Below are 56826 nucleotides of genomic sequence, written 5' to 3'. Positions count from 1 at the left end.
TGAGCAGATACATAGGCCTGATGTCCGGTACCAGCATGGACGGCATCGATGCGGTACTGGTGGAGTTTCAGGAGGGTCACCCGGTGATGGTGGCCAGCCACACCCACGAATATGAGCCTCACCTGCTGGAGCAGTTGCACCGGCTGTGCAGCACCGGGGAGGATGAGGTAAACCGGCTGGGTCATGTGGATCGCCAGGTAGGCCGGGCCTTTGCCCAGGCGGTGCTCGGGGTGCTGAAAAAGAGCGGCCTGGCTCCGAAAGATATCCGCGCCATCGGCAGCCACGGTCAGACCGTGCGTCATCAACCCGAAGGACTCAACGGCTTCAGCCTGCAACTGGGCGATCCCAACACCATGGCGGTGGAAACCGGCATCGACGTAGTCGCAGACTTCCGCCGCAAGGATATTGCCCTGGGAGGTCAGGGAGCCCCTCTGGTGCCCGCCTTCCACCAGTCGCTGTTCAGCGATCACCAACCGAGGACCATCGTCAACATTGGCGGCATCGCCAACATCACCTGGCTACCCGGTGATGATGGCCCGGTGCTGGGATTCGACACCGGCCCAGGCAACACCCTGATGGATGCCTGGGCACGACAGAACATTCAACAGCCCTTTGACCGTGACGGTGCCATGGCCGCCAGAGGCCAACTGCAGCCCGAACTGCTGAAGCGACTGATGAGCCACCCCTATTTTGCCCAGCCCGCGCCCAAGAGTACCGGCCGGGAGCTGTTCAACCAGGCCTGGCTCAACTACCAGCTGGAGCCCTTCATGAACCTGGCGCCGGAAGACATCCAGGCAACCCTGCTGGCGTTTACTGTGGAAACCATGGCCGCCGAGATCCGGGCACTGAGCCCGGACTGCGATCTCTACCTGTGTGGTGGCGGCGCCTTCAATAGCCAACTGGTGCGCCAATTGGCCCAGGCACTGCCTCGGCACCGCATCCAGACCACGGATGCCCTGGGGGTGCCTCCGCAATGGGTCGAGGGGATGGCCTTCGCCTGGCTGGCGATGCGCCACATAGAGGGGTTGCCCGGCAACCTGCCCTCGGCTACCGGTGCCATCCGCCCCGCGGTGCTGGGCAGCCTGACCCCGAAGGGCTGACCAGGGCCCTTCAGTGCTACTTCAGGCGGTCCCGGCCCACGGCGGAGAGTTCCACCGAGCCTGAGCCGGTATCCTCCAGCTTCACGTCGCCCGCCTGCTCCACCAGAATGTCGCCGGACCCGTCATCTATGGTCACGGTTCCGGTCACCTGGCTGATGGTGATGTTGCCGGAGCCGTCATCCACCCTCAGGTCCCCCTGCACATCCTGAACCTTGAGGTTGCCGGAGCCATCTTCGATGCGAATGTCGCCGTCGATGCCGCTGACCACCAGGTTGCCCGAGCCGTCCTCGATGCGGGTCTCTCCCTGGATGTCACGAACCACCAGGTTTCCTGACCCGTCCCCTATGGTGGCCCGGCCCCCAACCCCCAGAATCTCGGCATTGCCGGATCCATCTTCCAGATGCAGGTTAGCCTGCAGCCGCGCCACTTTCAGATCACCGGAACCGTCGCTGGCGTGCACATTGATCCCGGCAGGGACCCTGACCACCAGGTCAATGTAGGGGTGCCCTTCCCCGCGACACTGACGATCATCGTCCACCAGTGCCTGGATCACCGCCTCACTCCCCTGACGCTCCAGCACCAGGCGATACTCTGTGGTTTCCCCCACGTAGGCGTCTGCCTCCATCTCAATGCGATTGCCATCACTGCCCAGTATGGTCAGGGCACCCGCCCCGGCCCGCACCCTCAGGCTTTCGATGCCATCGAGCTCCAGGACCTCACTGACCACCTTGGGCCCCTGTCCCTGATAGCAGGGGTCGGCCCAGGCGGGCAGAGCACAAATCAGTGGCAGGGTGGCCAGCACAGAATACGCGTTCATCGACAAACTCCTTTTGAAAACAATTTGGGTTCAAGCTATGTAAGCAATTGTCATGCCCGGTGCATAATCTGTTGTTTTCCCGTAACTTAAGACTCACTCACGAGTAAATTAATTGCAATTACCACCACAAAATAGTGAGAATCCAGACTGGGCCGACCTCTTTCACCACTTTGCTGGGAAAAGGGAGGCATGGGGGAGTGAGGCCTCCGAGCTGGCCCAGCCTAACAATATTGCCCACCGGGAAGAGACGCCGAAAACAACGAACTCTCGGGGGGACAAACATCAGGGAAACCAGGAGTGGCGCTGCAGGTGTCATCGAGAACCCAGGAAGTCATTTAGGGAACAATATGCAAAAAATCAGTGTACTGACCACCGCTCTGGTTGCGGCGGGACTGGCATCCAGCCTGAACGCCGCCCCGAGGCCGGTGCAGCTGGCCGATCCTGGGGTGATCAACCCCGAGCGCATCGAATACTGGATGGCCAAGCGCGGCGAGATCAACGACTCCCACAGCCGCACCGAGATCGACGCCAAGGTGAAGCAATACACCGCCGGCGCCTTCAATCCAGAGACCCTGAAGCAGGGGGTATCGCTGGCGCCGATACACCAGGATCATGATCACAAATCTCCCCTGGTCAAGGCGATGACCCTATCCCAGAGCGCCGCGGACAGCGGCAAGGCGGTCAAGGTCCTGGGAATCTTGGTGGACTTCCCCGACCTGCCCCACGACAACAATCGCCTGCAGCCCAGTGATACCGGCATGTACTACCCCGGCTATCCCGCCAGTCACTACGACAAGCTGCTGTTCTCCAGCACCGGCTTCCCCGGCCCCACAGGCCAGACCCTGCAGTCCGCCCGCCAGTTCTACACCGAGGAATCCGGCGACAGCTTTGACTTCAGCGGCAAGGTGTTCGACTGGGTCACCGCCGACAACAACGCCGCCCACTATGGCGCCCATAAGGGTGAGGACAAAGACAGCGCGGTACCGGATCTGGTGTTCGAAGCGATCACCAAGCTGGTGGCCCGGGGCGATGTGAACCTGAGTGAATTCGACCAGGAAGACCAGTACGACCGTGATGGCGATGGCAACGTCAATGAGCCCGACGGCATCATCGACCACATCATGGTGTTCCACTCCAGCATCGGCGAAGAGGCCGGTGGCGGCTACCTGGGTGACAACGCCATCTGGTCCCACCGCTACTTTGTGTTCGAAAACAACCAGCCCAAGGCGATCCCCGGCAGCGACTACAAGGTGTTTGGCTACACCATTCAGCCCATCGACGCCGCCGCCGGCGTCTGTACCCACGAGTTTGGCCACGACCTGGGACTGCCGGACGAATACGACCTCGAATACAGCGAGCACGGCTCCCCGGTGGGCATGTGGTCCCTGATGTCCGGCGGCAGCTGGACCGGCACTCCGGCGGGCAGCAGGCCCTCCTCCATGAGCGCCTGGGCCCGGGACTACCTGCAGAAGCGTTACGGCGGTAACTGGATCAACAACACCGACATCGATCTGAACAGCCTGGGTGAGTCCCCGGCCAGTCACAGCCTGGTCAGCGCCATCAATCACGACGGCACCAACCAACTGACCCTGCCTCTGCCGGCTCAGTTGGAGGCGTTCCACGCCCCCTACGGCGGCAAGCTCCAGTACTACTCGGGCGCCGGCCATGAGATCCGCACCAGCGCCGAAGCCAGCCTGACCCTGCCCTCGGGCAGCCCCAAGCTGAGCCTCAAGGCCCACTGGCAGATCGAAAACGGCTATGATTACGCCCAGATCCTGGTCAACGGAACTCCCGTTTCTGACGCCAATACTCTCTCGACAGAGTACAACCCCTATCACTCCAAACTGGGCCCTCACTTCACCGGCAACTCTCTCGGCAGGGCGGGTGCCGAAGGGGACGAGGGCTGGGTCACCATCGAGGTGGACCTCAGCGACTACGCCGGTCAGCGCATTACCCTAGCTCTGCGCTATGTGACCGACCAGTCCGAGGGGGGCTACGGCTTTGTGGCCGATGAACTGGTGGTCAGCAACGGTGCCGACACCGTCTGGCAGAGCGGCGGCGAGACCGCCCAGACCATGACCCTGGATGGTTTCAGCCGCATCAGCAACTACCGCCCAGCAGCGGGTCACGGCTACTTCATGCAGCTGCGTCAGTTCAGCGGCAATGACACCGGCCTGGCCGGCACCGGCTATAGCCCGGGTGTGCTGATGTGGTACTACAACCGCGCCTACTCCGACAACAACGTCGGCACCCACGCCGGCTACGGCTTTACCGGTGTGGTGGATGCGGATCAGCAGCTGATCCCCAATCAGGGCACCACCATCCAGATCAAGGATGCGGCCTTCAGCCGTTATCCCCAGACTGCCGGCTACAACGACCCCAGCCTGGAGCCCATCTCCGAATTTGATGATGCCGAGGACTACAGCGCCCCCAGTCAGCCGCAATCCGGCCTGGTGCTGCCCAAGGTGGGTCTGAAGATGGCGGTCACCGAGCAGGCCAGCAGTTCGGCCACGGCCACCCTGGCCCTGACCAAGAGTGGCGGCGGCTTCAACATCGCCAGCCTGATCACCTCCAGCCAGGGTTTGACCCTGAGTGCCCAGGCAACCACAGAAAATGGCCAGGGCACTGTGAGCTACATCTGGGAGACCGGCGATGGCAACAGCTATGACACCGCGTCCATCAGCCACACCTACCAGTCGGAGGGCACCTACACCCTGACTCTGACCGCCCTGGATGAGTCCGGCCAGGTCCTGGAGAGCAGCCGCTCCGTTGTGGTCAGCGCCGACGGAGCTCCGGCTCTGGCGGGCAGCATTACCAGCAGCAGCGATGGAGCCACCGTTGCCTTTAGCTCCGAGATCACTGGCGGCACAGCCCCCTACAGCTACCAGTGGAGCTTTGGCGACGACAGCAGCAGCACCCAGGCCAATCCAAGCCACAGCTACGAGTTCAGCGGCGATTACGACATTAGCCTGACCGTCACCGACGCCAATGACGCCAGCATCACCCTGAATGGCTCGGTGCAGGTGTCCATCGCTCTGGATGGGGATTTTACCCTCTCCGGCACCGGGCTGACCCGCAGCTTCAACGCCACCGTCAGTGGCGGCAGCGCCAACCGCGCCCTCTCCTGGGACTTTGGTGACGGCGGCAGTGCCAGTGGCACCAGCGCCAGCCACACCTATGCCGCAAGTGGCACCTACCAGGTGGTACTGACCATCAGCGACGGTGGTGACAACCTCAAGGTCACCAAGTCCGTTACCGTGACCGACCCCAACAGTGGTGGTTCCGGCGGCAGTGGCAGCGGCAGCACCTCCAGCGGAGGAGGCGGTGGTGGCAGTGGCAGCCTGGGGTGGTTCACCCTGCTGCTGCTTCCCCTGCTGGGTCGCCGGGTTCGCCGGTAACCTTCAGCCATAGAAAAAGGCGCCCCAGGGCGCCTTTTTTCTCTCTCCGCTTCCCCAAAGGGCTACCCCTGGGATAACGCCTCCTCCATCTGCTGCGCCTTGTAGCGACGCAGCGCCTTGCGCTCCTGCCTGCGGGCGCGCAGCGCCAGCAGGCTGGGGGTCAGCACCAGGGTCAGCACGGTGGCAAAGGCCAGGCCACCGGCCACCGCGGTCGCCAGTTGCGACCACCACTGGGTGGAGGGTGCCCCCACCTCGATGGCACGATTGATCAGATCCACGTTCATCTCCAGCACCATGGGCATCAGGCCGAGGATGGTGGTGATGGTGGTCAGCATCACCGGGCGCAGACGCTGAGCGCCGGTGCGCAGGATCGCCTCGGTGGCCGCCAGCCCCTGGGCGCGCAACACGTTGTAGGTGTCGATAAGCACAATGTTGTTGTTCACCACGATCCCCGCCAGGGAGATCACCCCAATGCCGGACATGACGATGCCAAAGGGCTTACCGGTCACCAACAGCCCCAGCAGCACCCCCATGGTGGAGAGCAGCACCGCGGTGAGGATCAAAAACGCCTGGTAGAAGCTGTTGAACTGGGTCACCAGGATAATGGCCATCACGAACAGGGCCACCAAAAAAGCGTTCACCAGGAAGGTCTGAGACTCCTCCTGCTCCTCATTCTCACCGGTAAAGCTGTAACTGACCCGGCTGTCCAACCCCAGGGTCTCCAGGCGCTCGCGGAACTCGGGCAAGACGTCATTGAGCAGCACCCCGGGCGCCATATCCGCCTTGACCGTCATCACCCGGCGACCGTCGATACGGCGGATGGAGTCCACCTTGGGCGCCGCCACCCGCTCGACAAAGTTGCTCACCGGCACCTGACCATACTGGGTCTTCACCCTCAGGGTATCCAGCCTCAGGATATGGCGCTTCTCCTCTGGGAAGCGCACCCGGATATCCAGCTCATCGTCGGCATCATCGGGACGGTACTCGCCAATCTTCAGACCGGAGGTGACAAACTGCACCGTGTTGCCCAGCAGGGTGGCGTCGGCCCCGAAGCGGGCGGCGTCATCCCTGTCCACCTTGAGCTGCCACTCGATGCCCGGCTTGGAACCGGTGTCCTCGATGTTGATGAAGCGGCCATCCTCTTCCAGGGCGAGACGAACCTTGCGCACCGCCTCGTTGAGGGCACCGGGGAGCTTGGAGGAGAGCTCCAGCTGCAGCGCTTTACCGGTCGGCGGGCCGTTCTCATCCTTGCGCAGCTCATACTCGACACCCGCCAGGTCGCTCAGGCGCTCATTCACCTCCTCGATCACCTTGTCGGCGGGGACCCGCTGATCCCAGTCCAGCAGGTTGAGGCGGATGTAGCCTGCCCTGTCATTGCCACCGGTGCGACTGTAGAGGGTCTCCAGGCTTTCCATCCCCAGCAGGCGGTTCTCCACCTTGTGCATGATGGCGTCCTTCTCATCGATGGAGAGGTCCCCATAGGCGCGAACATAGAGATTCAGGCCCGGCGGCTCCACATCGGGGAAAAACTCCATGCCAGCCCCGAACTTGATGTAGCTGCCAACAATACCGGCCAGCACCAGCAGCACCGCCAGCAACACCTTCCAGGGGTGGGCGATGGCGACGGCCAGGGTACGGATGTAGGTGCCGGTAAACCCGGACAGGGTGGTGAGCTCCCCCTCCTCCGCCAACCGCTGATTCTCCCGCTGACGCGGAGTCATCGGCAGAGGCTTGCCCAACAGGCTGCCCAGGGCAGGCACGAACACCAGGGCCATCACCAGGGAGGCGCTGAGAGTAGCGATCAGGGTGATGGGCAGGTATTTCATGAACTCGCCCATGATACCGGGCCAGAACAGCAGCGGCGCAAAGGCGGCCAGGGTGGTGGCGGTGGAGGCGATGATGGGCCAGGCCATCCTCTGGGCCGCCTCCAGGTAGGCCTCTTTGCGATCCACGCCGTCGGTCATGCGGCGATCGGCGTATTCGGTGACCACGATGGCCCCATCCACCAGCATCCCCACCGCCATGATCAGGGCAAAAAGCACCACCATGTTGACCGTCAGGCCAAATACCGCCAGCACCAGCAGACCGGTGAGGAAGGAGCCGGGGATGGCAACCCCGACCAGGCCGGCACTGCGCAGACCCAGGGCGGCGATCACCACGATCACCACCAGCAGGATGGCGGACACCACGTTATTCTGCAGATCGCTGAGCATCTGCTTCACGTCCTCGGAACTGTCCCCGGTGAAGGTGACCTCCAGGTTTTCGGGCCATTGCTCTTTGGCTGCCTCCATCAACGCCTTGACCTTGGCCACGGTGATGATGATGTTCTCGCCCGGACGCTTCTTCACCTCCAGGGAGACCGCCTTATGGCCATTGAGGCGGGCGTAGGAGTTGGGATCGCGGAAGGCGCGACGCACCTGGGCCACGTCACCAAAGGTGATCACCTGCTCCCCCTGCACCTTGATGGGCATCTCCATCACATCCTTGATGGTCTCGAACACCGAAGGGACCTTGACCGCGAAACGACCATGGCCGGTATCCATGGTGCCCGCCGGCACCAGGCGGTTGTTGCGGGAGAGCAGGCTGAAGATGTCGTCCTGATCCAGCTGATAGCTCTCCATCAGCAGGGGGTCCACCAGGATCTCGACGATGTCCTCCCGGTCTCCGCCGATCTCCACCTCCAGCACCTCTGGGAAGGACTCCAGCCGGTCCCTAAGCTGTTTGGCAATCTGCACCAGGGTGCGCTCGGGCACCGGTCCGGACAGGGTGACGGTGAGTACCGGATTCCTCTCGGCCATGGTCACCTCATGAACCTCAGGCTCCTCGGTATCCGATGGCAGTTTGGCCTTGGCCAGGGTCACCTTGTCGCGCACATCTGCCAGGGCCGCCTTGGGATCCATCCCCGCCTCAAACTCCAACTGCACCGAGGCGTGTCCCTCAGAGGCGGTGGAGCGCATCTCATCCACCCCCTCGATGGAGCGCAGCTCGGTCTCCATGGGACGCACCAGCATCCGTTCGGCGTCCTCCGGTGAGATACCGTCGTGAACGATGGACACGTAGATGATCGGTATGGTGATGTCCGGCTCCGACTCCTTGGGGATCTGTACATAGGTGACCGATCCCGCCAGAATCAGCAGCACAAACACCATCATCACCGGACGGATTCGGCCTAGCAGCCCCGCCAGCAGGGTATTCATGCGCCATCCTCCGTCTCATAGGTCACCTCGACCGAGTCACCGTCACGGACGAAGCCCTGGCCCTGGGTGATCACCTCTACCTGACTGCCGACACCGCCGGTCCACACCCCGGTGGAGTCCGCCATCACCACCTGGATAGGGATAAAGTGCACCAGGCCGTCCCGCACCGACTTCACCCCCAGGTTGCCCGCCTCATCCAGAGCCAGCAGGGCCGGGCTGACCTTGATGGCGTAATGACTCTCCAGGGGCAGGGCCAGTTCGGCGCTCTTGCCCGCCCACAGCTTGCCATCGGCGTTGTCAAACGCCACCTCAATGTCGAAGGTGTTGGTGCCGCCGTGGGAGACGGTGGCGATGTAGCGCACCTTACCCTGGGCACTGCGGCCATCCACGAAACGGGCGGTGGCACTCTGCCCCAGAGACAGCCTGGCCACATCCGCCTCGGTCACATTGGCCTTGACCACCAGGGGGTCGAGATCCGCCAGCTCCCCCACAGGGTCGCCTACGCCGACGTAATCGCCCTCCTCCACCATGCGATCGTGGAATACCCCGGAGAAGGGAGCGCGGATCTGGGTGTGATCCAGGGCCAGTTGCAGGCGCTTAAGCTCGGCGCGGGCCAGCTCCAGGGCACTCAGGTTCTGGGCCAGCTGCGACTTGCCCTGCAGCCCCTGGGTCGCCAGCTTCTTCGCCGCCTGGTAATCCAGTTCCCGCTGGGCCAGCACCGCCTTGGCGCTCTGCAGTTGCTCCGGCAGATCCCGGACATCCAGCTCGATCAGCAGTTGCCCCTGGGCTACCTGACTGCCTCGTTGGGCATGGACCTTGAGCACCCGCCCGCCGATCTCGGCGGCGATGCGGGTCATCCTGTCCGGCTCGGTGCGGCCATAGAGCTGAACCTCCCGGGTGACCAGAGTGGACTCGATGCGTTTCACCGTCACCCGGGTCGCGGGCACCTCATGGGGCTCGGCGGCGGGGGCCGCTTCAGGAGATTCGTCGGCACTCAATTGACCTGACAATACCCAGAGTACGAGCAACAGGCTGATTAGAAAGGCGATAAAATAGGGGTGGCTGTACCAGCGACTGGCCGGCGCATCAACGTGCTTCACGAGGCAACTCCTTGTAATCCAATCGAGTCAGAATACGTTAAAGCCTCATGTTGCAAAAGTGTTCAGAAATCTTTGCCAACAAAAAAGGCACCCTGAAGGTGCCTTTTTCTCGCAGTCGGTGCTGAGTCCTCAGATGGAGAAGGAGGCACCGCAGCCACAGGTGGTGGTGGCGTTGGGGTTGTTGACGAAGAAACGGCTGCCCTCCAGCCCCTCGGTGTAATCCACGATTCCGCCCACCAGATATTGCAGGCTCATGGGATCCACCAGCAGGGTGACCCCCTCCTTATCAATGGTGGTATCACCCTCATTCACCTTTTCGTCGAAGGTGAAGCCGTACTGGAAACCGCTGCAACCACCGCCGGTGACGTACACCCGCAGTTTCAGGTTCGGGTTCTCCTCCTCCTCCAGTAGTCCCTTCACCTTCAGTGCGGCGGCATCGGAAAACTGGATAGGCATGGCTTGTTCTGCTGCAGCTGTCATTGGTTACCTCGAAAACGACACTCTGGCGCGGATTATCTAATACCCGACTGTTAGGTTCAAGTTTTCTCCCCGTTGTCGGTGGAAGTTTCCTCCTCAAACCCGACACCGGTCAACTCCAGGAAGGGGTAGGCCTGGTCGGTACTGCCCCCCTTTTTCTTGCTGCTGAGGCTGACTCGCACCTGCACCTGGTCCGCCACGAAGTTGTCCGGCAGCCGGTAAGCCCCCTCCAGCTCCTGAAAATAGCGGAAGGAGAATCCCAGGGTTTTGGCTTCCACCCCCAGATCAGTCAGGCTGTAGGTCACGGGACGCCCCTTAAGACTGCCCTTGATGCTGATGGCCACCTTGCCCTTGGAGAACCCCTTGCGCTTTTTCTGCTGAGTCAGCACCAGCTTGTAGCGATAATGGTCGCTGTCACCAATCTGCTCCATCGCCAGCTCATGGATCACCACCCCATCGGCGCTCTTCTCCGGCGCCATGATGTTGCGGTAGAAGATCAGCTCGGTATTGAGTCTGTCCACCTGCCCTTGCAGGTTCGCCATCATGGCCACGGTGTCGGCCTGGGACTGACGCTCCGCCTGCAGGTCGATCTCCAGCGCAGCCTCGGACTCGGTCAGGGCGCGAATCCGCTCCTGCTGCAAGGCGATCTGGGTCTGCAGATCCCGGTTTGCTCCCCCCTGGATCACCTGTTGAGGCAGAGACAGCAGGTAGCCAACGGCCACCGCCATACCCAGTATCAGCAGCAGCACTCCCCCCCTGGGATTGAACTGCTGTTCAAAATGTTTGAGAGCGTGCCAGCGATGTTTCCAATTCTGCATAGTGAAACGACTTGAATATTGTTAAGCTCTAGTCACCTGAAGCGACCCTATATGCCATGTTCCGCAACAGCCCAATGAACCTGTCCCAAGCTAAACTCAGTGTGCATCTCTGCCTGCTGGGCTTGCTGGTTGGGTTGGCCGCCGGCCTGTTCCTGCTGCTGTTCCGGTTCATGATCGATCTTGGCCAGGGACTTATCCTGGACAGCCCGGACGATTTTAGCGACCTGCCGTCCCTGTGGCGAGCCCTTCTTCCCGTGGCCGGTGCCGGAGCCATCGCCCTCATCGCCGCCTTCACCGCCAGCAAGTACCGCCGCCTGGGCATCGCCTACGTCATTCACCGCATCAAGGTCCACTACGGCAGCTTGCCTCTGGGCAGCGCCATGAACCAGTTTGCCAGTGCGGTGATCGCCCTGGCCAGCGGCTTCTCCGTCGGTCGGGAGGGACCGGCGGTTCACCTGGGGGCCACGGTTGCCACAGGTTTTGCCCGCTACTGGAAGCTGCCGGATAACGCCCTGTCTGTCCTGGCCTCCTGTGGCATCGCCGCCGGGATCAGCGCCACCTTTAATTCTCCCCTGGCAGCGGTGCTGTTTGTGCTGGAGGTGGTACTGAGGGAGTACCGCATCCACACCTTCCTGCCGATCCTCATCGCCTCGGTGACCGGCAGCGTGGTCACCCAGAGCGTGTACGGCAACATCCACCTCTATGACCACTTCGCCATGGAGGTGTTTCCCGTCGCCCAGTACCCGCTGCTGCTGCTCAGCGGTCTGCTCATCGGCGGCATCGCCGCCGGGTTCAGCCACGGCCTGATCACCATCACAGAGATCAGCCAGCGCTGGCCCATCACCCTCAGGCTGATGCTGGCCGGAGGCTTTACCGCCCTCATTGGCCTGCAGCTGCCTCAGGCATTGGGCACAGAACACGCCGCGGTAAGCATCGCCCTGAGCGACAACCCGGGGCTGCTGCTGTTGCTGGCGCTGCTCGGCGCCAAGATCCTGGCCACCTGGGCCGCCATCGGCCTGGGGATTCCAGGCGGCATTATCGGTCCCCTCTATGGCATCGGGGCCGTGGTGGGCAGCCTGATCGCCTGGGGCCTGACCCCGATGTTTCCCCAGCTCCAGCCCTTCATCCCCCTCTACGCCGTACTGGGGATGACCGCCATGATGGGGGTGTGCCTGCATGCGCCCATGGCCGCCCTGCTGGCCCTGTTGGAGCTGACCCAGGACGCCTCCATCATCCTGCCGTCTCTGTTGGTCACCCTGCCCGCCTACCTGCTGGCCTACTCGGTGTTTGGCTCCCGCTCCATCTTCCTCAGCCAGCTGGATGCCCAGGGGCTGGAGTACCGGGTCTCTCCCACAGAGGCGGGCCTGCAGAAGACCGGGGTGATGGCCCTGGCGGATCGCCAATTTGTCATAGGTACGCCTAATCAGAGCGACGAAGACCTACTGAAACTGATGAATGAAGCCAACCAGCAACGACTGTTGCTGCGGCATATGGACCGATGCGAACTGGTGAGCCTGCACGCCAACTACGACGACGACACCCCGCTGATGCGCACCGACGCATTTCCCCTGCCCCAGACCGCCACCCTGGCGGAGGTGCACAGGCTGCTCAACCGCAACAGGCAGAAGGCGGTGTACATCTTCGACACCGGGCTGGACCACCCCATCGGCGTCATCACCTGGACCATGCTGCGACAGGCACTGAGAGCCAAACACTTCTAGGACGTAAGGAAAGTGAGCCCCACCGCAAGCTGGACAGGAGATCCTTGCCAACCCAGGTCACAAAATGCCACCCTTGCGCCTTTGCAAGGGAACTGTCATTGGCCGACGTTTGTCGATACCATGCACACAGTTTCCGGCCTCCGCCCCGATGGGAGCGGATCGCCGACCCAATACCGTTAGCGGGCGCCCGTCGCCCTACCCAGGAAGGATAATGATGAATCGCTCCGAATCCCTGTTTGAACAGGCTCAAAAGACCATCCCCGGCGGTGTGAACTCCCCGGTACGCGCCTTTAAAGGTGTGGGCGGCACTCCCGTCTTTATCGAGCGCGCCGACGGCGCCTATCTGTACGACGTGGACGGCAAGCAGTACATCGACTACGTGGGTTCCTGGGGCCCGATGATTTTGGGCCACAACCACCCGGCCATCCGTGACGCCGTGGTTCAGGCAGCCAACAACGGCCTCTCCTTCGGTGCCCCTACCGCCGCCGAAGTGGAGATGGCAGAACTGGTCTGCGACATCCTGCCTCATGTTGAGCAGGTGCGTATGGCCAACTCCGGCACCGAAGCCACCATGAGCGCCCTGCGCCTGGCTCGCGGCTTCACCGGTCGTGACAAGTTCATCAAGTTTGAAGGCTGCTACCACGGCCACGCCGACTGCCTGCTGGTGAAAGCCGGCTCCGGCATGCTGACCTTCGGTGAGCCCACCAGCCCAGGGGTACCTGCGGACTTTGCCAAGCACACCCTGACCGCCACCTACAACGACCTGGACTCCGTCAAGGCGCTGTTCGAGTCCAACCCGGGCCAGATCTCCAGCATCATCCTGGAGCCTGTTGCCGGCAACATGAACTGCATCCCGCCGGTAGAGGGCTTCCTGGAAGGCCTGCGTGCCCTGTGTGATGAGCACGGTGCCCTGCTGATCATTGACGAAGTGATGACCGGCTTCCGTGTCTCCCTGACCGGTGCCCATGGCCACTACGGCGTTCGTCCTGACCTGGTGTGTCTGGGCAAGGTCATTGGCGGTGGTATGCCTGTGGGTGCCTTCGGCGGTCGCGCCGACGTGATGCAGCACCTGGCCCCTGCCGGCCCGGTATACCAGGCCGGCACCCTGTCCGGTAACCCCATCGCCATGGCCGCCGGTATGGCTCAGCTGAAGCTGCTGCGCGAGCCCGGCGTCTACGATGCCCTGGCTGCCAAGACCGAGAAGCTGGCTCTGGGCCTGAAAGCCGCTGCCGACAAGGCCGGCGTGCCCATGGCCATCAACTACGTGGGTGCCATGTTCGGTGTGTTCTTCACCTCCGAGGAGAAGATCACCCGTTACGACCAGGTGACCCAGTGCAACATGGAGCAGTTCAACGCCTTCTTCCACGGCATGCTGGAGGAGGGGGTCAACCTGGCGCCTTCTGCCTATGAAGCTGGCTTCCTCTCCATGAGCCACAGCGACGAAGATATCGACGCCACCATCGCCGCCGCCGAGCGGGTACTGGCCAAGATCGCCGGTTAATCCGGACGTCGAACGCAGAAAGGGCAGCCACAAGGCTGCCCTTTGTTGTTTTTCAGACTGAAAAACTTCAGTACATGTGCATGCCGCCGTTGGCGGAGAGATCGCTGCCGGTAATGAAACCGGAGTGGCGGTCCACCAGGAAGGCCACCGCATGGGCCATCTCCTCCGGCGTCCCCAGGCGGCCTACAGGAATCTGCTGCCTGATGCTCTCCAGCACCTCCTGCGGTACCTTGGCCACCATCTCAGTCATCACATAGCCCGGAGACAGGGTGTTCACCGTCACCCCCTTACGGGCCAGCTCCTGGGACAGGGACATGGTGATGCCATGAATACCGGCCTTGGAGGCGGCGTAGTTCACCTGACCAAACTGCCCCTTGCGACCATTGACCGAACTGATGTTGACGATGCGGCCATACCCCTTTTCCGTCATGCAGCTGGCAGCGATGCGGCACATGTTGTAGGTACCGGTAAGGTTGGTGTCGATCACCTGTTGCCACAGGTCCGGCGTCATCTTCTTCATCACCTTGTCTCTGGTGATGCCGGCAGCATTGACCAGCACCTGAACCGGGCCGTGGATCTCCTCGGTGCTGATGTAGGCGTGGAAGCAGGACTCGTAGTCCGCCACGTCCAGTTGCACCAGTTCGCACTCCACTCCCTGCCGCGCCAGAGCACTCTGCCACACCCGCCCCTTTTCCAGGTCTCGACAACCTGCCACCACCTTAAACCCCTGTGATGCCAGCTCCTTGCATACTGCGGTGCCAATACCGCCGGTTCCCCCGGTAACCAAAGCCACTCTGTTTTCCATTGCAGACTCTCCTTGTTTCAATGCCTGTGCCTAGAAGACGGGAGAAAGATGACAGCAGCAAGACGGACAGATGACCGACTGGTGAACTCCGACCTCTTCAGTTTTTAGGCGGAATCAGACTGATAGTTGATGAGAAGGAGGCCGAGGTGGTGTGATTAAACCCTGAACACTGCTATAATCGCCTTCCGGCTGTGTCTGGCCCGCAGACACATTCGGTGAATGCCGATACCTAGGGAATCAGCATGACAAACCCTCTCTATAACAAGAACATCATCTCTATTGCGGACCTGTCCCGAACCGAACTGGAACTGATCGTCTCCACCGCACAATCGATCAAGTGTGAACCCCGTCCCCAGTTGCTCGCCGGCAAGGTGATCGCCAGCTGTTTCTTCGAAGCCTCCACCCGAACCCGACTCTCTTTCGAGACCGCCGTCCAGCGTCTTGGCGGTACGGTGATCGGTTTCGATTCCGGCGGCAACACCTCCCTGGCACAGAAAGGGGAAACCCTGGCGGACTCGGTCAAGGTGATCTCCTCCTACAGTGACGCCTTCTTTATGCGCCACCCCCAGGAGGGCGCTGCCCGACTGGCCAGCGAGTACTCTTCGGTCCCGGTGATCAACGGCGGCGACGGCGCCAACCAGCACCCCACCCAGACTCTGCTGGATCTCTTCTCCATCTATGAGACCCAAGGCACTCTGGAGGGGTTGAAAGTGGCCTTCGTCGGCGACCTCAAGTATGGCCGTACCGTTCATTCTCTGGCCCAGGCCCTCTCCCTGTTCGGCTGCCAGTTCTACTTCGTGGCCCCGGACGCCCTGAGGATGCCCGATTACCTGTGTGAAGAACTCAGCGACGCCGGCATCCAGTTTACCCATCTGGAGAACCTGGACCAGGTGATGCCTGAGCTGGACGTGCTTTACATGACCCGGGTGCAGAAGGAGCGGTTCGACCCCACCGAGTACCAGCACATGAAATCCAAGTATGTGCTCACCGCTGCCATGCTCAAGGAGGTGAAGGACAACCTTAAGATCCTCCACCCTCTGCCGCGGATCGATGAGATCACCACAGATGTGGATGACACCCCCTACGCCTACTACTTCGAGCAGGCGGAGAACGGAGTCTATGCCCGCCAGGCACTGCTGGCACTGGTGCTGAAGGAGGAGTTGTAAGCCATGTCCAAGAACAAACTCAAGGTGGAAGCGATCGCCCAGGGTACAGTGATCGATCACATCCCTGCCGGTATGGGAGTGCGTATCCTCAAGTTCTTCCAGCTCACCGACAAGAACGAACGCATCACCGTCGGCCTCAATCTGCGCAGCGGAGACACCTATACAAAGGATCTGATCAAGGTGGAGAACACGGTGTTTACCGTAGAGCAGGCCAACCAGCTGGCGCTGTTTGCCACCGAAGCCACCATCAATGAGATCAACGACTTCAAGGTGGTCAACAAGTACAAGGTGCAACTGCCGGACGCCATCAGCGGCGTGCTGCGCTGCCCCAACTCCAATTGCATCACCCGCCATGAAAGCGTGGCGACCCGCTTCTACGTCACCGAGAAGCACACTGGCACCACCCTTAAGTGCCACTACTGCGAAAAGAGCTTCCAGACAAGCCTCTTCTCCGAGCTCAACTGATGCCAAAAGGCCGGGAACTCCCCGGCCTTTCCTTTCGCTTGCCTGGCGAGCCCGCCTTGGTTAAAGTAGCGGCCCGATCGCAAAGCGATCCCTTTTTCAACTTCCCGTGCCCAGAAGAGAGGCCCCATGAACATTATCCCAGTTGCGGAATTTGCCAAACCCGAAGTGAAGCGCCACCACAAGCCTCGTCACCTGAAGAAAATGGGCATTGGTGAGTTTGCCTCCACCTGTATCCACATCCGCTTCGAAGCGGACCTGGAGCAGTTTGACAAGCTGGATGACGCCGTATTCGGTGCCGCCAACGACAACGTGGGCACTTTCCTGGCCTACTTCAACAACCAGTACCATGTTGCCATCCACTTCTTCAGCAAAGACGCTACCGTAGAAGCGGAAGCCACCCGCCTGACTGGCATCATCGAAGCGGCCCTGGGCAGCAAGCCGGAGATGACCATCTACGCCGGTGATGAAAACTACGGCGACTGGGATGCGACCTTCGAAGGTTAATCCGCTCCCCTGAGCACAAAAAAAGCCGCCCTTGGGCGGCTTTTTTTGTTTTCGGGCAATTTAGAAGTTAAAGCGAAGACCCAGGGACCACTGATCCAGGTCCTCATAGGAGGTAAAACCTACTTCCGCCGCCACGGCATCGGTAAACTGATAACCCAGGCCTACCACGCCACCCAACTGCCAGTCATCGGCACTGGCAGTGCGACCATCCAGTTTCGCTTCAACGTCAAAGTTGGTGTAGCGGGGAGCCAGATACAGATAAGCACCCTGTTCAAAGTTGAACTGACCACGCAACTCCAGTCCGTAGAGGGTCTTGAGATCGATATCCACCGGGCCAATGGAGTCATCAGCAACACCGAATCCCAGGTGCAACGAGGGGGTGACCACAAAACCGTTTTGATAGTCATACTCATAACCGGCGCTCAGCACCAGGGCACCTAGGTCGATGTCATCTTCGGACACCTGAGCATAGTCGGCACCAACAATCCAGTTGGCGGAAGCGGCCATTGGCAGGGACGCCACCAAGGCGGCCAGCAACATCTTTTTCATCGTTCATCTCCTGAAACAACAACGGGCGGTTTGTATCCGCCTCAGACTGCAATATTAGCAAAAGATTTATTTGATTCAATGACTTCTGCCATAGAGCCAAAATAAAGATGTAATCAAATTTAACCACGCCAACAGCATGGAGCCGCCAAACGAAGAAAGCCGCCCGAGGGCGGCTTTGCGTCATGACACCGGACTTAGCAGCTGTTACTCATCCACCACCCTGACTTCATAACCGGTAAATTTGCGAAGGTTGATCACCCCGGAATCGAAGATCAGGTACTGGCCCTTGATGCCCATCAAAGTACCGCTGACCCTGGGCGTCTTGTCGAAGTTGAAGGTGGAGACCTTGGTGGGAAATTCCGACACCGGGTAGTGGATATCCACCACAGACTCGTCCAGCACTTCGATGGCGTCCTCACCAAACTCCGCCTTGATCCCCTCCAGGCGTTGCTGGATCTGAGGCAACAGGCAGTGGGCCTGAGCACGCAGATCCATGGGCTCATTGTTGCCCTTGAGCATCGCCCGCCAGTTGGTCTTATCGGCGATAAACTCCCCCAGGGCGACCTCCACCAGGCCTGAGATATATCGGCTGCGCACCTTGAGAATCGGCAGCCCCTGGGTGGCCCCCTGGTCGATCCAGCGGGTAGGCAGTTGGGTGTGGCGGGTGATCCCCACCTTCAGCCCGGAGGTGTTGGAGAGATAGACGTAGTGAGGCACCATGCACTGCGCCTCGCCCCACTCAGGCTCGCGGCAGGTGCCGGCAGCGAAGTGACAGGTCTCCGGCTTCATGATGCACATGTCGCAGCGAGCCAGCTTCTTCATGCAGGGAAAGCAGTGCCCCTGGGAGAAGCTCTTCTTGGTTTTGCGGCCACAGGCATCGCAGTAGATGGCACCTGTGTACTCCAGGGTCAGTGTCTTACCGATAAAGGGGTTGAGGGGCACACGCTCCTCACCCAGCCTCAGATCATACTCCACCACACCGGCCAGGCGGCTGCTCATCTTCTTCAGGGTTCCTTGCATGGGTCCTACTGTCTCCTTGGGTTCATCCCGCCAGTGTATCAGCCCCCCAGATAAAGCAAAAACGGCAGGGGAGTGCCCCCCTGCCGTTTGCTCAGTGCCTGCTCAACCTCAGGGCTGGGAGGGTTCTGAGAAGTAGAACTGATACTCCTCAAGCAGCTGCGTCACCTTGGGGTCCGCGTTCATCTGCTCCAGGAAAGGCTCCACCGTGCTCAGTACCCAGGTCGCCGCCTCCTTGGCCAGGGCAGTGTTACCCTGGTCTGCGTAGATGTTCTTAGCTTCGGTGAAGTTCTCACGAAACTGGTACTTGGAGACGCTCTGGTTGTGTACCCGAATGTCATAGGTGATCACCAGATCGTTGTTGGTCACTACGGGCAGTAGGCCGAGGGACCCCCCTGCCAGCATCGCCGAGGTCAACCCTGCCGCCGAGCCCCCTGCGGTCATCTCGAACTCGTGGCTGACCACCAGTCTGAGGGGACTGCCGATCAGCTCACCGTTGAGCTGGGCAAACTCGGGCGTCCGCTGCAGAGTCTCCTGCAGTGAATCCAGGTTCATCGAGGTCAGATACATCATCGGAGGCAATTCTCGCCCCTGGGCGGGAGCCAATGCGGTGATGGAGGCCAGAGTCAGGGCCAATAAAGTGTGTTTCATGCTCCCTCCTTATTGATAACAGACCAGCTTAACCACAGAGGAGAGTGCCGCCTCGTTGGCGACACGGATATCCCCTTTCAGATTCGCTTCCCTCTGGATAAAGGGGATCTGATGCTTGGTCAGAAACTTCTCCACATAGCGGGCATTGAGTGCAAAGTTGACGTTCTGGGGCAAGACCCCGGACTCAATCAGCTTGGAGGGGTTGATGGTGCTGACGGTCACCCCCAGCAGTTCGCCGCCATCGGAGACCACGGGGCCACCGCTGGAGCCGGGCTGAATTGGTGCTGAGAACTGAAACAGCCCCACGGAGCCCTTCAGGGCGCTGCGGGAGCTGACGTTACCCCGGGTCAGGTTAGGGGAAGAGGCCAGAATTCCCTGAAGGGGGTAACCCACGTTGGTCACAGGTTCCCCCAACAGAAGCTCGGTATCGTGTCGCAGTGGCAGGTAGTCTTCTGTCCTGGCACCGGTATCCACCACCGCCAGGTCCAGCAGCCTGGAACTGGCACTGATGCGGGCGTCCTGCTCATGATCGCCGGCGATCACCTTGGCCACCATGCACTCCCTGAGCACATGAGCCGCCGTCAGGGCCTGACCCTCGCCATTGATGTAAAAGCCTGTGCCAGTAGCCACTGGCTTCTCCATATTCACCAGCAGCTTAGGGTCTGCCTCCTTCATGGGACGGCGTGCCAAAAAGCTCTGACCACCCGGCTTGGTGGCATTGAGAAGATCCACCACCATCCGCTGGCTGGCTCTCAGCGTGGCGTTGTACCAGGCCGCCTCATTGCCAATACTGCCCATGGAGGCGGAGTGCTTCTTGCTGCCCTCCCTCACCAGTTTGTGGTCGGCGTCATACACCTTGTAGGTGAGCACCATGGTGATGTCACCGCCATCGAACTTCCACTCAGGGTCGATATCCACCAACAATCCATAGGGTTGCTCAGAATCGCGGTCCAGCAGCCTGGCATCACTGAAGTAGGCGGCAAAAGCATCCTGAACGCCATTGCCCAGGGCCTTGCCAGGCTCGAGCCAGACGTTCCAGCTGTCCAGGTAGAATCGATTGTTCAGCTCCATGGGGGGCAGATAGTAGGCCACAGGCACGGCAACCGGCAGAACCACGTCCTTGCTGACCTTGACCCCTCTGGGCAACTTGTTGGCGCTGAGTTTGGTGTTGGCACAACCCACCAGAGTCAGGCTGAGAAACACCCCAAAAAGCAGCTTGGCTATTCGCATGTATATTCCTTGATCTTCTGCGAAGGCTCGCCATGACCCCATGGCGGCCAGGGACAGGATCGCCCCCCCAATCAACGGATTGGGCGATCCTGATGCGCAGCTTGTGCGCATATCAGGGGCATCATCTTGCCCGGCCAATCCCTGAACAGCAAGAAAATCATCTTATTAAGCAGTGCTTTAGGGCAAAAGAAACGGCAGCGCTATGGCTGCCGTTTTTAGGGAAATGAAGAAGATTACTCTTCGTCGATGCCTCTGGCCTTGAGGATGGCACTCTTCCAGTCGTAGTTCTCTACGTAATCCTTCTGAATGCCGGGGATCATCGCATCCTTGTCGGTACCGCCCATTTTCAGCTGGTAGATCAGCGTATCGTCGGTCAGATCGCTGAGCGCCCCCTTGAAACCCGCCTCATCGGCGATCTTCTGCAGCATCTGCACCAGATTCAGCTCCTGATCTTTCTGCCAAACAGGCTCCAGCAGCTCCAGTAACTCCTCAATTCGATGGCAAGCCATGACTCTCTCCCTATCAGATTCTTTCCCAGAATCATATCCCGCCGAATCATGATCTCAAGGGATATTCGCCCTCGGATTTTTCATCTGAGACTGAAGCGGTTTCACCCTCTGGCAGATGACTGTTAACGACCATGACGGATCAGACTTCCTGGCTCTTTTTCTCCTGCAACTCCTGGAGCTGCTGTCGCCTCAACGAATCGGCGGCCTGATTTTGCATCAGCGCAGAATCGAAGCTCGAGAGGGGGGCACTCAAGAAGAACGCCTTGTGCCTTTGTGCTTGCGCCAAAGCAAAGGAGCGAAAGCTGCCTGCCGCCGCGACTCCCTCCATAATCCTGGCGGACGGGGTCAGGCGGCTGTCCTCAACCTTGGCCCGTTGCGTCAGCACAGATTGATGGTGAGCCTGAATCCTCCCCAGCCAATCTGATCCGCGCTCCCGATACTGAGCCAGGTCCAGCAGTCGAGCCACTGTCTCGATCCCGTCCAACAACTCAGTCGCGGCCCTCTCCAGGGGGCACAAACGCCCTCGGCGCCTCAGCATGGCTCCCGGACTGCGCCCTTCCAACGCGACACAGCGCTTGTTGAATTGTGCTTCCTCCTGTTCCGCTATAGTCAACGGCGGGCTGTCCGCCAACAGGCAATAAAGCATGAATGCGTCCAGGAAATGAATCTGCCCCTCATCCAGTCCATGAGGCAGGAAGGGGTTCAGATCCAGCGTTCTGAGCTCCACATACTCCACCCCTCGGGTCGTCAATGCCTGAAGCAGGGATTCCCCCTCAGCCAGGCGACATTTGGGGCGAACATCACTGTAGATCTCGCTTTCCGATTGGATCCTGTTGCCATTGAGCTGTTGGGGCTCCTCACTGTCCAGAGAGCCGAACCGCAGAAACTCCGGATGAGGGGTCTCCATCGCGCTCGACAGATCCTCCAGATACGCCTCCAGTCCCGCCAGAGAGGGCGATGGCTGATGGCTGGCGTACCCCAGATCGCTCACCCTCAATGAAGTGGCCCAAGGCAACCCCAGGGTCAGTTCATCCAAAACCAGGAGTAACTTCGAGGCTTCGTTGAAGCAGCTGCGCTCCATCATCGGCGATGCCCCAAACAGGTAGGCCAGCAGCCAGCTGTAGCGCTGAACATTTCGCATCAGGCCAAAATAGGCATAATCACTGAGTTCTTCATCGGCGGGCAGCTCAGGCCACAATGCTTCGGCGTACTGCCAAAACGACTTTGGCATGGAAAAGTTGTAGTGCACCCCGGAGATCATCTGCATCGCCCTGCCATAACGGTGCCCCAGGCCCCGACGATAGATCATCCGTTTTCTTCCCTCTCTGGAGGTGCCGTACTGAGCGATGGGGATCTCCGGCTCCGGTGGCAGCGTACAGGGCATGCTCGCCGGCCACATCAGCTCCTCCCCCATCACTCCAAGGGTAAATCTGTGCAGCCTGTCCAACTGCTCCAAGCTCTCCCAGGGGTGTACAGCCACCGGAGTCACCAACTCCAACTGAGATTCTGAGTAATCCGTGGTGATCTGCCCATGGGTCAGGGCGGCCCCCAATTCGGTGGGGTGAGCGGTCAATGACAGCTTGCCCTGGGGAGTCACCCGGAGCCCCTCTTTTTCTATCCCGCGGCTGAGGCCGGCAAGAAGTGGCAAGGCTGATGAGCTCATCAGCAGTTTGACCCTGGAGTGCAGGGCATCCGATGGCAAAGAGGAGGCGTGTGTCATGGCTGGGGCTCGACCCGAAGGTTAAAAGAATTTCCGGGAATCCTATCCACAGTGTCAGGTCAGCAGAATCACCCTCATAGCAAAACTGTTTTTCCCGCTCTCAACAATGGCCTCACCCTGCAACTCCCCTCCTTGTGGGCGCCACCTGAGCCCGAAAACCGACTCTCCCGGCCAGGAACCGCGCAATTGTGAACTCAGGGGAAAAAATCAATTGCACCGAAGGGGAATTATCAACTCAGTGGGAATAAGTATTGTTGTCCCATCATTTTTCTCGCCCCGGTTCTGGCTGTTCCGGCAACCGATACGGGGCCCAATATAGGACACGATCCATGACACGAATCCTGGTGATCGGCGGCGGAGCCGGCGGTATGGAACTGATGGGCAAGTTGGGCAAGCGCCTCAACCGTCGCTCCGACGTTGAACTGACTCTGGTGGACATCAGCAGCCACCACATCTGGAAACCTCTGCTCCATGAGCTGGCCTCGGGCAGCCTGGATGAAGGGTTGAACGCGGTGGACTACCGCGCCCACGCCGCCCGAAACGGCTACCGCTTCGAACAGGGCGAAGTCATCGGGCTGGATCGCTTCGCCCGCCGGGTAACCCTAGCGCCTCAGACCGACGCCCGGGACAAGGTGCTGGTGCCCGAGCGCACCCTGGAGTACGACTACCTGGTGCTGGGAGTCGGTGCGGTCACCAACGACTTCGACATTCCCGGTGTCAAGGATCACTGTGAATTCCTCGACCTCACCCAACAAGCGATGTCGCTGCGCCAGAAACTGCTGAGACGCTTCTTGGAACAGGCCCGCGCGGAGCGTCCCGAGCCCTTCAACATCACCATAGTGGGCGCAGGGGCCACCGGCACCGAGATGGCGGCAGAGATGCACCATGTCGCCGAGATCCTGGAAGGGTATGGCTACGCCGTAGGCCCAGAGCAACTGCAGGTGAACCTGGTGGAAGCCGGCCCCCATGTGATGCCAGCGTTGCCCAAGCCCTGCCTGAGAGAGGCAGTAGAAGAGCAATTGGAAGAGTTGGGTGTTCAGCTGTTTACCGGCACCAGGGTGACCAGGGTCGATGCCAGAGGGCTGCATACCCAGAATGACCAGATGATTCCGTCGGATATCACCATCTGGGCGGCGGGTGTCAAAGGTCCCCAGGTACTGTCAAAGCTGGGACTGGAGGTCAATGACCAGAATCAACTGATGGTGGAGGCCAATTGCCGCAGCCTGTCGGACTCACGAGTCTTCGCCTTTGGTGACTGTGCCGCCTGCCCCCAACCCGATGGCAGCTACACGCCGCCGAGGGGACAGACCGCCAGGCAGATGGCGCTGATGATCGCCGATAACCTGCTGCGGTTACTCGACGATGAGGAGGCCCCACTCAAGGAGTACCTGTACAAAGACCTGGGTTCCTTCGTCAACATGGCCAGATTCCACACCGTCGGCAACCTGTTCTCCTTCATTCGGGGAGGGATCGCCGTTCAGGGCTGCCCCGCTCGCTTTGTCTATGCCAGCCTCTACCGCCGTCATATGCTGGCCCTGCATGGTCCGATAAAGGGCCTGGCACTGTTGGCACTCAACGGCATGCAGCGTTGGTTTCGCCCCCAGCTCAAGCTCTGGTAAGGCTCAAGTCAGGCTCTCCACCAGATAGTCCACCAGCAACCGGACCTTGGGAGAGAGGTGGCGGTTATGGGGGTAGAGGGCCCAGACCCCCTCCCCCTGCTCACTCAGGTGATCCAGGACCGACATCAGTTGGCCACTGGTCAGATACTCCTGGACATAGTAATCGGGCAACTGGGCCAGCCCCAGCCCCTTTAGGGCCGCATCGGTAAGGGCCCAACCGCTGTTGCAACGCAGTCTGCCCTTGACCCGCACATTGCGGGAGCGCCCCTGCTCCTGGAAGCGCCAGTAATCCATGGTGCCCACCAGACACTGGTGCCGGTCCAGCTCGGTCAGAGAGTGGGGCTCTCCGTAGGTGGCCAGATACTCAGGGGAGGCACACACATACAGCTGACGACTCGCCAGTCGTCTGGCCATCATGCTCGAGTCCTCCAGCTTGCCCAGGCGTATCGCCAGGTCCATCCCCTCCTCCACCAGGTCCAGCCTCTGGTTGGTCAGCACCAACTGCACCTCCAGTTCCGGGTAGCGCAGAGCGAAGTCGTTGACCAGAGGCGCCAGAGTACGCTCTCCAAAGGTGACCGGAGCGGTGACCCTAAGCTGGCCCCTGGGGGTATCCTGCAGGTTGGTCACCGCCCGCTCCGCTTCAGAAAGACCATCGAGCACCTGGCGACAGTGCTGATAGTAGGTGCGACCGGCGTCGGTCAATGACACCTTACGGGTGGTTCGATACAGAAGCTTGGCCGCCAGACGGCTCTCCAGGGCACTGACCTGACGACTGACCTGAGCGGTGGAGATCCCCAGCCGCTTTCCTGCCGCGGTAAAACTTTCTGTCTCCGCCACGGCCACAAACTCGCTGACCCCAGCCCATTCGCTCATCACTTTCTCCTTACCACTCCGAAGCCCGCCCCCGGTTAAGGCTGACTATACTGCCCTTGGCAGTGTTGTAACATCCACCGATTATTACATATTAGTAAAAGTCATTTTATCGCAAGGTGGATTATCAACTTTAAAGTAAGGAATAAAATGGAACCCATCTGAACACACATCCGGTGTGTTTTTCTCAATACAGGAAGAGTCCATGACTGCACAAACCATCCGCTGTAAAGCCGCCGTGGCCTGGGCCGCGGGCCAGCCTCTCTCCATGGAGACCGTGGAGGTCATGCCCCCTCAAAAGGGCGAAGTTCGCATCAAGATGATCGCCACTGGCGTCTGTCACACCGATGCCTTCACCCTCTCCGGTGACGACCCTGAAGGCATCTTCCCCTGCATCCTCGGCCACGAAGGTGGCGGCATTGTCGAGTCCGTGGGCGAAGGCGTCACCAGCGTTCAGGTCGGCGACCATGTTATCCCGCTGTACACGCCTGAATGTGGCGAGTGTAAGTTCTGCAAGTCAGGCAAAACCAACCTGTGTCAGAAGATTCGTGAAACCCAGGGCAAGGGCCTGATGCCTGACGGCACCACCCGCTTCTCCGTGGACGGCAAACCCATCTTCCACTACATGGGCACCTCAACTTTTGCCGAGTACACCGTACTGCCGGAGATCGCCCTGGCCAAGGTCAACAAGGAAGCCCCCCTTGAGGAGGTGTGCCTGCTGGGTTGCGGTGTCACCACCGGCATGGGTGCGGTGATGAACACCGCCAAAGTGGAAGAGGGTGCCACTGTGGCTGTCTTTGGCCTGGGCGGCATCGGCCTGTCCGCCATCATCGGCGCCAAGATGGCCGGTGCCTCCCGCATCATCGGCATTGACATCAACGAGAGCAAATTCGAACTGGCCCGTAAGCTGGGCGCCACCGATTGCGTCAACCCCAAGCATTTCGACAAGCCCATCCAGGAAGTGATCGTCGAGATGACCGACGGCGGTGTCGACTACTCCTTCGAGTGCATCGGTAACGTCAACGTGATGCGCAGCGCCCTGGAGTGCTGCCACAAGGGCTGGGGCGAATCTGTGGTCATCGGCGTTGCCGGTGCCGGCCAGGAGATCAGCACCCGTCCCTTCCAGCTGGTTACCGGCCGGGTATGGAAAGGCTCCGCCTTTGGTGGCGTGAAGGGTCGCTCCGAGCTGCCCGAGTACGTGGAACGCTACATGCGCGGCGAGTTCAGACTGGACGATTTCATCACCCACACCATGGGCCTGGAGGACGTCAATGACGCTTTCGACCTGATGCATGAAGGCAAGAGCATCCGCACCGTCCTTCACTTCGACAAGTAAGCAACTGACTGGCCCGGCTGAGAAAGCCGGGCCTTTGTGCCACAGAGAGACTTAAATGAACCTGGAAAACATCAGCGTCAACAAGAGCTTTGGTGGCTGGCACAAGAGATACAGCCATCACTCCAGCAGCCTGAACTGCTCCATGACTTTCGCCATCTTCCTGCCGCCACAGGCCAGTGAAGCCAACCCGGTCCCGGTGCTCTACTGGCTCTCCGGACTCACCTGCACCGATGAAAACTTCATGCAGAAAGCGGGAGCCCAGCGCATCGCCGCCGAGCTGGGTGTGGCCATCGTCGCTCCAGACACCAGCCCCCGAGGCGAAGAGGTCGCCAACGATGAGGGCTATGACCTGGGCCAGGGCGCCGGTTTCTATGTCAACGCCACCCAGGCCCCCTGGAATCGCCACTACCGCATGTACGACTATGTGGTCGAGGAACTGCCCAAACTGGTGGAAGCCACCTTCCCGGTCACCGGCCAGCGCGCCATCAGTGGTCACTCCATGGGGGGCCACGGCGCCCTGATGATCGCCCTGAAGAACCCAGACAGATACCAGAGTGTGTCCGCCTTCAGCCCCATATCCAATCCGGTGAACTGCCCCTGGGGCCGCAAAGCCTTTACCGCCTACCTGGGTAACAATCTGGAAGCCTGGCAGGAACACGACAGCTGCGTACTGATGCAACGAACCAAACAGTTCCTGCCAACCCTGGTGGATCAGGGGGAGTCCGACGAGTTTCTGACGGAGCAGCTCAAACCCGAAACTCTTGAGGCTGCGGCCGAAGTAAGCGCTTACCCTCTCGTTCTCAGGCGTCACCCTGGCTACGACCACTCCTACTACTTTATGGCCAGCTTCATTGAGGAGCACCTGCGTTTTCACGCCAAGCACCTGGTGATCTGATCATCTTGACTGAGATCGATTCCTTGAGGCGCCTCGTATCACAGGGTAATTCCCGGATGCGGAGCGCCTATGCCCTTTACCCTGTTTGTCGATAACCAATGCCCCCTGTGCCGACGCGAGTGTCAGCACCTGCGACGCTGGGACAGGCTCAATCGTCTTCGCTTTGAGGAGATCACCGATTCCGCCTGGCACAATCGCTTTCCCCAGGTAGATCCGAAGCGCTGCCAAAGAATACTTCACGGGGTGGATGAGCGCGGGCACCTGCACACCGGTCTCGAGGTCACCCTGGCCGCCTGGGACAGGGTGGGGCGAGGGCACTGGGTCGCCTGGCTTCACTGGCCACTGCTGCGGCCGGTTTCAGACCTTGGGTACCGCTACTTCGCCCGCCACCGCCACCGCATCTCGTCATGGATCTTCAATGAAGCGCCCTGTGCTCAGGGGCAGTGTCAACTGGGGAACAAGCGATGAGCGTCGAAGTGGTGATTGGTGCCAGTGGGGGTTTGGGTCAGGCACTGGTGCGCCTCTCCATGGTGGTGCCCGGTACCCGGGTGATCGCCATCAGTCGCACCACCCTGCCCCCGTTCACCCACCCGGCCCTCCAGTGGATCTGTTGCGATAACAGTCCTGGCGCCATCAACAAGGTGATCGAGGATCTCACTCCCTGTGCTGAGATGATTGCCCGGGTTACCCTGTGCAACGGCCGCCTGCACGATCGCGATCTGATTCCGGAAAAGAGATTGGAGCAGTTGAACGAGCAGTCTCTGACCCGGCTGCTGCACAGCAATACCATAGTGCCGGCACTCTGGCTTAAGGCTCTGATCCCGCTTCTGACCGCCACTCCCAGGGTGGTGCTGACTGTGCTCAGTGCCCGGGTGGGCAGCATAGGGGATAACCACCTGGGTGGCTGGTACAGCTACCGGGCCAGCAAGGCCGCCCTCAATCAACTGTTGCAATGTTGCGCCATCGAAGCCGCCCGTCGAGCCAAAGGCGTAAAACTGGTGGCCTACCACCCCGGCACCGTGGACACCCGGCTTTCCCGCCCCTTCCAGCAACGACTGCGACCCGGTCAACTGCATAGCCCGGAGCAAGCCGCTCGCCACCTGAAACAGGTCACCGCCGCTCTGAAGCCCGACGGGACGCTGAGTTACCTGGACTGGCGGGGCGAGACCATTCCCTGGTAACGGCGCGTAGCGCACCAGGGCATGCCACAGCCACTTTAGCCCCTGCCGGGACAGAAACGATCCCACCGAAAAAAAGCCTGAAAAACGTATTACGCAGCAAGGTGGCCTAACTGAACGGCAACGCCATCAGCTACAATGGCTGTGAGTCAAAGCGCGATTACTATGGCTGCCTCACCTGGATACGCTGTGAAGCCCTGGGGTATGAGATTCAGGACTAGAGCACCGGCCCTGCAACACGTACAATGCGCCTCCCCAACATTGGAGAACATCATGTCCCTGGATGACGCCCCGCAGGAGATAAAACTGGCTGTGGATCTGATCTATCTGCTGGAAACCAATGAGATCGACCCGGATGTGGCGCTCAAGGCCCTAGCCATCGTGGAGAAGGATCTGCGCAGTAAACTGCCCGCAGACCCCACCGACAACACCCCTTAGGCAATCTGGCTTCGCCGGGAACCGCGCTCAAAGCCTCCCTTAAAGCCCTAACACCCGCTCCAACCAGTTGCGCTCTCTCCCCGCGCCGTCACAGCCGGTGGGGTTGGGCCAGCTTCTGACGTCCGCCGGCAGGGCTTTGACGCCGTGACAATCTTCGGCCACCGCCACACCGCGCTCATTAAAGTAGCCCTGTCGTGTCCCCTCAGGCGGGGTCAACACCAGAGACAGGGGATCTCGCTGCACCAGGTAGCGACGATAGAGAGGCAGGGCGGCACTGGAGCCATAGAGATTGGCGGCACCGTTGTCATCCCTGCCTACCCAGGTGATCACCACGTCCCTGTCATCGAAGCCAGCAAACCAGGCATCCCGGCCATTGGAGCTGGTGCCGGTCTTGCCCGCCAGGGTCATCCCGGGGAACGCCTTGGCCAGCCGACGGCCTGTTCCCCTGGCCACCACTTGAGTCAATAGGTGATCCACCAGATAGGAGGCCTGCTCCGGCAATGCCTGACGACTGCGATCCCTGTGCTCAGCCAGAGCCACATTCTCCTGGTCCAGCACATGGCGCACCGTATGCAGTTGCTGATAACGGCCACCGTTGGCCAGGGTTTGATAGACCTGAGCCAACTCCAGAGGAGACCCCTCCATGGACCCCAACAGCATAGAGGGCACCGGGTTGATGGGCTCCTGCCAGCCCGCTTCCATCAGGCTACTCTCCACCTTATCCAGCCCCAGGCTCATCCCCAGGTTCACCGTGGGCACGTTATAGGAGCGCACCAGGCCTTCGGACAGGGGTACCTGCCCGCGGTACTGCTTGTCGTCGTTCTTGGGCGACCAGGTAGAGCCGCCGCTGCTCTTCAGGGTGATGGGTTCATCCTTCACCGGCGTAGCCAGATTAAAGCGCTGAGGCTGGGTCAGGGCGGTCAGGTAGACAAAGGGCTTCACCAGAGAGCCGATGGGACGCCGCGCATCCCGGGCCCGGTTAAACCCCTTAAACTCGGGATTGCGATCGCCCACCATCGCCAGCACGCCTCCCTGGTAGCGATCCACCACCACCATGGCACTCTGCAAGCTGTCATCCTGGCGGTCCCGGCTGAGCTGATCCATCCCCTGACTGACCGCCTGCTCCGCCGCCTTCTGCGCCAGGGGGTCCAGGGTGGTATACACCTTGAGTCCGGAGCGCTTCAGGGTCTGAGGACCGTAACGGTTGGCCAGCTCGAAGCGTACCTGCTGCATAAACGCAGGCACCCGATGGCGCTGTCGGGACTTGGCATCGCGCACACCCAACCCCTGCCCTGCAGCCTGCTGATACTGAGTGCGGGAGATCAGCCCCTCCTCCAGCATCAACTTGAGCACCAGATCCCGCCGCTGAGCCACCCGCTCAGGGAAACGCCAGGGGTTGTAGTAACTGGGCCCCTTGATCATCGCCACCAGGGTGGCTTGCTGGCCTATGGTCAGCTCCTCGATGGGACGATGGAAATAGAAGCGGGCCGCCAGCCCGACACCGTGAACCCCTATGCTGCCATCCTGGCCCATGTACACCTCATTGAGGTAGGCCTCTAAGATGGTGTCCTTGTCGTAGCGGTAGTCGATGATCAGCGCCATCAACGCTTCCCTGACTTTACGCCACAGGGAGCGCTCCCGGGTCAGGAAAAAGTTCTTCGCCAGCTGCTGGGTCAAGGTTGAGCCCCCTTGAACGGTCCGGCCCGCCTTGAGATTCACCACCAAGGCCCGAGCGATGGCCAGAGGGGCCACACCATGGTGGTGGTAGAAATCGCGATCTTCGGTGCGCAGCAAAGCATTCACCAGGCTCTCAGGGATCTGCTCCCTGGGAATAAACAGCCTGTCCTCCCGGTCACCGGCAACAATGCGGTCAAGCAGCAGGGCCTCCAGATGAACAAAGCCGAGATCCCGGCCATCACTGGAGCGCTGCAACCGGGTGATGCGGTTGTCACTGAAACGGATCATCACCTTCTGAGCCGGTTCGAAGCCACCCGGGCCATCATAGGCCCGCTTGAACAGCTCCACCCTGTCGCTGGCCACGGCAAACTCCCCTTCCCGTCTGGGGTTGCCTGTGTTGCGGTAGCCCAGTAGGGCCAGCTCCTGTTTAAGCTGGGCATGGGTGATGGGCGCCCCGGGATAGATGGCCATGGGACGGGCGTAGATCTGCGCCGGCAGGTGCCAGCGCTGCCCCTCAAACTTGTCGGCAATGACCTGGTCCAGATAGACGCAGTAGGCTGCGGTAAGACCACTCAGGGTCAACAGGCCAATCAGGGCAATACCCAGCAGGCGTTGGCTCCAGCGGCGAGGCTGTGTCTGACGACCTCTCTTACGTGCCGGGCCCTTTCGAGCTGGCGCCTTGCGGGTCGCCGCTTTTCGCGGCTTCGGGCGGGTGGTCGTGCGACTGGGCTGTTTGGCCATCTACTGCTGTTGCATCCTCTTTTTGGTCACTCGGGTTGCCTGGGTGTTGGCGGGATCATCGGGCCACAGGTGTTTGGGGTAGCGCCCCTTCATCTCCTTTTTCACCTCGTTCCAGGCCCCTTTCCAGAAAGCGGCCAGATCTTCGGTCACCTGCAACGGCCGGTGAGCCGGAGAGAGCAGCTCCAGAGTCACAGGCAACTGACCCCGGGCCAGCCTGGGGGTGGCCGCCTCACCATACATCTCCTGAACCCGAACCGCCAACTTCACTCCTTCAGCATGGTATTCAAGCCTCAGGCGACTGCCTGTGGGGGCCTGCCAATGGGTGGGCAGAAGATCATCCAGTTGCTGCTGCTGGGCCCATTCCAGGTTGGCCTGAAGGATCCCCTTAAGATCCAGCTTCTTCAGCTGGGAGACCCGCTTCAGACCGGTCAGGTAGGGACCCAGCCACTGCTCCAGATCCTCATTCAGGGCCGGGTCGCTGAGATCCGGCCAATTCAGTTCCGGGCAGAGCCTGCGGGCGTGGTACAGCCTCAGGCGCCACTGTTCGATGGCGTCACTCCAGGGCAACAGGCCCAGCCCCTGGCGACGAATCGCCTCCAGCAAGGCCTGGCGATAATCCTCGTCGCTGATGTCGGTTAGCGGCAGGCGCTTCAGGGTCAGGCTGCCCAGCATCTGTCTCTGCTCTGCCACCAGTTCGCCACTCTTGCTGTCCAGGTGCTGGGCACGCTTGCTGGCGATCAGGTGCGGCAATGCCTGGGTCAGCAGCGACAGCTCCACCTCTGCGGCGAGATGAATCAGGGCATCCCCCTGCCCCTGACGTTCAGACAGCTGAGCCGCCACCAGCAAGCTGCTGCGCCCCTGCCAGGGATCATCCTGGGGAAGGGTGGCCCCGCTGCCTCCGCTGAGTTGATAACGACTGTCCTTGCCCCTGGCCTGGGCAATGCGGTCCGGATAGGCCAGCGCCAACAACAGACCGGCGTGGTCGCCGGAGGCGGGCGCCCCTTTGCACCCCAGTTGGGCACGCCACTTCTGCGCCTGCTGTTTGGCGGGGCCGGCCAGCTTACCCAGACGCAGCTCAATGTCCACGCCTGCTCGGCGCCCACGCAGGGGGTCCGCCTCCTCCAGCAGTGCCGCCAATTCGCACGCCAGAGTCTGCAACCCGGCGACGCCAAGATTCCGCTCCAGCTCTGCCGCTTTGAGTAACATGTGGCCGAGGCGAGGATCGCTGCCGAGGCGATGCACCTGGCGCCCCATGGGGGTCAGCTGGTGCTGCTCATCCACCAACTCAAGTTGCACAAGCAGAGTCCAGGCACGACTCATGGCGGCCTTAGGGGGCTCGGTCAACCAGCTCAGATCCGTCGCCTGTCGGCAGCCCCAGGCCGCCAGCTCCAGTGCCAGATGGGTCAGGTCCGCCGTGGTGATCTCCGGGGCGTCACTCTCCCCCAGCCCCTGCTGCATCCCCTCGCTCCACAGACGCACCCCATGACCGGGCATCAGTCGCCCGGCACGGCCGCTGCGCTGGGCCGCAGAGCCCTGGCTGATGCGCACCGTCTCCAGTCGGGTCAGCCCACTGCGCAGGTTGTATCTTGCCTGGCGCTGCCAACCCCCGTCCACCACCACCGAGATGCCGTCGATGGTCAGGCTGGACTCGGCAATGTTGGTGGCCAACACCACCTTACGGATACCGGATGGGGGCGGGGCGATGGCCTCATCCTGCTCCCTGGGGGACAGCTGCCCATAGAGAGGACAGAGCCTGACACCGTCCGCCAGCCCCTGCTGCAACTGCTCCTGCGCCCGGCGAATCTCAGCCTGGCCAGGGAAAAAGGCGAGAATATTGCCCTCCCTCTGGCTCAGTTGCCGGCGAATCTGGGCTACCGCGTGATTGACCCAGGGCTCACCTTGGGGCACCGGCTGGTACTCCAGCGACACCGGATAGCTGCGACCCTCGCTGCTCACCTTAACCGCCTCACTCAGGCACTGTTCAAAGTTCTGCCCCTCCAGGGTGGCGGACATCAGCATCAGGGTCAGATCCTCCCGAAGCCCCCCCTGGACCTCCAGAGCCAGGGCCAGGGCCAGATCCGTGGCGAGATGACGCTCATGCACTTCGTCAAACAGCACCAGGCCCACCCCCTCCAGTTCGGGGTCACTCTGGATCTGACGGGTCAGGACTCCCTCAGTGACGATCTCCAGCCGGGTACGGGCGCTGACTTTGGTCTCTCCGCGAACCCGCAGACCCACGGTTTCCCCCACCCTCTCCCCAAACTGCGCCGCCAGATAGCGGGCGATGGCCCGGGCAGCGATACGCCGGGGCTCCAGCAACAATATCCGGCCCTCCACCTCTGGCCAGCCGAGCATGGCTAAGGGCAGAGCCGTGGACTTACCGGCGCCTGTGGGAGCCTGAAGGATGATCTGATTGTGGGAGGCCAGGGCCTGGCGCAGCGGGCCAAACACCTCCTCAATGGGCAGAGCGGACAAGGGGACAGCGTTCCTCAGAAGGATAGAAACCGACAGTGTACCGCCGGGGTGCATCGGGGCCAAGGGGATGGTCGCTTTCGCCAACGGCCGGGAATATACTGACCTTAAAGGAGTTCAATAAAAGAGAGCCATGGCCGAACGACTGTTTTTCGCCCTGCCCGTCAGCATCAGCAGCCAGATGGCCCTGATTAAGCATCAGGCCCACCTGGGTCAGTTGGGCCGAGTGGTGCCCGCCACCAACTTTCACCTGACCCTGGCCTTTCTCGGTCAGGTGACCCAGAAACAGAAAGAGGCGCTGCTCGACCGCTGGCAGGAACTGGAGGTGCCCAGGCTGAAGCTGACCCTGAATCGCTACCTGCATTTCCCCAAGGCCGGCGTGGTCTGTCTCGGCTGTGACCAGCCCCCCATCGCCCTGAACCGATTGGCGGCGCAGCTTCGGCGGGATGCCGCCCAGCATGGGCTGCACAATCATCGGGCCCCGTTTCGCCCCCATGTCACCCTGTTCCGTGGGGTGCATGAGGTCACCGAACTGCCCGAGCCTACCCCGGTCACCCTGGAACTTAACGAAGTGCAGCTGATGCGCTCTCACAGGGAGATGGGGAAGCTGATCTACAGCCCCCTGGTGCGCTGGCACGCGCCCTGAAACGCGACGACCTCTCATCTTAAACACGGCCTCTTTTGACCCGGTTCACAGCCTCCATTTATTTGCTGACATATGTGAACGGCTTAACAGAATCAACCACTTAATTGCAACAACATGGACTCATAAGGGCACTGCCCGAGGACTGAGCCATGTCAATGAACACCCTGCTTCCGCTGATGGGCAATACCATGGTGATTCTGGGAATCACCATGCTGAGCTTCGCTTCGCTAAAAGTCGGCGAACTGCTGCAACGCCTGCCCAACCCGGGGTTACGGCGCCGCTGGCAGTTCCTGCGCCTGCTGATCCTGATGTTCATCCTTGGCTACACCGGCTTCAGCCTGCTGAACTGGAACACCTACCAGGACTGGACCCATATGCTGGTTCCCACGGTGTTTTTCGGCGGTGCCATCTTCGTGTTGCTGGTGTGCTCCCTCTCCCTGAAGACCACCAAGGTGGTGCAACAGGTCTACAGCCTCCAAAAAGAAGCGGTTACCGACCCGCTGATGGGGATATTCAACCGTCGCTATCTGGACCGCCGGATGCAGGAGGAGGTGCTCAGCTGTCGCGAAAACCTGCGTCCACTGACCCTGATGATGCTGGACATCGACCACTTCAAGAAGATCAACGACACCTATGGTCACCCTGTGGGTGATGAAGTTTTAAGGGCTCTGGGCAGCCTGCTGGTGCAGCACACCCGCAACGCCGATATCGTCGCCCGCTACGGCGGCGAGGAGGTGGTGGTACTGCTGCCGAACACCAGCGGCAATGAAGCCAGGGCGCTGGCGGTAAGACTTCACAAGGAGATCGCCAAACTTAGAGTTCCGCTGCCTGAAGTTGACAGGAACCCACGCCCCCCCATCTCCTTCTCGGTCAGTATCGGTGTGGCAGGCTGCAACGCCACCTCTGCCGATGCCATTCGGCTTCTCACCGCCGCAGACCTTGCGCTGTACCAGGCAAAACAGAATGGCCGAGACCGGGTCGAGTGTTGCCCCGATCTGAGGCTGGCCACAGCGACCTGTGCAGCCTGACCCTAAAAAAGCGCCCCGCAGAAGCGGGGCGTTCTCTTTATTCAGGCCAGTCTGAATCAGTTCAGCAGCTTGGCCAGGGTCAGCATGCCCACACCGGTGGCACCCTCGGCCCACCGGCCGTTGGCGGAATCTGAATAGCAGGCAGACAGATCAAAGTGCAGCCAGCCCTGCTCAGGTTCACCGGCGAAGCGGCTCAGGAAACCCGCCGCATTGGAGGCGCCACCGAAGCCACCGCCCTTCTGCGCCTTGGAGTTGGCGGTATCAGCGAAGGCGGAGGGGCATTTGCCCTGGTGGAACTTGGCCAGGGGCAGACGCCACAGACCTTCATCCACTTCGGCAGCGGCAGCCATGGCATCGGCACAGGCGCCGTCGTGCAGGCCGAACAGGGCGTTGTAGTCATCGCCCACGGCCACCATGGCGGCACCGGTCAGGGTGGCCGCGTCAATGATGCGCTTGGCGCCGGCCTCATTGGCGGCCATCAGGCCGTCGGCCAGCACCAGGCGACCCTCGGCATCGGTATTGACGATCTCAACACTGGTGCCGTTTTTATACGTGAGGATGTCACCCAGTTTGTAGGCATGGCCTGAGATCAGGTTTTCGGCACAGCAGAGGAACAGCTTCACCCTCTTGTTGAGGCCGGAGCTGATGGCCAGATGCAGGGCGCCCGCCACGGTGGCGGCACCGCCCATATCGCACTTCATCGCCACCATGGAGGCGCTGGGTTTCAGGCTGTAACCACCGGAGTCAAAGGTGATCCCCTTACCCACCAGAGCCACTTCAACGGGGGCATCGGCATCGCCGGAAGGGTTGTAGTCCAGCTCCAGCAGAACCGGAGGGCGCTCAGAGCCGCGGCCGACACCGTGGATCCCCACCCAGCCGGCGGTCAGCAGGGCTTCACCCACCCACTGCTTGGATTTCACCCTGTCCGGAGCCAGGGCGGTGATCTTCTCGGCCACCCGATCCGCCAGCGCTTCCGGACTGAGATCTTCCGGCGTCATGTTCACCAGCTCACGCAGCCAGTTGGCGGATTGCCACTGACGCTCCAACTGCTCAGATTCACCGGCCCAGCGAATCTCACCATCGAGCTTGGCAGTCTGGAAACCGTTGGCGAAGTGCCACTGCAGGGCCGGGGTCCAGCCTTCGCCACTCAGCTCAACCCGGCGGATTCCCTGGCCGGTAAGCTTGCGGGCGGCGCCCTGAACCTGACGACCCAGGTCATCATCTCCCAGATGGATGCGGGCGGTGTCGCCCTCGAAGCTCAGAGAGGCTTCGCCCCAGTGGGCGGGGGCACTGTCCTGGGTCAGGACCACTTTCATAAAGTTGCTCATGCGTTGTTCCCTTGCATTTTGTTATCCGACGCAGTGTATCATTGTGGCCCATCCCGCGTAACCAGCGGGGATTGCTTAAGGAATAAGCCATGAGCCAAACCGCCGTCGTCATCGGCGCCACCGGAGTGGTGGGCCGGGCCCTGGTCGACCTGTTGAGTCGTCATCCCAAGATCCAGCAGGTTCGCACCCTGACCCGGCGCCCCGCCCCCCATGCCAGCCCCAAGGTGGAGAACCGGGTGATCGACTTTGACCACCTCAGCCAATTCGCCGAATTGATGAAGGGCGACCTGCTGTTCTCCTGTCTGGGAACCACCAGAAAGCAGGCGGGCTCCATCAAGGCGCAGCGAAAAGTGGATTACAGCTACCAGTGGCGGGTGGCGGAGCTGGCCGCCGAACAGGGAGTCGGCCATTACCTGCTGGTCTCCTCCAGTGGCGCCGATCCGAGCTCGACCTCCCCCTACCTCAAGATGAAGGGGGAGTTGGAGCAGCGGGTGCGCTCCCTGCCCTTTAATCGCATCAGCATCTTCCAGCCCTCTCTGTTGCTGGGCCAACGCAGCGATTTTCGCCCAGGGGAGACCCTGGCAGCTCTGGTGATGCCCGCACTCTGTCTGCTGCCCGGACTACGCCGCTTCCGCCCCATACGGGGCGAGCATGTGGCGGCCAAAATGGTGGCGGTGAGTCAGAGCCCGGGCCATCCCATAGAAACCTTCCGCCTAGACGAGTTATTTGATTATGAAGTTTGATGCGCCCCTAAAGTCCGCCACCCTAATCAAAAGGTACAAACGATTTTTGGCCGACGTGGAGCTGGCCGACGGCAGTGTCTTTACTCTGCACTGCGCCAATACCGGCGCCATGACCGGCTGCGCCACCCCGGGAGACAGGGTCTGGTACAGCACCTCGAATAACCCCAAGCGCAAATACCCCTGCAGTTGGGAGCTCACCCAGACCGCCGCCGGCCACTTTATCGGCATCAACACCGCCACTGCCAACACCCTGGCCCAGGAGGCGGTGGAGCAGGGCCTGCTCCCCGAGCTGGCAGGGTACGCCAACCTGAGAAGAGAGGTTCGCTACGGTGTGGAAAACAGCCGAATCGATCTGCTGTTGGAAGATGAACGTAAACCTTCCTGTTACATTGAGGTCAAAAGTTGCACCCTGTTGCATCAGGGACAGGGCTTCTTCCCCGATGCGGTGACCGCCCGGGGGCAGAAGCACCTGAGAGAGCTGATGGAGATGCTCGACCAAGGTCATAGGGCGGCCCTGCTGTTTTTGGTGCAACATACAGGCATAACCCAGGTTTCCCCGGCAGATCATATTGATCCCGCCTACGCCAAACTGTGCAGAGAGGCCGCCGACAAGGGTGTCGAGTTTTACGCCGTAGGGACTGAGATCTCGCCCGATGGCATAACTGTGATGAAGCCACTGCCCGTGCTTCTCACCCTGTGACTAATGCTTGTCAGCGTTACTGAATGGTGTTATACGGGTAAAAAGGAACTGGAGCAGTAGAGAATTTCGGACACAGTTTGCTTTGGCAAAAGTGATCTGCTATAGATACCGCCCACTTTTTCTGAGGAACGCCTCGCGCTTGGAAATGACAGGAGACGCGTGATGCCGGACGGCAAAGCGAAAAAGATCGGTGTACTTGCCTACGCCAATGTGGAACCTTACCGCGAAGAGCCCGGTGAGGAGTACATGAACGAGAAGCAGCTGGCGCACTTCAAGGCCATTCTTGAAGGTTGGCGCACCATGCTGCGAGAAGAGGTGGACCGCACGCTGAACCACATGCAGGATGAAGCCGCCAACTTCCCTGATCCTGTGGACCGCGCCGCCCAAGAGGAGGAGTTCAGTCTGGAGCTTCGTACCCGGGACCGTGAGCGTAAGCTGATCAAGAAGATCGAGAAGACCCTCATCAAGGTTCAGGAAGATGACTTCGGTTTCTGTGAATCCTGCGGTGTCGAGATCGGCATCCGTCGACTGGAGGCACGACCCACCGCTGACCTCTGCATCGACTGCAAGACACTGGCCGAAATCAAAGAGAAACAGATGGCCGGCTAAGACGACAGATGAAACGGGAGCTCAGGCTCCCGTTTTCTATTCCAGAGCACCATGACAGACTATATCGGGCGCTTCGCCCCCTCCCCCTCCGGTCCCCTTCACTTTGGCTCCCTGGTTGCTGCCCTGGGCAGCTGGCTGCGTGCCCGCAGCCAGAAAGGCCAATGGCTACTGCGAATGGAGGATATCGACCCCCCCCGTGAAATGGCGGGCGCCGCCGACGACATACTGCGCACCCTGGAGCGCTTTGCCCTCACCTGGGATGGCGAGGTGCTCTACCAGAGCCAGCGTCATCAGGCGTATGATGCCGCCCTGACCTGGCTGCAACAGCAGGGACTGGCTTACTATTGCAACTGCCCCCGCAAGCGAATCAAGGCGCTGGGTGGCGTCTATGATGGCCACTGCCGGGGCCGCGACCTCGATGGCCGGGACTGTGCCATCCGGCTGGTCAACAACCGGGGCGTATCCAGCTTCGAAGATGGCTTGTTGGGCACCATAGTCACCGACTGCGAGTTTGCCGAGGAGGATTTCATCATCCATCGTCGTGACGGGCTCTACGCCTACCAGTTGGCGGTGGTGGTGGACGACGCCTTTCAGGGGATCACTGAAGTGGTTCGGGGCAATGACCTGCTGGAAACCACGGTACGTCAGCAGACCCTGCAACAGGCATTGGGGCTGCCCATTCCGGCTTACCTGCACCTACCACTGGCGGTGTGGTCCGACGGAAACAAGCTCTCAAAACAAAATCATGCTCCGCCCATCGGTGAGACCGCACCGGAGTTGGCACTGAGCCGGGCCCTGGCGTTTCTGGGGCTGACGCCACCGCCGGACCTGTGGCAAGCGCCCTGCCCCACACAACTGACCTGGGCTGTGAGCTGCTTTCAGCTGTCCTCTGTGCCCAGGGAGAGGAAGATCCTGTTACAGGAAAGCTGACATCGTCTGCCATACCCACAATAGCGCTGCGGCTTATCATTTCGGCAGCGATGGGGTATCATGGCGCGCCGATAATACCTTCAACCCTTACAGCCTGAAATTCAGTCGAGGTGTACCATTCTTAAGCGTCTGACCAAACTGGCAAAAAAACTTGTTAGTCGGGAACAAGAGATCCAGTTAGAACCCGAGCTGCAGATCTACCCCAGAAAAACCCACGGGGTATCACGCTCAGACATCAGCGAAAACGCCCTGAAGGTGCTCTACAGGCTGCATAAGGCGGGGTATGACGCCTATCTGGTGGGCGGCGGCGTCCGCGACCTGCTGCTGCGTCACCAGCCCAAAGATTTCGATGTGGCCACCAACGCCACCCCGGAGCAGGTTCGCCGCCTGTTCCGCAACTGCCGTCTCGTGGGCCGCCGGTTCCGCCTGGCCCACATCCTCTTCGGCCGTGACGTCATCGAAGTGGCCACCCTGCGCGGCCACCACGAGGAAGAGAGCAAGCACGCCAAGAAGGACGACAGCGGCCGCCTGCTGCGCGATAACGTCTATGGTTCCATCGATGAAGATGCCGAACGCCGCGACTTTACCGTCAACGGCCTCTACTACGACATCAGCGACTTCAGCATCCGAGACTACTTCGGTGGCATGGAAGATCTCAAAGCCCGCCGCCTGAAGCTGATTGGCGACCCGGTGAAGCGCTACAGTGAAGATCCGGTGCGCATGCTGCGCGCGGTGCGCTTCGCCACCAAACTGGAGTTCGACCTGGACCCCAGTGTGGAGAAGCCGATCCACAAGATGGCTCATCTGCTCAGCGACATCCCGGCCGCCCGTCTGTTTGAGGAAACCCTCAAGCTGTTCATGTCCGGCAAGGGCCTGGAGAACTTCCGCATGATGCGTGAGTTTGACCTGTTTGCCCCGCTGTTCCCCATGCAGGACAAGATGATGAACGGCGAAGAGGGCGACAAGGTGGTGAGCCTGGTGGAGGCGGTGTTGCGCAATACCGACGACCGGGTCAACGCCGACAAGCCCGTGACCCCGGCCTTCCTCTATGCGGCCATGCTCTGGTACCCCATGCAGACAATGATGGCCAAGCGCACCAGCAAGGGCGTCAGTCATTATGATGCCATGATGACCGCTTGCGGTGAGGTGGTCAGCGCTCAGAGCAAAACCATCTCCATGCCTCGGCGCTTCTCCACGCCGGCCCAGGAGATCTGGCAGATGCAGTCCCGCCTGGAGAAGCGCGCCGGTGCCCGAGCCTTCCGTGCCTTCGAACACCCGCGCTTCCGCGCCGCCTACGATTTTCTGGTGCTGCGTGGCGAAGCCGAAGGGGGCGATGTGGCCGAATTGGCCCGCTGGTGGACCAAATTTGTGGAGTCCGACGATCAGGCCCGCCGCCTGATGGTGCGCAACCTGGGCTCCGAGGGTGGCCAGCGCCGCCGTCGCCGTCCACGCCGGCGCAAGCCCTCCGGCCAGAACAAGCCGGACGCCTGATGACCACCAGTGCCATTGTCGCCCTGGGCAGCAACCTGGGCGACTCCCCGGCCATCCTGGCAGAGGCGCTGCAGGCGATTCACCGCCTGCCCGGCACCAAGGTGGTGCGCGCTTCCTCCCTCTACACCAGTCCCCCCATGGCGGGGATGCAACAACCTGATTACTGCAACGCCGTGGCGGCCGTCGAAACCGATCTGGCCCCCCTGGCGCTGCTGGACGCCCTGCAGGCCATCGAACTGGCCCAGGGGCGGGAAAGGCACGAGCGCTGGGGCGCCCGTACCCTGGACCTGGATCTGATCGGCTTCGGTGACCAGTGCATCGACAGCGAGCGACTGACCGTCCCCCACTATGGCGTGGCGGAACGGGCCTTTGTGCTGCTGCCCCTGTTTGAGATCGCGCCCGGCTACCAGTTTGCCGACGGCCGCCAGCTGACCACCCTGCTGGCCGCCTGTCCCCCCCAGACCCTATACAGAAAACCGGATTCTCTCCTGTTTTCAAGCGGTGACAGTCCGGCTTAATAGGCTTCTCATTTGCAAGCCGGCCGTCATTAGAATATAAACTCCGATCCAACATCGAGCATTTGATGAGCAATCTGATGAAAGCGATCACCACTGCCACCCTCAAAAAGTGGAAGCAAGAGGGGAAAAAATTTGCTTCCTTGACCGCCTACGACGCCAGCTTTGCGGCGACGTTTGAATCCCAGGGCGTACCCGTCATGCTGGTGGGCGACAGCCTGGGCATGGTACTGCAGGGACACAAAGACACCCTGCCGGTCACCGTGGAACAGATCGCCTATCACACCCGTTGTGTCCGCGCCGGCGCCCAGAAAGCGCTGATCATCGCCGACATGCCCTTTATGAGTTACGCCACCCGAGAGCAGGCTTTCGAAAGCGCCGCCGTCCTGATGCAGGCGGGCGCCCAGATGGTGAAGCTGGAGGGGGGTGAGTGGCTGCTGGACACCGTCCGTGGCCTGACCGAGCGTGGCATCCCTGTGTGTGCCCATCTGGGTCTGACCCCACAATCTGTCCACCAGTTTGGCGGCTTCAAGGTCCAGGGCCGCGGCAGTGAGCAGGCTCGCCAGATCCTGGAGCAGGCCAAAGGCCTGGAGGCCGCTGGCGCCAGCCTGCTGGTGCTGGAGTGTATTCCCAGCACCCTGGCCCGCCACATCACCGAAAACCTCAGCATCCCGGTCATCGGCATCGGTGCCGGTCCAGATACCGACGCCCAGATCCTGGTGATGCATGACGTTCTGGGGATCACCAGCGGGTACATCCCCAAGTTCTCCAAGAACTACATCAAGGAGCACGGCACCATTCAGGCGGCCGCGGCCGCCTTTGTCCGTGAGGTGGAGGAGGGGATCTTCCCCGCCGAGGAACACGGCTTCGAGTAAGGAGAGCCCATGCAAACCATCAGTGATATCCACCGGCTGCATCAGCAGCTGAAGCAGTGGCGAAGCCAGGGGCAGACCATCGCCTTTGTGCCCACCATGGGCAACCTGCACAGTGGTCACCTTTTGCTGGTGAAAGAAGCGAAGCAGCGTGCGGACCGTGTGGTGGTCAGCATCTTCGTCAACCCGATGCAGTTCGGGGCCGGGGAAGATCTGGACGCCTACCCACGCACCCTGGAGCAGGATCAGGCCTCCCTGGTGGAACTGGGTGCCGATCTGCTGTTCACCCCCACTCCGGATCTGCTCTACCCCAAGGGGCTGGAGAATCAGACCTTTGTGGAGGTGCCCGGCATCTCCATGCTCTACTGCGGCGAAAGCCGTCCCGGCCATTTCCGGGGCGTCGCCACCGTGGTGTGCAAACTGTTTAACCTGGTGCAGCCGGATCTGGCCCTGTTTGGTATGAAGGATTACCAGCAGCTGGCCGTCATCCGCACCATGGTGCGGGATCTCAATATGCCCATTGAGATCCTGGGGATCGAGACCGTTCGTGACAGCGACGGACTGGCCCTAAGTTCCCGCAACGGCTATCTGAGCGCCGATGAGCGCCAGCTGGCCCCGGAGCTGAAACGCACCCTGGACTGGATGGCCGAAAAGCTGAATGAAGACAATGATCTTTGCGCACTGGAACAGCAGGCGGCCGACCGTCTGAACAGTGCAGGGTTCAGCACCGACTACATCCATATCTGCCACGCCCACAGCCTGGAAAAGGCCGGTTCTGCTGACAAGGAACTGGTGATTCTGGCAGCCGCCCAACTGGGCCGGGCGCGGCTCATCGACAACCTGCGGGTGGATCTGGCCGACTGATTTGGCTATAGTGCTCAGGTTAAAAAGGTGTAACAACCTGACTCAAAAGCCCGGCGACGCTAGGGGAACAGGCTTTCTCCGGCGTCGTTGTGCCACTTGAGCTGGCCGACGAGCCATCGCCCATGGGGCGAAGTAGACGGTTCGCCCTCAGGGGCTGGATCTTACCCAGAAGTAATTAGGGAATAACTAGATGCAACGTATCATGTTGAAGGGGAAGCTGCACCAGGCCCGCGTTACCCACGCGGAGCTGGAGTATGAAGGCTCCTGCGCCATTGATCAGGATCTGTTGGACGCCGCCGGCATTCTCGAGTACGAGAAGATTGAGATTTACAACATCGACAACGGTGAGCGGTTCAGCACTTACGCCATCAGTGGCGAGCGTGGCTCCAAGATCATCTCCGTGAACGGTGCTGCCGCCCATAAGGCGAAGCCCCAGGACCGTGTGATCATCTGTGCCTACGTGGTCATGGACGATGAGGAAGCGAAAGCGCACAAGCCTCAGCTGGTTTACCTGAACCAGGACAACGACATCAAGGGTACTGCCAACGTCATTCCGACCCAGGCAGCCTGATCCACAGGATCATCCCTTGTCAGGAAAGCGTCGCCTTGTGCGGCGCTTTTTTTATGGGCCGCACCTGCCCCTGAGAACCCAAAGGCTCCCACGAGGGTTGGCTTAACATCGAGGAGACAGCACGGCAGAGAGCGCCATGGGTACACGCAGAGGCCCCAGGATCTATACCAATGGACGCACGGTGGTCATCTGGAAGCACAACCTCCCTGACCCGGTTGTTTCAGAGGCTTTAGGGTCTCAGCAGGCTAGAGCACCGCCAGCCAGAGAATAGCCCCTTCCGAGGCCATCACCAGGCTCATACCGACACCAATCACCAACCACTTCTGCTGCACTCTGCTCATTACGCTGCTCCTTCCGGGTAACCGCTCCAATACATGAGGGAATTGCGAAAGCCATGCCAGAACTGTGTCTATTTAAAATCATAGACTTAAACAGACTGATAACAAGTGCAACGGACTGATATTAGTGAATAAGGCTAACTTTTGGTGGGATTCGCAGGCAGCAGCAAACTCTGCTGCCAGGGCAGAGAAAACTCTTTCAGATCCGCCCTCAATTGATGAAGGGGCTGTCCGCTGAGGCGGTACTTGCGCTCGAAGGGGGTCAGATCCTCACCGTCGAAACCCAGGGTATTGACCTTGGCCTCGATGCCGGCGATGGCCAGGCCCTGGGCAAACTCCTGCAGGTAGAGGCGCCAGTTGGAGCGCATCTCCAGTTTGCCCCCCAGCATCAGCAGGTAGGGAAACACCGCCGCCCCATGCCAGCGCCGCTGCAGGTGAGCGGACTTGGGCCAGGGGTTGGGGTAGAGCAGGTAGTGATGACTCAGACGCCAGTTGTCGGCCACCGCCAGCCGCCAGAAGTCGTTCAGGTCCACCCGGGCCAGCAGGTAGTTGTCCGCCTCCTGGCGATACCCCTCATGCTTGCCCAAGCGGTGGGCGGACTTGTCCATGCCGATCACCACCGCCTCCGGATGGCGCCTGGCCAGGTTGGCGGTGCTCTCCCCCACCCCACAGCAGGAGTCGAAGATCAGCGGCCGGCCATCTGCCCGGATCCACTCCCGTATCCGGTAGAAGGTCTCCAGGGTGGCGTCGTGGAACGGCTTCTGGAAGGGCCTGGCCAGGTGCTTTTGCACCAGGGAGTCCAGGCGGTCATGGACACCGGACTGGTTGGAGACGATGGTGCGGGAGTTGGCGTCGTGCATAGCGGGTTCCGAAATAGGCAGAGAAGGCAGCGACCCGGGCCGCTGCCGCCAGGGCTCAGTGGCGCAGGCCGGTGCCCTTGTTGATCAGGTGATAGGCGATGCCAAAGAACAGGGCCACGAAGGTGAGGATCACCGCGAAGGCACTTCCCAGGCCGATGTCGCTGCTTCCCAGGAATCCATAGCGGAAGGCGTTGATCATGTAGACAATGGGGTTGAGCTTGGAGACCCCCTGCCAAACATCCGGCAGCATGCTGATGGAGTAGAACACCCCGCCCAGGTAGGTTAGCGGCGTCAGCACGAAAGTGGGAATAATGCTGATGTCATCGAAGCTGTTGGCAAAGATGGCGTTCAGCAACCCCGCCAGGGAGAAGAGCACCGAGGAGAGCAACACCACGGAGACCAGCACCCAGGGGTTGTGTACCTGAATGTCCACAAACAGCAGGGCCACCACGGTCACGATCGCCCCCACGCACAGGCCACGGGAGACGCCGCCGCCGATGTAGCCAAGGATGATCAGCACATTGGGCACCGGTGCCACCAGTAGCTCTTCGATGTTGCGCTGGAACTTGGCGCTGTAGAAGGAGCTGGCCACGTTGGAATAGGAGTTGGTGATCACCGCCATCATGATCAGGCCCGGCATGATGAACTCCATGTAACTGAAGCCCCCCATCTGGCCGATGCGGCTGCCCACCAGGTTTCCGAAGATCAGGAAGTAGAGGGTCATGGTGATCGCCGGCGGCACCAGAGTCTGAACCCAGATGCGGGTAAAGCGGTTGATCTCCTTGCGCAGCAGGCTGCTGAACGCGATGTAGTAGGGGTGACTCACGCCTGGGTCTCCTTACGGCCGTTTTCCACCAGGGAGACAAACAGCTCCTCCAGCCGGTTGGCCCGGTTTCTCATGGACAACACTTCAATCTTCTGTTCGGTCAGCTTGGCAAACACCGCATTGAGCCCATCCTCCTTGGCCACGTCCACCTCCAGGGTGTGATCGTCCAGGCGACGATGGGAGAAGGGGGACAGGTCCGCCTCCGGACTGCCCGGCGCCAGATCCAGGATAAAGGTCTCGACGCTGAGCTTGGCCAGCAGCGCCTTCATCGAGGTGCACTCCACCAACTCACCCTTGTCGATGATGCCGATGTTGCGACACAGCATCTCCGCCTCCTCCAGGTAGTGGGTGGTGAGGATGATGGTCACCCCCTGGCCATTGATGCGACGCAGAAACTCCCACATGGAGCGGCGAATCTCAATGTCCACCCCGGCGGTGGGCTCATCCAGGATCAGCAGCTTGGGGTGGTGCATCAGCGCCCGGGCGATCATCAGTCGGCGCTTCATCCCCCCGGACAGGTTACGGGCCGGCGTATCACGTTTGTCCCACAGCTCCAGCTGGTCCAGATACTCCTTGGCACGTTCCTCGGCCAGGGGACGGGGCACGCCGTAGTAGCCCGCCTGATTGATGACAATCTGCTTTACCGTCTCGAACTGGTTGAAGTTGAACTCCTGGGGCACCAGGCCGATGTGGCGCTTGGCCGCTTCCAGTTCGGTGTCCAGGGGGTGACCGAACACCTTCACCGAGCCGGAACTCTTGTTCACCAGGGAACTGATGATGCCGATGCTGGTGGACTTGCCGGCGCCATTGGGGCCGAGCAGGGCAAAGAAGTCCCCCGCCTCCACGCAGAGGTCGATCCCCTTCAGGGCTTTCACCCCACCGGGATAGGTCTTTTTCAGGTCGGTAATTTCGAGTGCGGGCACGCGCGAGGTCATGGTTGGCTCCAAGCTGATAAGGCGGCCATTATACCCCCGCTACCAAAAGATAAAAGCGATTACGCGGCGCAGCTTTGTCGGTAAAACTCTGCGGCAATGTGACAGAAACAGAAAGGGCGCCCAGCGGCGCCCTCAGGGTGCGGTCCCGGGATCACTCTTCGGACGGGATCACCTTGGCGATGTAGGGCAGCTGACGGTAGGCTTCGGCGTAATCCAGGCCATAGCCCACAACGAACTCGTCAGGAATGGCCACACCCACGTACTTCACCTCCACGTCGACGACACGGCGGCTGGGCTTATCCAGGAAGGAGGCGATGGCCAGGGAGGCGGGCTCACGGGATTTCAGCAGCGCCAACACCTTGGAGAGGGTGCGACCGGTGTCGATGATGTCTTCCACCACCAGTACGTGGCGATTCTTGATGGAGCGTGCCAGATCCATGACGATCTTCACGTCACCGCTGGACTCGGTGCCCTCACCGTAGGAGGAAGCGGTCATGAAATCCAGGTGAACATTGCCGTCCAGGCGGCGCACCAGGTCAGACATGACGATGACGGAACCTTTCAGCAGGCCCACCACCAGCAGGGAGTCCACACCGGCGTAGTCACGGTTGATCTGCTCGGCCATCTTATCCAGGGCTTGGTTGATCTCCGCCTCGGAGATCATCACTTCCAGGGTATGTTTCATAGTTATTCTCTGTTTGGGTCTGTAGGGTTGCCATAGCCCCAGCGGGGCAACAGCTGATGTTCAATATCCAGATGATCCAGAATCCTTGCCACCATAAAGTCCACCAGATCCTCGATGGACTTGGGCTGATTATAGAAACCCGGGGCCGCCGGCATGATGGTGGCCCCAAGCTGACTCAGCTTGAGCATATGTTCCAGGTGAATGGCGTGGAACGGCGTTTCACGGGGTACCAGAATCAGCTGGCCCCGCTCTTTCAGTACCACGTCTGCGGCCCGCTCGATGAGGTTGTTGCTCATGCCGGTGGCCACTGCGGCCAGGGTTCCGGTAGAGCAGGGGCAGATAACCATTTGCCGGGGAGCGGCGGATCCGGATGCCACCGGTGAAAACCACTCCTCCTTGCCAAACACCTGCAACTGCTCTTCGCTGACTCCGAAATGGGCCCGGAGCAGGTCACCGCAGGCTTTGGGGTTACCCGGCAAGGCAAACTTCTGCTCCTCAACGAACACCACCCGGGCGGCCGCGGAGATCATCACAAATACCTTGCGGCCGGATTGTAGCAAACACTCCAGCAACCGCAGCCCGTAGGGCGCGCCGGAGGCGCCGGTAAAAGCCAAAGTGATAGTTTGATCACATTTTTTCATTACAGCGCCTCCAGTGCGCTCAGCAGCTTGCCGTGGATGCCACCGAAGCCGCCATTACTCATCACCACTATGGTGTCTCCCGCTCGGACGTCTTTCATCAGTGTAGCCACCAGGGCCTCAACGCTGGGGCTGAGGGTAACCGGTACCGGCGCCTGTTTCATCGCCGCAGCCATGTCCCACTCAAGCCCTTCTGGCTGCAGCAGGAAGGCTTCATCGGCGTCCTTGAGGGCGTGCGCCAGGGTGTCCTGGTGCACCCCGGCCTTCATGGTATTGGAGCGGGGCTCGAGTACCGCCAGCACCCGACCATAGCCGACCTTGGCGCGCATCCCCGCCAGACTGGTGGCGACAGCCGTAGGGTGATGAGCAAAGTCGTCGTAGACCCGAACGCCATTGGCCTCACCCTTAAGCTCCATGCGGCGCTTGGGCCCCTGGAACCGGCCAAGGGAAGCGATGCCATCGGCGGGACGCACCCCGACGTGTCGGGCAGCCGCCAGGGCCCCCAAGGCGTTACTGATGTTGTGATCGCCAATCAGCTCCCAATTCACCTCCCCCTGAAGCTCTCCGTCAAACCACACCTGGAAGCGGCTGCCATCGTCGGTGAGCATCACCGCCTTCCAGCCATCCTCGCCGATGAGGACCTGTTCGCTCCAGCATCCCATCTGGATCACCTGGGCCAGGTTGGCATCCTGCTGAGGCCAGATCACCTGGCCACTGCCGGGCACGGTGCGCATCAGGTGATGGAACTGACGCTGGATGTCCGCCACAGAGCCGAAGATATCGGCGTGGTCAAACTCCAGGTTGTTCATCACCAGGGTGCGGGGACGGTAATGGACAAACTTGGAGCGCTTATCGAAAAAGGCGGTGTCGTACTCATCCGCCTCCACCACAAAGAAGGGGGTCTCGCCCAGGCGAGCGGAGACACCAAACTCTCGCGGCACACCGCCAATCAGGAAACCGGGGGCCAGATCGTTGTCCTCCAGCAACCAGGCCAGCATGGACGCGGTGGTGGTTTTGCCATGGGTACCGGCAACCGCCAGCACCCAGCGCTGGGGCAGCACAAACTCTGACAGGAACTGGGGACCACTGGTGTACCTCAGCCCTCTGTCCAGCACCGCTTCCACACAGGGATTGCCCCGGCTCATGGCATTGCCGATCACCACGATGTCCGGCTGTGGCTCCAACTGGTCAGGCTCAAAACCCTGAATCAGCTCGATCCCCTGCTCCTGCAACTGAGTGCTCATGGGTGGATAGACGTTGGCGTCACTGCCGGTGACCTTGTGGCCGAGACTGCGGGCCAACAGGGCGATTCCGCCCATGAAGGTGCCGCAGATCCCCAGAATATGAACGTGCATGGTGAGATCCCGATATCAAACTGGCGTCAGTGTACCTTCTGCGCCTCCATGGCGGCAAAAACAATCAGTTATGGCCACCAAGATGCAAAAACATCAAAACGTCTAGACGTCTAGATTGACACAATTGAGGAGATCCGACACAATGCGGCCATTGCCCACTCGACATGGGGTGTCGAGTTCACGCCGCAGACCAGGATGGCCGCAGGTTGGAAGAGATAAGAGATAGCATGAGTCAGTCCCAAACCCTTACCGCCGCCCAGCCCCAGAGCAGCTCTGCCGTTGCCCTGCTGCCGCTGCTGCTGTTCCTGGCCACCTTCGTCGGTGCCGGCCTGTATCACCAGAGCCAGGGGGCGGACTTCGCCTTCTATCAGCTCTCCCCGGTGATCGCCATCCTGCCCGCCATCGTGCTGGCCTTTGCCCTGGCCCGCCAGGCCATCGACAAGAGTCTGGATCAGTTCATTGCCGGCATCGCCGACAACAACATCATCGCCATGTGTCTGATCTATCTGTTGGCGGGCGCTTTTGCCTCCGTGGCCAAGGCCACCGGCGGTGTGGACGCCACCGTCGCCCTGGGCCTGACCCTGATCCCTGCCTCCCTGCTGCTGCCCGGCTTCTTCCTTATCGCCGGCTTCATTGCCACCTCCATGGGGACCTCCATGGGGACCATTGGCGCCCTGGCGCCCGTGGCCTACGGCATCGCCCAGCAAGCAGGCATCGATCCAGCCCTGATGGCCGGTGCGGTGATCTCCGGCGCCATGTTTGGTGACAACCTCTCCATCATCTCCGACACCACCATCGCCGCCACCCGTACCCAGGGGTGTGAGATGAAGGACAAGTTCCGCGAAAACATCCGCGTCTCCGCGCCCGCTGCCGCCATCACCTTCGTGCTGTTCCTGGTACTGGGTTCCGGTCAGAGCGCCGTGGATGCAGGCAGCTACGATCTGATCAAGGTACTGCCCTACCTGACCATTCTGGTGCTGGCCGTAGCTGGTGTGAATGTATTCCTGGTGCTGCCTGCCGGCATCCTGCTGGCTGGTGTCAGCGCCATCGCCGGTGGTGAATACAGCGCCATGCAGCTGGGTAAAGATGTGTACGCCGGCTTTACCGGCATGCAGGAGATCTTCCTGCTGTCCATGCTGGTGGGAGGCCTGGCCGCACTGATGAAGCAGCAGGGTGGCCTCAACTGGCTGGCCAATAACGCCGCCGCCGCCATCGCCCGCTTCAGCAAGAAGGAGCAGTCTCCCCGCGCCGCCGAGCTGGGCATGGCGGGTATCGTGTCGGCCACCAACCTGTGCACCGCCAACAATACGGTATCCATCATCATCACCGGTTCCGTGGCCAAGGATCTGGCAGACCGCCATGGCGTTCGCAAGCGCCGTGCCGCTTCCATGCTGGATATCTTCTCCTGCATCACCCAAGGGCTTATCCCCTGGGGTGCTCAGGCCCTGCTGACCGGCGCCACCTTCAAGCTCTCGCCTCTGGTGGTGGTGTCCAATGCCTGGTATTGCCTGGTGCTGGCTGCGGTTGCCGTTGTCATGGTGAGCCTGCGCAAGGCATAATAACCCCTTCAGTTACCTGTTAAAAAAGCCGGGGCACTGCCCCGGCTTTTTCGATCTGCAGCAGCGGGAGAGATCTGTGAACCCCACCAACCACGGCCTGAAACGTTTCGGCATCGCCATGGCCCTGTACCTGGCCGCCTTCTTCGTCGCCTTCGCCCCCTATGTGTTCGTCCAGACTCCCGAGGAGGTGGCCAACATGATGGGTGGTGCAGGCGGCTGGGCGATGATCGCCGCCCTGGTGGTGGCCATGCTCGGCTTCGTGGTCAACCTGATGGGGATTGGCAGCAGTCTCAATGCCCTGCGCAAGGGCGCGGGCAGCAGCGGCGTATTCTCCCTGCTGGCCAATCTGCTGCCCGTGGTCCTGATTGGACTGATCCTCTACAGCAACCGCATGCTGATGTTCTAAGGATGGACAGCACCACCCTGGCACTGCTGCATGGCTTTACCGGGCTGACGGCGATGGGTTGTGGGTGATCCCCCTACCTGCAGATGGTGATCTCTGATGGATAGCACAACACTGGCGCTGCTGTATGGCTTTACCGGGCTGATGGCGATTATCGCGCCCTATCTGCTGATGGTGTTCCTGTTTGCCGGCCCCTGGTGGACACCGATTATTGGCCTCGCCCTGTTTGTCGGCATCCTGACCTTTCTGCCGCCGCCGGTGGCCCTGGTCTCCTGCTACCTGGCCGTGGCAGGCATCATCCTGACTCTGGGGTGGCGCTGGTGGAAGAAACGCCGCCAGGCCGAACAGCAGCGATAAAAAAACCGCCTTTCGGCGGTTTTTTTATGCTCCTCAGCCGTTACAGACGGCGGTTGAGGAAGTCCTCAATGGTGGCCATCAGGTGCAGGCCGACGCTCTTGCCGCGCATGGAGTGTTTGGAGCCAGGGTAGTCCTTGGACTCATACAGCTTGCCGGCGTCCTGCAGCACTTTATACAGCTGGGTGGAGTTCTGATAAAGCACGTTGTCATCCGCCATGCCGTGGTAGACAAACAACTGGCCCTTGAGGTCCTTGGCATAGGGGAACACCGCCGACACCTTATATCCTTCGGCGTTTTCCGCCGGGTGGGCCAGGTAACGCTCGGTGTAATGGGTGTCGTACAAACCCCAGTCGGTCACCGGCGCCCCGGAGACACCGGCGGCAAAATAGTCTCCCGCCTTGAACAGCCCCATCAGCGCCATGTAGCCGCCGTAGCTGTGACCGTAGATGGCCAGGCGGTCCGCATCCACCCACTCCAGGCTGCGCAGGAACTTGGCGCCAGTGATCTGATCCTCCACCTCCACCTTGCCCAGGTGACGGTAGATCTCACTCTCGAACGCATGACCACGAGCGGTGGAGCCACGGTTATCCAGCTGGAATACCCCGTACCCCTGCTGCACCAGGTACTGGGTGAAGTAATCGTGACGACTCCAGGCGTCTTTCACCGTTTGCGCCCCGGGACCTCCATAGACCCGCACCACCACAGGGTAACGCTTGCCCGGCTCCACCTGGGGCTTGAACAGGCGGTAGTGCAGAGTCATGCCATTGTCCGCCTTGAGGGTGCCATACTCGGGCTGGGTCCAGTCGCCCCAATAGCTGGCCAGTGGGTGGCCTTTGTCTATGGCGTTCTCCTCAATCCAGGTCAGCTGCTCCCCGTTGGCCTTGTGCAGACTCAACTGAGGCGGCTGACGGTTGGAGGAGAAGTGATCCAGGTAGACGCTGCCATCCTTGCTGAACACGGTTGCGTGGAAACCCTGGCGCTGGCTGAGCTTCTCCACCTTGCCCCCCTCCAGGGGAACCCGGTAGAGGTGACGCTCGGTGGGGGTGTCCTTACGGCCGCTGAAGTAGACCCAGCCACCGGCTTCGTCTACCGCTTCCAGGGCGTCCACCGCCCAGTCCCCATTGGTCAGCTGGCGCACCAGCTTGCCGCTGGCATCCATCAGATAGAGGTGACGGAAACCGCTGCGCTCAGAGCTCCAGATAAACCCGGGGCGCTGCTTGAGGAAATGCAGATCGTCGGCCAGATTCACCCAGCTGTCACTGGTCTCGGTCAGCAGCAGGCTGCGCTTGTTGGACTCAGGCAGCCATTGCCACAGCTGCAGGGTCTGCTGATCACGGCTTTGCCACTGCCAGGTCAGGGCCTGGCTGTCGGCGCGCCAGTTGACCCTGGGCAGGTAGCCGCCCTTGTCTTCGGCACCGGGAGCCCAGGCCAGCTGGCCATCACCCAGGCTGACCACACCCACACGCACCTTGGCGTTGTCTTTGCCTGCGTAGGGGTAGCGCTGTTCGGTGAGCTTGATGCCGTCGGCGTAGATCTCGTTGCGGATCACCAGCTCCACCGGGGATTCATCCACCTCCAGCAGGGCGATGGCGTGCTCATCGGGCGCCCACCAGTAGCCGCTCATCCGATCCATCTCCTCCTGGGCGACAAATTCGGACATGCCATGCTTGAGGGAGCCCTCACCGCCCGTGGTCAGGCGCCGTTCTTTACCGCTGGCCAGGTCGATGATGTAGAGATCCTGATCTCGAATGAAGGAGACATAGTTGCCCTTAGGCGAGAAGCGGGCATCGGTTTCGAACGCCTCGGTGCGGGTCAGCTGACGAGGTTTTTCCCCATCCAGGCGATACAGCCACAGGTCACCGCCTATGGGGAATAGCAGCGCCTGGCCCTGGCTGTCCCAGTCATACTCAAGCAGACCCTTGCCGAAGATGCGCTGACGCTCCCGGCGAGCCTTCTCCTCTTCGGAGAGTTCCCCCTCCTCAAACAAAGTGGAATCCAGCAGGCGGCTGCGCTGACCGCTCTCCAGACTGTACTGCCAGAGATCGAATCGCTCGATGTCATCTTCGCGGGGGGCAAGCCAGGTGACGCGTTTACCGTCGGGAGAGAGGGCGGGCTTAAAGGGCTGGGAACCAGCCAGAGCCGGCTCGCTGACAATACGCTCCAGTGTCAGCGGTTGGGCCTGAGCCAGAGCGGACACCAGCGTCAGCCCGGCCAGAATCAGTGGTTTCATGGTCTGTCATCCTGCAGAGTCGAATGGCAGGATTGTCCACAAAACCGAAGGGAATCACAAACCGGCTCGCCCAAAGGGTCACTTTAGATTGCCGGTTTTTATCGTCGGATATCAGGCCTCTTGGGCCTCGTCCAGCTTGTTCTCCAGCAGCTTCGGCCCATCTTTGACCCGAGTACCGATAAACTGACCGCCGTTAAAGATCTCGATTTTATCTGTAACAATTTCCCCTTCGACGGTACCGGTGGCGCTGATGGTCAGACGCTGGCATTGCACTTTGCCCTCGATCCGCCCCTCCACCTGCAGCTGGTCAGACACCACCCGGCCGTGGATCTCCCCCTGGCTCTCCACGACCACCAAACCTGTGGCGGTCAACTCACCGTCGATGCGACCGTCGACGACACAGTCACCCTCAATGTGGAGACTGCCCTCCAGACGGCTGGATTGGGCGAAATAGGTCAGGCCGGAACGGCTTTTCTTATTGGCTTTCCCAAACACGATGGCATACCCCTAATCTAATAATTGTGTCTTTCATCAGCGGTGTTCAATCACCCTGCTATCCATCCCTAGGCGACCTGTTATAAACAAAACTGTTACCCGTCTCAAGCGAATAAAATTCACACAGCTCGTTTTTTTCGGTCAGATCGCGCTGTCCCACCATCTTAAGCGGCGTTTAACGCTGCATCTCATCACATTTTTCGCTATCATTGCCGGTTAATTAATCCAGCCAATCATAAAGATAGGACCCTGCATGCAACGCCTACACGAGTCCCTGATTAAACAGGGCTTAACTACCGAGTTACAACAACTGATTATGACCCTGGCCGAGTGCGGCGTAGAGATCAGCCGACTGGTTCGTGGTGGCGCCCTCGCCGGGGTGCTGGGCGTAGCCGAAACCGAAAACGTACAGGGTGAAACCCAGAAGAAGCTGGATATCATCGCCAATGACCTGATCAAGGAGAAGCTGGCCACCAACCCACTGGTGAAGGGGATCGCCTCCGAAGAGGAGACCGACGTGGTGCCCGCCAATGATGCAGGTCAGTACCTGGTGTGCTTCGATCCCCTGGATGGTTCCTCCAACATCGACATCAACTCCCTGGTCGGCACCATCTTCTCCGTGCTGCCCGCCCCGGAGGGCGAGGTGAACGAACAGGCCTTTATGCAGCCGGGCATCAATCAGAGCTGTGCCTGCTACATGCTCTACGGCCCCGCCACCGTGCTGGCCATGACCACAGGCAACGGCACCCTGATGTTCAGCCTGGATCCCAGCTCCGATGAATTCATTCTGATCGATGAGCGTGTTGAGGTGCCTGCCGAGACCGGTGAGTTTGCCATCAACATGTCCAACCAACGCTTCTGGCAGGCGCCGATGCAGAGCTACATCGCCGACCTGATCCAGGGCAAAGAGGGCCCTCGCGGCCGCAACTTCAATATGCGCTGGATCGCCGCCATGGTGGGCGACGTGCACCGTGTGCTGAGCCGTGGTGGCCTGTTCACCTACCCTCAGGACACCAAGAACCCAGCCAAACCTTTCAAGCTTCGTCTGATGTACGAAGCCAACCCCATGAGCTTCCTGGTTGAGCAGGCTGGCGGCAAGGCGTCCACCGGCTATGAGCGCATCATGGAGATTCAACCGGATCAGATCCACCAGCGGGTGGCGGTGATCCTGGGGTCGGCGGACGAGGTAGACACCTGCCTGCGCTACCACAGCGAAGGCTGACCCAATCAACACTCTGGCTGTTTAAGGAAAAATCTATGAGCCTGAATCACGTACCTGCGGGTAAATCTCTTCCGGACGATATCTATGTGATCATCGAGATCCCGGCGAACCACGACCCCATCAAGTACGAGGTGGACAAGGACAGCGGTGCCCTGTTTGTGGACCGTTTCATGAAGTCGCCCATGTTCTACCCAGCCAACTACGGCTATGTGAACCAGACCCTGAGCCTGGACGGTGATCCTGTGGACGTGCTGGTACCCAGCCCCTTCCCACTGGCCCCCGGCTCAGTGATTCGCTGCCGTCCCGTTGGCGTACTGAACATGACCGACGAGTCCGGTGAGGACGCCAAGATCATTGCGGTGCCCCACTCCAAGCTGACTCAGGAGTACGACCACATCCAGGACGTGGACGATGTTCCTGCCCTGCTGAAGGCGCAGATCACCCAGTTCTTTGAGCGTTACAAAGAGCTGGAGCCCAACAAGTGGGTGAAAGTGGAAGGTTGGGCCGATGCGGCCGCGGCCCGTGAGGAGATCCTCTCCTCCGCCAAGCGCTACCAGGATCAGGGCTGATAGCCCGCACTGACCCGTCCTAAAATACGTTGACGGTTTTTGACTAAGCCAGTTGTCAGTGACAACTGGCTTTTCTATGCACCTCT

54 protein-coding genes (2 of these 54 cut by a window edge) are annotated in these 56826 nt (G+C 60.6%); 30 read left to right on the top strand and 24 right to left on the bottom strand.

The annotated features are described in order from the left end of the window. Positions 1 to 3: the 3' end of a peptidoglycan DD-metalloendopeptidase family protein gene (locus ACN0RV_RS17395; RefSeq protein ID WP_417349580.1), read on the top strand. It extends 1323 nt beyond the left edge of the window; only the last 3 of its 1326 coding nucleotides appear in the window; the start codon falls outside the window, past its left edge; the stop codon is at positions 1 to 3. Then, positions 1 to 1100, top strand: the 3' portion of a protein-coding gene (locus ACN0RV_RS17390; protein ID WP_417349578.1) for an anhydro-N-acetylmuramic acid kinase. Its footprint begins 1 nt before the window's first position; 1100 of the gene's 1101 nt are visible here — the last part of the coding sequence; only part of the start codon is in view: it crosses the left edge, with 2 bases visible at positions 1 to 2; its stop codon occupies positions 1098 to 1100. Before ACN0RV_RS17395 ends, ACN0RV_RS17390 begins: the two co-directional genes overlap by 4 nt. A 16-nt stretch (positions 1101 to 1116) precedes the next feature. On the opposite strand, the gene ACN0RV_RS17385 is transcribed toward ACN0RV_RS17390, so the two are convergent. Next, on the bottom strand, positions 1117 to 1917 hold the full coding sequence (locus ACN0RV_RS17385) for a DUF4097 family beta strand repeat-containing protein (RefSeq protein ID WP_417349577.1): 801 nt from the start codon (positions 1915 to 1917) through the stop codon (positions 1117 to 1119). A 347-nt stretch (positions 1918 to 2264) separates the two neighbouring features. Between ACN0RV_RS17385 and ACN0RV_RS17380 the strand changes: the two genes are divergently transcribed. Next, positions 2265 to 5315 (top strand): immune inhibitor A domain-containing protein, encoded by a 3051-nt coding sequence (locus ACN0RV_RS17380; RefSeq protein ID WP_417349575.1) that lies wholly within the window; start codon positions 2265 to 2267, stop codon positions 5313 to 5315. Positions 5316 to 5377: 62 nt separating this feature from the next. On the opposite strand, the gene ACN0RV_RS17375 is transcribed toward ACN0RV_RS17380, so the two are convergent. The 4 genes from ACN0RV_RS17375 to ACN0RV_RS17360 all read right to left on the bottom strand — a co-directional run bounded on the left by ACN0RV_RS17375 (position 5378) and on the right by ACN0RV_RS17360 (position 10907). After that, complete coding sequence (locus tag ACN0RV_RS17375; protein WP_417349573.1) at positions 5378 to 8512, bottom strand: efflux RND transporter permease subunit; 3135 nt, start codon at positions 8510 to 8512, stop codon at positions 5378 to 5380. Beyond that, the gene (locus ACN0RV_RS17370) at positions 8509 to 9612 is read right to left on the bottom strand and encodes an efflux RND transporter periplasmic adaptor subunit (protein WP_417349571.1); all 1104 of its coding nucleotides are present in this window, start codon (positions 9610 to 9612) and stop codon (positions 8509 to 8511) included. Before ACN0RV_RS17370 ends, ACN0RV_RS17375 begins: the two co-directional genes overlap by 4 nt. Before the next feature lie 129 nt (positions 9613 to 9741). Next, positions 9742 to 10092: an iron-sulfur cluster insertion protein ErpA gene (erpA, locus tag ACN0RV_RS17365; protein WP_286340329.1), complete on the bottom strand. Its 351-nt coding sequence runs from the start codon at positions 10090 to 10092 to the stop codon at positions 9742 to 9744. Positions 10093 to 10148: 56 nt separating this feature from the next. Then, positions 10149 to 10907 (bottom strand): DUF6776 family protein, encoded by a 759-nt coding sequence (locus ACN0RV_RS17360; protein WP_417349569.1) that lies wholly within the window; start codon positions 10905 to 10907, stop codon positions 10149 to 10151. A 74-nt stretch (positions 10908 to 10981) separates the two neighbouring features. Here ACN0RV_RS17360 and ACN0RV_RS17355 point away from each other — a divergent pair, with 74 nt between their 5' ends. Further along, positions 10982 to 12628, top strand: coding sequence for a chloride channel protein (locus ACN0RV_RS17355; RefSeq protein ID WP_417349567.1), 1647 nt, complete (start codon positions 10982 to 10984; stop codon positions 12626 to 12628). A 214-nt stretch (positions 12629 to 12842) separates the two neighbouring features. Continuing rightward, on the top strand, positions 12843 to 14129 hold the full coding sequence (hemL, locus tag ACN0RV_RS17350) for a glutamate-1-semialdehyde 2,1-aminomutase (RefSeq protein WP_417349585.1): 1287 nt from the start codon (positions 12843 to 12845) through the stop codon (positions 14127 to 14129). A gap of 67 nt (positions 14130 to 14196) precedes the next feature. Here the strand turns inward: hemL and phbB are convergent, their stop codons facing one another. Continuing rightward, the gene (phbB, locus tag ACN0RV_RS17345; protein WP_417349565.1) at positions 14197 to 14934 is read right to left on the bottom strand and encodes an acetoacetyl-CoA reductase; all 738 of its coding nucleotides are present in this window, start codon (positions 14932 to 14934) and stop codon (positions 14197 to 14199) included. Positions 14935 to 15176: 242 nt separating this feature from the next. On the opposite strand from phbB, the gene pyrB reads away from it, so the two are divergent. From pyrB to ACN0RV_RS17330, 3 genes are all read left to right on the top strand, one after another. Further along, a complete protein-coding gene (pyrB, locus tag ACN0RV_RS17340) occupies positions 15177 to 16100 on the top strand; it encodes an aspartate carbamoyltransferase (protein WP_417349563.1) in 924 nt (307 codons plus the stop codon). 3 nt (positions 16101 to 16103) lie between these two features. After that, on the top strand, positions 16104 to 16565 hold the full coding sequence (pyrI, locus tag ACN0RV_RS17335) for an aspartate carbamoyltransferase regulatory subunit (RefSeq protein ID WP_417349562.1): 462 nt from the start codon (positions 16104 to 16106) through the stop codon (positions 16563 to 16565). 126 nt (positions 16566 to 16691) lie between these two features. Beyond that, positions 16692 to 17069 (top strand): hypothetical protein, encoded by a 378-nt coding sequence (locus tag ACN0RV_RS17330; protein WP_286340335.1) that lies wholly within the window; start codon positions 16692 to 16694, stop codon positions 17067 to 17069. Positions 17070 to 17129: 60 nt separating this feature from the next. Here the strand turns inward: ACN0RV_RS17330 and ACN0RV_RS17325 are convergent, their stop codons facing one another. The 6 genes from ACN0RV_RS17325 to gshA all read right to left on the bottom strand — a co-directional run bounded on the left by ACN0RV_RS17325 (position 17130) and on the right by gshA (position 22745). After that, positions 17130 to 17618: an outer membrane beta-barrel protein gene (locus tag ACN0RV_RS17325; RefSeq protein WP_417349560.1), complete on the bottom strand. Its 489-nt coding sequence runs from the start codon at positions 17616 to 17618 to the stop codon at positions 17130 to 17132. Between the two features lie 204 nt (positions 17619 to 17822). Beyond that, positions 17823 to 18638, bottom strand: coding sequence for a DUF2797 domain-containing protein (locus ACN0RV_RS17320; RefSeq protein ID WP_417349559.1), 816 nt, complete (start codon positions 18636 to 18638; stop codon positions 17823 to 17825). A 108-nt stretch (positions 18639 to 18746) separates the two neighbouring features. Continuing rightward, on the bottom strand, positions 18747 to 19286 hold the full coding sequence (locus tag ACN0RV_RS17315; RefSeq protein ID WP_417349557.1) for a hypothetical protein: 540 nt from the start codon (positions 19284 to 19286) through the stop codon (positions 18747 to 18749). A gap of 9 nt (positions 19287 to 19295) precedes the next feature. Beyond that, positions 19296 to 20516 carry a S1 family peptidase gene (locus ACN0RV_RS17310; RefSeq protein ID WP_417349555.1) on the bottom strand — a complete coding sequence of 407 codons (1221 nt, stop codon included), beginning with the start codon at positions 20514 to 20516 and terminating at the stop codon, positions 19296 to 19298. 233 nt (positions 20517 to 20749) lie between these two features. Beyond that, entirely contained in the window at positions 20750 to 21025 is a 276-nt protein-coding gene (locus ACN0RV_RS17305; RefSeq protein ID WP_417349553.1) for a YihD family protein, read from the bottom strand. Between the two features lie 139 nt (positions 21026 to 21164). After that, positions 21165 to 22745 (bottom strand): glutamate--cysteine ligase, encoded by a 1581-nt coding sequence (gene gshA / locus ACN0RV_RS17300; protein WP_417349551.1) that lies wholly within the window; start codon positions 22743 to 22745, stop codon positions 21165 to 21167. A gap of 329 nt (positions 22746 to 23074) precedes the next feature. Between gshA and ACN0RV_RS17295 the strand changes: the two genes are divergently transcribed. Next, the gene (locus ACN0RV_RS17295) at positions 23075 to 24364 is read left to right on the top strand and encodes an NAD(P)/FAD-dependent oxidoreductase (protein ID WP_417349549.1); all 1290 of its coding nucleotides are present in this window, start codon (positions 23075 to 23077) and stop codon (positions 24362 to 24364) included. Positions 24365 to 24367: 3 nt separating this feature from the next. On the opposite strand, the gene ACN0RV_RS17290 is transcribed toward ACN0RV_RS17295, so the two are convergent. Beyond that, positions 24368 to 25237, bottom strand: coding sequence for a LysR substrate-binding domain-containing protein (locus tag ACN0RV_RS17290; RefSeq protein ID WP_417349547.1), 870 nt, complete (start codon positions 25235 to 25237; stop codon positions 24368 to 24370). Positions 25238 to 25439: 202 nt separating this feature from the next. Between ACN0RV_RS17290 and ACN0RV_RS17285 the strand changes: the two genes are divergently transcribed. The 5 genes from ACN0RV_RS17285 (at position 25440) to rsmS (ending at position 29081) form a co-directional block, all read left to right on the top strand. Continuing rightward, positions 25440 to 26570 (top strand): S-(hydroxymethyl)glutathione dehydrogenase/class III alcohol dehydrogenase, encoded by a 1131-nt coding sequence (locus ACN0RV_RS17285; protein ID WP_417349546.1) that lies wholly within the window; start codon positions 25440 to 25442, stop codon positions 26568 to 26570. 55 nt (positions 26571 to 26625) lie between these two features. Next, positions 26626 to 27465 carry an S-formylglutathione hydrolase gene (gene fghA / locus ACN0RV_RS17280; protein WP_417349544.1) on the top strand — a complete coding sequence of 280 codons (840 nt, stop codon included), beginning with the start codon at positions 26626 to 26628 and terminating at the stop codon, positions 27463 to 27465. A gap of 69 nt (positions 27466 to 27534) precedes the next feature. Continuing rightward, the gene (locus ACN0RV_RS17275; RefSeq protein ID WP_417349542.1) at positions 27535 to 27933 is read left to right on the top strand and encodes a thiol-disulfide oxidoreductase DCC family protein; all 399 of its coding nucleotides are present in this window, start codon (positions 27535 to 27537) and stop codon (positions 27931 to 27933) included. Then, positions 27930 to 28646: an SDR family NAD(P)-dependent oxidoreductase gene (locus ACN0RV_RS17270; RefSeq protein WP_417349540.1), complete on the top strand. Its 717-nt coding sequence runs from the start codon at positions 27930 to 27932 to the stop codon at positions 28644 to 28646. Before ACN0RV_RS17275 ends, ACN0RV_RS17270 begins: the two co-directional genes overlap by 4 nt. Before the next feature lie 270 nt (positions 28647 to 28916). Beyond that, on the top strand, positions 28917 to 29081 hold the full coding sequence (rsmS, locus tag ACN0RV_RS17265) for a pleiotropic regulatory protein RsmS (RefSeq protein ID WP_417349538.1): 165 nt from the start codon (positions 28917 to 28919) through the stop codon (positions 29079 to 29081). A 39-nt stretch (positions 29082 to 29120) separates the two neighbouring features. Here rsmS and mrcB read toward each other — a convergent pair whose 3' ends face one another. Together mrcB and hrpB are read right to left on the bottom strand one after the other, a co-directional pair. Further along, entirely contained in the window at positions 29121 to 31499 is a 2379-nt protein-coding gene (gene mrcB, locus ACN0RV_RS17260; protein ID WP_417349537.1) for a penicillin-binding protein 1B, read from the bottom strand. Continuing rightward, entirely contained in the window at positions 31500 to 33974 is a 2475-nt protein-coding gene (gene hrpB / locus ACN0RV_RS17255) for an ATP-dependent helicase HrpB (protein WP_417349535.1), read from the bottom strand. Between the two features lie 130 nt (positions 33975 to 34104). On the opposite strand from hrpB, the gene thpR reads away from it, so the two are divergent. Next, positions 34105 to 34617, top strand: a complete 513-nt coding sequence (thpR, locus tag ACN0RV_RS17250) for an RNA 2',3'-cyclic phosphodiesterase (RefSeq protein WP_417349533.1) — start codon at positions 34105 to 34107, stop codon at positions 34615 to 34617. 149 nt (positions 34618 to 34766) lie between these two features. After that, positions 34767 to 35645, top strand: coding sequence for a GGDEF domain-containing protein (locus ACN0RV_RS17245; RefSeq protein WP_417349531.1), 879 nt, complete (start codon positions 34767 to 34769; stop codon positions 35643 to 35645). 56 nt (positions 35646 to 35701) lie between these two features. Here ACN0RV_RS17245 and pepB read toward each other — a convergent pair whose 3' ends face one another. Continuing rightward, positions 35702 to 36973: an aminopeptidase PepB gene (pepB, locus tag ACN0RV_RS17240; protein ID WP_417349529.1), complete on the bottom strand. Its 1272-nt coding sequence runs from the start codon at positions 36971 to 36973 to the stop codon at positions 35702 to 35704. 89 nt (positions 36974 to 37062) lie between these two features. Here pepB and ACN0RV_RS17235 point away from each other — a divergent pair, with 89 nt between their 5' ends. From ACN0RV_RS17235 to panD, 9 genes are all read left to right on the top strand, one after another. After that, complete coding sequence (locus ACN0RV_RS17235) at positions 37063 to 37716, top strand: NAD(P)H-binding protein (protein ID WP_417349528.1); 654 nt, start codon at positions 37063 to 37065, stop codon at positions 37714 to 37716. Continuing rightward, on the top strand, positions 37706 to 38416 hold the full coding sequence (gene sfsA / locus ACN0RV_RS17230) for a DNA/RNA nuclease SfsA (protein WP_417349527.1): 711 nt from the start codon (positions 37706 to 37708) through the stop codon (positions 38414 to 38416). Before ACN0RV_RS17235 ends, sfsA begins: the two co-directional genes overlap by 11 nt. 162 nt (positions 38417 to 38578) lie before the next feature. After that, positions 38579 to 39025 carry an RNA polymerase-binding protein DksA gene (dksA, locus tag ACN0RV_RS17225; protein WP_136851094.1) on the top strand — a complete coding sequence of 149 codons (447 nt, stop codon included), beginning with the start codon at positions 38579 to 38581 and terminating at the stop codon, positions 39023 to 39025. 51 nt (positions 39026 to 39076) lie between these two features. Further along, on the top strand, positions 39077 to 39955 hold the full coding sequence (gluQRS, locus tag ACN0RV_RS17220; RefSeq protein ID WP_417349526.1) for a tRNA glutamyl-Q(34) synthetase GluQRS: 879 nt from the start codon (positions 39077 to 39079) through the stop codon (positions 39953 to 39955). 255 nt (positions 39956 to 40210) lie between these two features. Then, a complete protein-coding gene (gene pcnB / locus ACN0RV_RS17215) occupies positions 40211 to 41446 on the top strand; it encodes a polynucleotide adenylyltransferase PcnB (protein WP_417349524.1) in 1236 nt (411 codons plus the stop codon). Continuing rightward, complete coding sequence (gene folK / locus ACN0RV_RS17210) at positions 41446 to 41964, top strand: 2-amino-4-hydroxy-6-hydroxymethyldihydropteridine diphosphokinase (protein ID WP_417349522.1); 519 nt, start codon at positions 41446 to 41448, stop codon at positions 41962 to 41964. Before pcnB ends, folK begins: the two co-directional genes overlap by 1 nt. Before the next feature lie 77 nt (positions 41965 to 42041). Continuing rightward, the gene (gene panB, locus ACN0RV_RS17205) at positions 42042 to 42836 is read left to right on the top strand and encodes a 3-methyl-2-oxobutanoate hydroxymethyltransferase (RefSeq protein WP_417349584.1); all 795 of its coding nucleotides are present in this window, start codon (positions 42042 to 42044) and stop codon (positions 42834 to 42836) included. Between the two features lie 9 nt (positions 42837 to 42845). Continuing rightward, complete coding sequence (gene panC / locus ACN0RV_RS17200) at positions 42846 to 43697, top strand: pantoate--beta-alanine ligase (RefSeq protein WP_417349520.1); 852 nt, start codon at positions 42846 to 42848, stop codon at positions 43695 to 43697. Between the two features lie 190 nt (positions 43698 to 43887). Continuing rightward, positions 43888 to 44268 (top strand): aspartate 1-decarboxylase, encoded by a 381-nt coding sequence (panD, locus tag ACN0RV_RS17195; RefSeq protein ID WP_028111008.1) that lies wholly within the window; start codon positions 43888 to 43890, stop codon positions 44266 to 44268. 475 nt (positions 44269 to 44743) lie between these two features. Here panD and trmB read toward each other — a convergent pair whose 3' ends face one another. The 6 genes from trmB to mpl form a co-directional block, all read right to left on the bottom strand. Continuing rightward, positions 44744 to 45466 (bottom strand): tRNA (guanine(46)-N(7))-methyltransferase TrmB, encoded by a 723-nt coding sequence (trmB, locus tag ACN0RV_RS17190; protein WP_417349518.1) that lies wholly within the window; start codon positions 45464 to 45466, stop codon positions 44744 to 44746. A 55-nt stretch (positions 45467 to 45521) separates the two neighbouring features. Then, positions 45522 to 46292: an ABC transporter permease gene (locus ACN0RV_RS17185; protein WP_417349516.1), complete on the bottom strand. Its 771-nt coding sequence runs from the start codon at positions 46290 to 46292 to the stop codon at positions 45522 to 45524. Beyond that, positions 46289 to 47227, bottom strand: a complete 939-nt coding sequence (locus ACN0RV_RS17180) for an ABC transporter ATP-binding protein (protein WP_417349514.1) — start codon at positions 47225 to 47227, stop codon at positions 46289 to 46291. Before ACN0RV_RS17180 ends, ACN0RV_RS17185 begins: the two co-directional genes overlap by 4 nt. Before the next feature lie 151 nt (positions 47228 to 47378). Continuing rightward, a complete protein-coding gene (hpt, locus tag ACN0RV_RS17175) occupies positions 47379 to 47912 on the bottom strand; it encodes a hypoxanthine phosphoribosyltransferase (RefSeq protein WP_417349512.1) in 534 nt (177 codons plus the stop codon). A 2-nt stretch (positions 47913 to 47914) separates the two neighbouring features. After that, positions 47915 to 48553 carry a flavin prenyltransferase UbiX gene (locus ACN0RV_RS17170; RefSeq protein WP_417349510.1) on the bottom strand — a complete coding sequence of 213 codons (639 nt, stop codon included), beginning with the start codon at positions 48551 to 48553 and terminating at the stop codon, positions 47915 to 47917. Beyond that, positions 48553 to 49905, bottom strand: a complete 1353-nt coding sequence (mpl, locus tag ACN0RV_RS17165; RefSeq protein ID WP_417349508.1) for a UDP-N-acetylmuramate:L-alanyl-gamma-D-glutamyl-meso-diaminopimelate ligase — start codon at positions 49903 to 49905, stop codon at positions 48553 to 48555. Before mpl ends, ACN0RV_RS17170 begins: the two co-directional genes overlap by 1 nt. Positions 49906 to 50132: 227 nt before the next feature. On the opposite strand from mpl, the gene ACN0RV_RS17160 reads away from it, so the two are divergent. The 3 genes from ACN0RV_RS17160 to ACN0RV_RS17150 all read left to right on the top strand — a co-directional run bounded on the left by ACN0RV_RS17160 (position 50133) and on the right by ACN0RV_RS17150 (position 52224). After that, positions 50133 to 51464 carry a Na+/H+ antiporter NhaC family protein gene (locus ACN0RV_RS17160; RefSeq protein ID WP_417349507.1) on the top strand — a complete coding sequence of 444 codons (1332 nt, stop codon included), beginning with the start codon at positions 50133 to 50135 and terminating at the stop codon, positions 51462 to 51464. A gap of 76 nt (positions 51465 to 51540) precedes the next feature. Then, the gene (locus ACN0RV_RS17155; RefSeq protein WP_136851068.1) at positions 51541 to 51870 is read left to right on the top strand and encodes a hypothetical protein; all 330 of its coding nucleotides are present in this window, start codon (positions 51541 to 51543) and stop codon (positions 51868 to 51870) included. Between the two features lie 96 nt (positions 51871 to 51966). Continuing rightward, positions 51967 to 52224, top strand: a complete 258-nt coding sequence (locus ACN0RV_RS17150; protein ID WP_417349505.1) for a hypothetical protein — start codon at positions 51967 to 51969, stop codon at positions 52222 to 52224. A gap of 40 nt (positions 52225 to 52264) precedes the next feature. On the opposite strand, the gene ACN0RV_RS17145 is transcribed toward ACN0RV_RS17150, so the two are convergent. Both ACN0RV_RS17145 and ACN0RV_RS17140 read right to left on the bottom strand, forming a co-directional pair. Then, positions 52265 to 54454, bottom strand: coding sequence for a DPP IV N-terminal domain-containing protein (locus ACN0RV_RS17145; protein WP_417349503.1), 2190 nt, complete (start codon positions 54452 to 54454; stop codon positions 52265 to 52267). Positions 54455 to 54565: 111 nt separating this feature from the next. Continuing rightward, entirely contained in the window at positions 54566 to 54949 is a 384-nt protein-coding gene (locus ACN0RV_RS17140) for a bactofilin family protein (RefSeq protein WP_417349501.1), read from the bottom strand. 253 nt (positions 54950 to 55202) lie between these two features. Between ACN0RV_RS17140 and ACN0RV_RS17135 the strand changes: the two genes are divergently transcribed. Both ACN0RV_RS17135 and ppa read left to right on the top strand, forming a co-directional pair. Beyond that, positions 55203 to 56171, top strand: a complete 969-nt coding sequence (locus ACN0RV_RS17135; protein ID WP_417349499.1) for a class 1 fructose-bisphosphatase — start codon at positions 55203 to 55205, stop codon at positions 56169 to 56171. A 35-nt stretch (positions 56172 to 56206) separates the two neighbouring features. Then, positions 56207 to 56740 (top strand): inorganic diphosphatase, encoded by a 534-nt coding sequence (gene ppa, locus ACN0RV_RS17130; RefSeq protein ID WP_417349497.1) that lies wholly within the window; start codon positions 56207 to 56209, stop codon positions 56738 to 56740. The last annotated feature ends 86 nt before the right edge of the window (positions 56741 to 56826 follow it).

The organism is Ferrimonas sp. (assembly GCF_048263965.1).
GTDB lineage: Bacteria > Pseudomonadota > Gammaproteobacteria > Enterobacterales > Shewanellaceae > Ferrimonas.
The sequence above is the reverse complement of the archived record's forward strand: the minus strand, read 5'-3'. Positions and strand labels throughout refer to the sequence as shown.

Bases quoted from the DNA above. Each gene is read 5' to 3' on its own strand.
- ACN0RV_RS17385 (WP_417349577.1), bottom strand. From the start codon at position 1,917: ATGAACGCGTATTCTGTGCTGGCCACCCTGCCACTGATTTGTGCTCTG.
- ACN0RV_RS17380 (WP_417349575.1), top strand. From the start codon at position 2,265: ATGCAAAAAATCAGTGTACTGACCACCGCTCTGGTTGCGGCGGGACTG.
- ACN0RV_RS17375 (WP_417349573.1), bottom strand. From the start codon at position 8,512: ATGAATACCCTGCTGGCGGGGCTGCTAGGCCGAATCCGTCCGGTGATG.
- erpA (WP_286340329.1), bottom strand. From the start codon at position 10,092: ATGACAGCTGCAGCAGAACAAGCCATGCCTATCCAGTTTTCCGATGCC.
- ACN0RV_RS17360 (WP_417349569.1), bottom strand. From the start codon at position 10,907: ATGCAGAATTGGAAACATCGCTGGCACGCTCTCAAACATTTTGAACAG.
- ACN0RV_RS17355 (WP_417349567.1), top strand. From the start codon at position 10,982: ATGAACCTGTCCCAAGCTAAACTCAGTGTGCATCTCTGCCTGCTGGGC.
- hemL (WP_417349585.1), top strand. From the start codon at position 12,843: ATGAATCGCTCCGAATCCCTGTTTGAACAGGCTCAAAAGACCATCCCC.
- phbB (WP_417349565.1), bottom strand. From the start codon at position 14,934: ATGGAAAACAGAGTGGCTTTGGTTACCGGGGGAACCGGCGGTATTGGC.
- pyrB (WP_417349563.1), top strand. From the start codon at position 15,177: ATGACAAACCCTCTCTATAACAAGAACATCATCTCTATTGCGGACCTG.
- pyrI (WP_417349562.1), top strand. From the start codon at position 16,104: ATGTCCAAGAACAAACTCAAGGTGGAAGCGATCGCCCAGGGTACAGTG.
- ACN0RV_RS17330 (WP_286340335.1), top strand. From the start codon at position 16,692: ATGAACATTATCCCAGTTGCGGAATTTGCCAAACCCGAAGTGAAGCGC.
- ACN0RV_RS17325 (WP_417349560.1), bottom strand. From the start codon at position 17,618: ATGAAAAAGATGTTGCTGGCCGCCTTGGTGGCGTCCCTGCCAATGGCC.
- ACN0RV_RS17320 (WP_417349559.1), bottom strand. From the start codon at position 18,638: ATGCAAGGAACCCTGAAGAAGATGAGCAGCCGCCTGGCCGGTGTGGTG.
- ACN0RV_RS17315 (WP_417349557.1), bottom strand. From the start codon at position 19,286: ATGAAACACACTTTATTGGCCCTGACTCTGGCCTCCATCACCGCATTG.
- ACN0RV_RS17310 (WP_417349555.1), bottom strand. From the start codon at position 20,516: ATGCGAATAGCCAAGCTGCTTTTTGGGGTGTTTCTCAGCCTGACTCTG.
- ACN0RV_RS17305 (WP_417349553.1), bottom strand. From the start codon at position 21,025: ATGGCTTGCCATCGAATTGAGGAGTTACTGGAGCTGCTGGAGCCTGTT.
- gshA (WP_417349551.1), bottom strand. From the start codon at position 22,745: ATGACACACGCCTCCTCTTTGCCATCGGATGCCCTGCACTCCAGGGTC.
- ACN0RV_RS17295 (WP_417349549.1), top strand. From the start codon at position 23,075: ATGACACGAATCCTGGTGATCGGCGGCGGAGCCGGCGGTATGGAACTG.
- ACN0RV_RS17290 (WP_417349547.1), bottom strand. From the start codon at position 25,237: ATGAGCGAATGGGCTGGGGTCAGCGAGTTTGTGGCCGTGGCGGAGACA.
- ACN0RV_RS17285 (WP_417349546.1), top strand. From the start codon at position 25,440: ATGACTGCACAAACCATCCGCTGTAAAGCCGCCGTGGCCTGGGCCGCG.
- fghA (WP_417349544.1), top strand. From the start codon at position 26,626: ATGAACCTGGAAAACATCAGCGTCAACAAGAGCTTTGGTGGCTGGCAC.
- ACN0RV_RS17275 (WP_417349542.1), top strand. From the start codon at position 27,535: ATGCCCTTTACCCTGTTTGTCGATAACCAATGCCCCCTGTGCCGACGC.
- ACN0RV_RS17270 (WP_417349540.1), top strand. From the start codon at position 27,930: ATGAGCGTCGAAGTGGTGATTGGTGCCAGTGGGGGTTTGGGTCAGGCA.
- rsmS (WP_417349538.1), top strand. From the start codon at position 28,917: ATGTCCCTGGATGACGCCCCGCAGGAGATAAAACTGGCTGTGGATCTG.
- mrcB (WP_417349537.1), bottom strand. From the start codon at position 31,499: ATGGCCAAACAGCCCAGTCGCACGACCACCCGCCCGAAGCCGCGAAAA.
- thpR (WP_417349533.1), top strand. From the start codon at position 34,105: ATGGCCGAACGACTGTTTTTCGCCCTGCCCGTCAGCATCAGCAGCCAG.
- ACN0RV_RS17245 (WP_417349531.1), top strand. From the start codon at position 34,767: ATGTCAATGAACACCCTGCTTCCGCTGATGGGCAATACCATGGTGATT.
- pepB (WP_417349529.1), bottom strand. From the start codon at position 36,973: ATGAGCAACTTTATGAAAGTGGTCCTGACCCAGGACAGTGCCCCCGCC.
- ACN0RV_RS17235 (WP_417349528.1), top strand. From the start codon at position 37,063: ATGAGCCAAACCGCCGTCGTCATCGGCGCCACCGGAGTGGTGGGCCGG.
- sfsA (WP_417349527.1), top strand. From the start codon at position 37,706: ATGAAGTTTGATGCGCCCCTAAAGTCCGCCACCCTAATCAAAAGGTAC.
- dksA (WP_136851094.1), top strand. From the start codon at position 38,579: ATGCCGGACGGCAAAGCGAAAAAGATCGGTGTACTTGCCTACGCCAAT.
- gluQRS (WP_417349526.1), top strand. From the start codon at position 39,077: ATGACAGACTATATCGGGCGCTTCGCCCCCTCCCCCTCCGGTCCCCTT.
- folK (WP_417349522.1), top strand. From the start codon at position 41,446: ATGACCACCAGTGCCATTGTCGCCCTGGGCAGCAACCTGGGCGACTCC.
- panB (WP_417349584.1), top strand. From the start codon at position 42,042: ATGAAAGCGATCACCACTGCCACCCTCAAAAAGTGGAAGCAAGAGGGG.
- panC (WP_417349520.1), top strand. From the start codon at position 42,846: ATGCAAACCATCAGTGATATCCACCGGCTGCATCAGCAGCTGAAGCAG.
- panD (WP_028111008.1), top strand. From the start codon at position 43,888: ATGCAACGTATCATGTTGAAGGGGAAGCTGCACCAGGCCCGCGTTACC.
- trmB (WP_417349518.1), bottom strand. From the start codon at position 45,466: ATGCACGACGCCAACTCCCGCACCATCGTCTCCAACCAGTCCGGTGTC.
- ACN0RV_RS17180 (WP_417349514.1), bottom strand. From the start codon at position 47,227: ATGACCTCGCGCGTGCCCGCACTCGAAATTACCGACCTGAAAAAGACC.
- hpt (WP_417349512.1), bottom strand. From the start codon at position 47,912: ATGAAACATACCCTGGAAGTGATGATCTCCGAGGCGGAGATCAACCAA.
- ACN0RV_RS17170 (WP_417349510.1), bottom strand. From the start codon at position 48,553: ATGAAAAAATGTGATCAAACTATCACTTTGGCTTTTACCGGCGCCTCC.
- mpl (WP_417349508.1), bottom strand. From the start codon at position 49,905: ATGCACGTTCATATTCTGGGGATCTGCGGCACCTTCATGGGCGGAATC.
- ACN0RV_RS17160 (WP_417349507.1), top strand. From the start codon at position 50,133: ATGAGTCAGTCCCAAACCCTTACCGCCGCCCAGCCCCAGAGCAGCTCT.
- ACN0RV_RS17150 (WP_417349505.1), top strand. From the start codon at position 51,967: ATGGATAGCACAACACTGGCGCTGCTGTATGGCTTTACCGGGCTGATG.
- ACN0RV_RS17145 (WP_417349503.1), bottom strand. From the start codon at position 54,454: ATGAAACCACTGATTCTGGCCGGGCTGACGCTGGTGTCCGCTCTGGCT.
- ACN0RV_RS17135 (WP_417349499.1), top strand. From the start codon at position 55,203: ATGCAACGCCTACACGAGTCCCTGATTAAACAGGGCTTAACTACCGAG.
- ppa (WP_417349497.1), top strand. From the start codon at position 56,207: ATGAGCCTGAATCACGTACCTGCGGGTAAATCTCTTCCGGACGATATC.